Here is a 57250-nt window from a genome sequence, read left to right as displayed (position 1 = left end):
CAGGCTCGGGCCCGATCATGGTTCGATGCACGACGACCTGGTAAAGATCTTCGCCTGCTCGCATTGCAAGGCCGCCGGCCGCGATCGCCGCCCGGTGTTCTTCACCTTCATTCCTGACTATGAGGGCCAGTAGCGGGAGCGCAACCGCGACTGGAAGCCGACATTCGAGCGTGGCGCGTAGGGACTTCAGTCTTAGTTGAGCAATCTCTAATATGCCTATAGCTTAGGCAGTGCGGGCCAATAACCCCCGAACCACACCCACCCGCAAATAGACCCGACGTGCGCCCAGGTTCCGCCGACCTGTGCGGCGCACGTCGGGCTATTTCTATTGGAACGGTGACTTAGCGATGACCGACAAGCCGGCCACAACCTACATCATCAGCGTGTTCGAGAAGCCGCATTGGCGCACCGTGCTGACCACCAAGGATAAGGTAAGGCCTTCGCTGTGGCGAAAGAGATCGGCGACAAGGTGCGGGTCCAGGAGATCACGCCGAAGTCGGAGAAGCGCTAGCCGGCTGTGTGGCGCCTACGGGCGGCTTGACGGCCAAAGCAACCATCAGTTTTGGCGAAGCACTCAACCTTCGATCGCCCCACGCAGCGCCACGGTGACGGCGGCTAGGTGATCTTCCGGCTTGCCGTTGTCGTTGGCGAGCGCTACGGCGTCTTCATAGCGCGACTAGCCTTGCGTGACCGTCGGTCCATTGGTGTTAGGCGGCTCAGTTCCTGACGTTGCCGGGGTGTTCCGCGTCGGCCATGAAGGCTGCAGCGCCCTCTGCGGTGCCAACGGGGTTGCTTTTGCCATACCGTCTACGGTTAGAACAGCCAGGTATGGCAGACCCAGCATTGGTGGGCAGTATACGGCATAGGACGCTGACTTTCGTTTCATCGCCCATGCTACCGGGGATACGCGCGTAGCGACTATCGGCGCTTGAAGTCGGCAAGCCCAAGGCGCAGCCGCTGACATTCCGCATAGGCCAGTGCGAATGATTCAATCTCGAATGATCGGGTAAGTTCCTGATCGTCCTCGGTGACCCGGACAAGCCATTCTCCGCAGTCCTCGACCACTTCAACGCAAGGGTGAACCTTGCCGTTTACGGGCACGCTATCCATCACAGCCTCCCTAGAAAGCAATGGGCACGTTGATTGTTGTAAGGCCGCTGGGATCGGGCTTTCAATAAAAAATGATGTGATCGCGCAAGCCCGTTATTCAGCCTCGCCGCGCCTTTTCCAGTTGCGGCCCATGTATGCGCAAGGCGGAGCAGTGACTTGATCAGTCTCATGGTTTCTTCAGCCTCACGCCAGCGCCGCCGCCATTCTCAGGGATGAACTCGACGCCGGCCGATTCGAGCGCGCGCTTCACCTTGTCTCGGGTCGCCCGCTGGTGGTCACCTTCTTGGATCGCCCGGCGCGTGTCGGTCATCTCGACAAATGAGGTGGCGAGGGCCGGTCGGCCGTCGATGGCGATTGTCGTTCCTCGCACCTCCAGATCGATGATCGAGCCGTCTTTCCGCACGCCGCGACACGAATATTCCGAGTTAGTTGTCTCGCTGCGGAGGCGCTCGTTCATCCGGTTCCGAACCATCTCCTTGTCGGTATCGACGACGAGGTCGAAGGGGGAGAGCTGGATGAATTCTTCTTCTGAATAGCCGAACAGCTCCCAGCATTTCTGGTTGGCATAGACAAACCGGGCGTCGAGCACGATCGTCATGCCGACCAAAGCGTGGTCGGCCAAGTCTTCAAAGACACCGAAAGCTGATTGTGAGAAACGGCCCGAAGGTGATCCATCGTGGTATTCATGGCTGCTCCCAGACGGAATGGACAGTGAGCGCCATGGCTTAACGAAAGGTTCGACATTCCGCGCAAGTTGCATCAATGCCCGATGGAACCGATGGAACGCTTCGTGAAGGGCGGGGAAGGACGTCCGGGAGGTGATCATCATGGATCTCAAAGCTCCGCGGCCGGCCAACGCCGCCTTCGCTAAATAGGCTCTCTCTTCAGCGCCGGCTCCGCCGCGCAGCCCCACAGCCATTCAACCAATGCTGGTTGATCCCGGCACTCCGCGCTTGGCCGCTTTTCATTGAGGCACTCGATGACAGAGCGCGCGGGAGCGCCAATCCTCAACGTAGTTTTACCGGCTCCAATTCAGCCTCTCGAGGAGGTGCCGGAGAATGCGTTTGAGTCTTAAGCCTGATCAAGTCCCTGACGTGTTCGACGCGTTGTTGAGCGAGTGCGGCCCTGAAGAGCGGTTGATATCTCATCTTATCGCGTTGGTAGCTGCACTCTGCCTCCAGCCGGAACGCTGACAGACGGCCGCCTCGGCTTGGCAGTCAAAGAGTTTGCTGATTGTCGGCATGGGCGATCAAGCTTTGCCGGCCACGCGAGTCGTCGGCAAGGAATGCGGCGGCAATCAAGTCGTCCCCATCAATGCGACCCTTATTGCGCTCCATCAGGGCCGCGACCTTCTGAAAAATGCGTAGGTCGCCATGCGTGATTTTTGCCTCGCGCATCCTTGCCGCCAAGTCGGCTATTCGTCTTCTCAATGTTGGAGATGTCGCGCTATCGTGGTTTAACATTGGTAAGCAATCCGGTGGCGCGTCCCAGCCCGGCGGCCTAGAGGCGACGGGCTGGGAGATGAAGTGATCAATCGTAGACCTTGACGATTTTGCGGGTAGTTGGATCGACAAGGACGGTCCGGTTGTCGATCACGACGTAGCGGTATTTGACGTTCGGGACTTCGTGCAACTCGACCGTATCCGGCAGGGCCGCGCCGATGTTAAGTTCCACACCGGGAACTTTCAGCGACGCAAGCGGCTGCTTTTTGACATACTCGCGGATGACGGTGTCCTGCTCCGGCTGGATGATGACGTCATCGGCTGCGGCCGCGCCGATTCCTGCAAACAGAACAACAGCCGCCGCGACGGCGGAAAGGTTCATTCTCATAATAATTCTCCTCTCGTGTGGGGTCGGGGCAGGCCTGTAGGCTTGGCACCCGGAGGCTAACTTTGCGAAATTGCAAATGTTCCGGCATCAGACTTCGGTCGAGTGCATGCTGGGACCTAAGTCTGATAAAACGCAGCAATGGTCCGAGCATCGCCGATAGCGGGAACCATCGTCGCCTTGTGAGATTTGTCCCGCGGAAAAACTGGGAGAATTCATATGGATAGGAGCGTTAGCCAGGCCCGGTGGCTGCTTGCGCCGGTGTTTGTAGCCGCCGTTGCGTTTCTCATGGTGGGGCTGGTTCTGGGCTGACGCTCGAGCGGATCCGCGCAGTTATGTCCCTTCCTGCGCGGATAGGGTTCGCTCGCCGCTTATCGGCGGGCGAACCCTCAACTTTTTCGACCGACCCGAGGCTGCCTGATGTCCGGAGATAGAGAGGCTCGATTGCTGGAGGCAGGATTTCTAGCAGCAGTGCCGATTTGCGTAGCGATCTCAGCACTCATCGCCCTTTTCACTTTGGCCAGGATCTGAACCGCTACCTTTTTATGGCGGCCGATTTTCTGGCTCGCCCACCAGGCTTCTACGTCATGATGATTGCCAGCGCATCACTTACGCCTGGATGTACGGCTCACAGGCCCGCAAGGATGGTAAGGAACGAGTCGTGCTAGAGTACTGGCAGGATCGGCACTGGGAGGCCAAAAGTAATCAGCGACGAAATGGAAGCTGAAGTCGATAAAGCGGGGGTAAGCTACTCGCCTGCGTCAACTTCTTAGACCATGGCTGAGCGACAACCTAGCAGGCCATTGGCGGCCCTCGTCGGCAGATTTGGTCCCAAGCGCGAGGCAACGATTTCGCAGCCCGGTTTGGGCTGGGGTGTGCAACCAAACGTGCGTAAGGGGGATGCATGTCGAGACTGGCGGATTGGCTGCGGGCTCGCGGGCTGCTTGGGCCAAAAGTCGTGCTACCTCCCTTTGTTACGCTGGGGCCGCACTCGCATGGCGTACATAGCGGATCGTTTCTCTTCCTCTCGGAGCAATCGCCGGTCAGGATTGGCGCTTACTGCGCAATTGCCGCCGAAGTTCGCTTCATTTGTCAAGCCGACCACCCAACGGAAACCGCATCGAATTTTGGATTGCAGGACCAGATCCTGAAAACCAAGACGACAATGCAATACCTTCGGACGAAAGGCCCTATCGTCTTGGGGAACGACGTCTGGGTAGGAGCGCGGGCGACGATCCTGTCGGGTGTTAACATCGGCAATGGCGCTGTGATTGCGGCGTGCAGTGTCGTCACCAAGGATGTGGAGCCCTATGCGATCGTTGCCGGCAACCCGGCACGGTTCGTCAGGTACCGCTTCTCGGCGGATACCATCGCGGCCTTGCAGAAGATCCGCTGGTGGGACTGGCCCATCGAGAGGATCAAGCAGGAGAAGTCAGCCTTCGACCTGCCTGCGGAAGAATTCGTTCGCCGGTTCAGCTAGCGGTCAGAGCTTTCAACCTTCTAACGCAAATTCCTGGAGGCTATATGACATGTCCGAGAGGCCCCAAGGCCGTCCGAATAAACGTCGTATGAGCCTAGAATTTCATGGCGATGCCCACGCGGAAGTCGTGCGTCTGAACTGTGTGCTCAAGCGTGCATCCGCCCCCGCAATACTCCAGCGACTTCTTGCCGAAGAAGGAGAAGTCGTACTCGCCACGCAGGAAGACATTGTGCGTTAGTGCCACGTCGACGCCAGCGCCGACGATGCCACCGACCAGGGTTGCGTCTTGTTCCGAGAAGCCAATCGCGTTGGTCTTCAACTTGGCCGCTGTGACACCCGCGGTCACGAAGGGCATATATCGCCCCATGTCCATGCCGACCCGCCCTTTTAGCGAGCCGAAGAGGCCGGTCGAGGCATCTAGCCTGCCTGGACCAGGGATGTCGCTGAAGCTCGACTTCTTGAAGCGATAGCCAAGCTCACCTTCCAAGCCATAGACGACCTTGCCTGATTCGAAGTTGTAGCCGGCGAAACCTCCGACGGTTGCCGAACCCACACTGTGTGTGGCACTTGCTCCGATATTCGGCTCATGAATCTTGTAGTGCTCAAGCGTGCCGGCGCCGAAGACGCCCGCATAAGCACCTTGCCAAGTCCATTCTGGGGTTTCCACAGGCCCGACCATATCGGCAGCCATCACAGGCGCACAAAGTGCGAGGCCAAAAACAGGAGCGAGTAAGAAGCTCTTCATCACAATCCCCAGCCGCCAAATCTACTGAATCGACGATAGGCAGCACCGATGCTTTTGTCTGTAACCGGAAGGCCACAGGGCTAGCTAAAACAGGGCCTTCTAATGCCTTCGTAAGGCGACCTGGACAAGGTAACTGTCTGGTCCGCCAGGCGACCATGCGGAGGAGATTTTGTGGTGGCCAGGCGACCCATGGCAGGGAGGTAACTTATCTCCGGCAAGATCAGCGTCGTAGATGAAGCCGGCAGGGATCCGCACCAATGTCCCAATCAGCTTTGCGCGACACTAAGAACACAAACCTACTGTGACGAAAATAATACAGCAATTTCAATGGCCTATGTATAAAGCAATATTATTGGGGATGGAATCAATGATCAAGGCATTCTACGCGTCCGTGGCCCTTGTCGCTCTGGCCGCACCGGCAAGCGCCGAAAGCGTGAACTGGACGGGCTATTATGCTGGCGCCGAAATTGGCGCTGGATTTTCGCACCCAGGCTTTGACGGTGGCAATGTCGTCGGCGGTTCGGACTTCAACGATACCGCTTTTGTAGGTGGCGTTTTCGTCGGTCATGATTGGCAATCTGGCCAGTTTGTTTACGGCGGCGTGGCGAGTTTCGACGTTCTCGGTTTCCACGAAAAGACAGCAGAAGATCCGATATTCGGTGGCAAGACGAATTCGTACACTTACGACGCCGATTGGGTCGCCTCCGCCAGGGCGCGCGCAGGCTTCTTGGCTACGGACCAGTTGTTGCTGTACGGAACCGCCGGTGTTGCGGTGACCCGCGTCAAAACGTCAGCGGATTTGTTTTTTGGTGGTTCGGATACCGTGAACAAGACGCGTGTCGGTGGTGCATTTGGAGCCGGTTTTGAATACGCCTTCGCTCCAAAATGGTCGTTCAAAACGGAATACGTCGAATATCTATTTGATAAGGTCGAGGTAGCAAACTCGATTGATCTCAAGCCGCGATTTGGAACCCTGAATTTCGGAATTTCCTACCGGTTCTAGCTTTGCTTGCGGCCTCCTCGCCGGCGTCGGGTTGACGCGGATCATGCGAAGCTCCGATCGGTCCTGAGAAGGATCACGCGCGTGGATGATGGATGGATCACCGGCCATTCGGGAGCGTGCTCAGCGAAGCTGTAAGCCAATTCGCTTCGCTGATGCGCCTCGATCTTCGGCTGCTCGAAGCAGAAATGCGGGCCAAGACCACGACGATCGTCTCGTCGGGGGCATGCGGCGTGGCTGCCGCCATGTTCTTTGTCCTGGCGGCATTCGCCCTGGTCCAGTTCCTCATCCTTGCGATGATCCACTTCGAGGTCGGCGCGATGTTTGCCTGCCTGATCGCCGGCCCCGTTTTGATCGGCGCAGGTATGCTATCTCTTCATTTGGCCAGGCGCGCGCTGATCGGATGGACCATCACGCCCGTAGAAACCGTCAACCAGGTGCGGACAGACCTCGCAGCCTTGAAGCAGGGAATTCGCTATGGCTCAACCCAGCAATGATATCCGCGATATCCTGGTGCAAAGCCGCGCTGAACGGCAAGCGCTGGTTTGGGCCGGTCAGCGAGTTGAGCCGCAGGCTCCAACCCAGGCATGTGGTGCAAGCCTCCACGCACTACGCCAAACAGAAGGTGATCGGGGTCCTTGGTGGCGTCTCGGATGCCGTCAAGGAGAATGGTGGCACTGCGGCCGCCGTGGCCCTCGGTGCCGTTGCTGTCTTCTATGCCGGAAGGAGAAGCGCTGGCGGCTATGTCCCCGCCGGAAGTGCGGGCGCGGACATTGAAACACTTACCAGCGGCGGGCATGCCGATGCTGGACCAAGCCGGTACCACGCAGCTCAGCGAAGTGCCGTGTCAAACCTGGAGCGAGCAAAGGTCATAGCCGGCTCCGCAGGAGGGCTATCTCGGCCATCTCATCGGCCGCGCTTTTCAGCCAACAGCCAAAGAGCATGCGCTGTTCGGCAAGGCCGCCGACGAAGTCCGGAACGTGGCGGCGCAGTTTGTCAGCGAGCACAAGCGCGGTGCCAAAATCGCGGCTGCGGGGGCGTTTGGCTTTGCGCGATTTGGCGCTGCCTTCCTGGCTGTCCTGGCGTTGGCCAGCGACTATTTCATGCGCACTGAAGATAGCGAAAAGCCGCGTGGCAACACGTTGTGACATGCGGATGCGAACGTGCGCAAATCTCGCTTGGAACGTCTCTGCCCTACGCAAGTTGTAAGCGTTCGGATTCAACCGTGAAGGATATGTTATGGCCAAGCGTCGAGAGCAAGAGACAGACTTAACGCCCGCCGAGGCGACGAACCGGATCTGGGAACTCGCCGAGAAAATCGACGTCTGCATGTTCGTGACCTGGGACGGCGAATACAATCGCGCTCGGCCGTTGTCAGCGCGCGTCTCACGTGACGAAAACGCCATCTATTTCCTCGTCAATGACGACAGCGCCAAGAACAAGCAGCTCGAGACCTATCCGAAAGTGACATTGGCCTGGAGCGACAGTATCCACTACAAATATGTCACCATCTCCGGTCCCGCTGTGGTGACCAATGACAGGCAAAAGATTGCCGAGCTTTGGGAGAAAACTGACGCTGCCTGGTGGGACACTGCCGACGACCCCGAGATCCGTCTGATAACGGTCAAGCCGGACGAGGGCGAGTTGTGGGATAGCCCTGGGATTGTCGTTGCTACGGCGAAGATGGTGTTTGCCGCAGTCACCGGAGCCAAACCGAACGTGGGCGAAAACGCCAAGGTCGATCTCTGACGGTCAGCCCGTCCTCAGCCTGCCGGACCCATAATTCCTCCCACGGTCACCAAGTGAGGGGCAGAGAATTAGCGTCGTAATGTTCGTTTGAATGCAAACAATTCGACGCGGCCATCTCGCAATGTTTCAATCCGTCCGGAGGGTGCGTTTGCTACGGCGAAGCCGTCGGTCCCGTTTTAAGGCGATCGCCAATTCCATTTCAAAGCGGCCGACAATTATCTGCGAGAACGGGACGTTGGAACGAAAGCGAGTGCTTGGCGTTACATGCGTCGTTGCTGAATAACTATTCGCCAAGGGAGGGTTCGGCGTTGCAGTTAAGCGGGGGCAGCGAGAAGCTCGCAGAACGTTTGGACGAACTCAGTGCGCTTTACGTGCTGACAGACCGTCTCTACCGCGCAAAGGCAAGTCACGAAGCTTTTGAAGCCGGTCTGGATGCCATTCGCGACGGATTGGGTTGCCAACGCGCGTCCATGCTGCTTTTCGACGAGGCAGGCGTGATGCGGTTTGTCGCTTGGCGCGGGCTATCAGAACGTTACCGAAAGGCTCTAGAAGGTCACTCGCCCTGGGTTGTCGGCGAACGCAACCCCGAGGCCATCCTCGTCTCACACATCGCCGAAACGGACGAACCTGCCGGCGTCAAAGAGATGATCGCTAGCGAAGGCATCGTTGGCTTGGCGTTCATTCCGTTGACGGTCCAGGGCGCGGTGGTGGGAAAATTCATGACCTATTATGAAAACCGGCATTCGTTTGCCAGGCATGAGATCGATCTCGCCACCACCATTGCCAGACAGATTGGGTTTTATCTCGAGCGGACCCGTGCGGAGAAGGCCCGAAGAGATGCCGAGGAAGAGTTGCGCGGATCCGAGCAACAGTTTCGCCTGATGTCGGAACACGCTCCGGTGATGATCTGGACGTGCGATGCTTTTGGCAAATGCACGAATCTAAACATGATGCTTCGCGAGTTCTGGGGCGTCGAGACCGATGATGTCCCAACGTTCAATTGGCACCCAACCATCCATCCAGATGATGCTGACGAAATTGGTGCTCGGATGATGCAGGCCTTGTCTACGAAGTCAGCCGTCTCGGTCCAGGGCCGCTACAGAAATTGCAAGGGGGAGTACCGCGTTCTGCTCACAACCGCTCGTCCCCACTTCTCCGCCAGTGGCATATTCCGCGGGCTGATCGGGGTAAATGTCGACGTCACGGAACGTGACCAGGCAGAGATGGCGATGCGCCACAGCGAGGAACGGTTTCGATCTGCTGTGGAGGCGGCCCCGAGCGGAATGGTGATGACTGACGAGGAGGGGCGCATCGTTCTCGTAAATCTTCATGCCGAAACCTTGTTTGGCTATGGACGGGAGGAGATGGTCGGGCAAGGCATCGAAATGCTGGTCCCCGATCGCTCTCGAGGCTCGCATCCGGTTTTTCGCCAGGGGTACGGGAGTTGTCCTCAGGCGCGCCCGATGGGTGCGGGCAGGGATCTCTATGCGCGGCGCAAGGATGGAAAAGAGGTGCCGGTCGAGATTGGGCTCAGCCCGATTCAGACGAGTGAAGGAATGATGGCGCTCGCTTCCGTGGTGGACATCAGCGAACGACGGCGGTCGGAGGCGCAAAGGGAGTTGCTGATGGCCGAACTCAACCATCGTGTGAAGAACACTCTGGCGGTCGTCCAGGGGATTGCGCAGCAGACGTTCAGGGGAACGCAGGCCACCGATGCCCATGCCGCGTTCGAAGGCCGGCTCATGGCTCTTTCGGCTGCGCACGACATCCTGACGCAGACCAGTTGGGAACATGCCTCTTTGGACCAGCTCGTTCGTGACAGCCTGCAGATCAGAGGCGCGTTTTCCACCCGGGTTTCGACAACCGGCCCCGCAATTCTGTTGCGGCCGAACCAGGCTCTCTCCCTGGCGCTCGCTTTCCATGAGCTGCTAACCAACGCAGTGAAGTACGGCGCCCTTTCAAACGAGGCAGGCAAAATTTCGGTGGAGTGGTTTCTTAGCGACAAGCCGAAGCCGAGGCTCAAGCTGGTTTGGAGCGAACTCGGAGGCCCCGCGGTTTTATCTCCAGCCAGGCGAGGCTTTGGCTCCCGTCTCCTCGAGCGGGGATTAGCCGCGGATCTCGAGGCGGACGTCGCGATGGATTTCCAACCTCAGGGCCTCGTCTGCAGGATCGATGCCCCATTGGCAGAGGGGAGGGTGCCTCAATGACGACATTGTCAGGCCGACGGGTGCTCATCGTCGAAGACGAATCCCTGATTGCCATGATGGCTGAGGATTTTCTGATTGAGCTTGGGGTCACTGTCATTGGACCCGCCACCACGATTGACGGCGCGATTGCGATGATCGAAACCGAAGAGATCGACGCGGCTGTCCTGGACATCAATATACGTGGGGAGCGGAGCGAGCGCGTTGCCGACGCTCTGCGGCTTCGGAGCATCCCGATAGTGTGCGCCACCGGATACGGCGAGGGTGCGTCTGACTTCGCCAAGGGATCGATGATTATCGCCAAACCGTATTCCAAAGAGAAATTAGACCATTCGTTGCGGTTCGCCCTCTTCGGATAGACTGATCCGACGGTCTCGCGGTGGGCGCGATTTTGGTGGCCGCGGGAGGCTAAGCGGAATGTGTTTGCACGAGCTGCCCGTCGTCTGCAGCGGTCGGCGCAAGTCTCCAGTGGCGTCATCGGAAATATGGATAGAGAAAGGACGAAGAGTCATTTTCGTTTCCTTTGATATATCTCGCCATCCGCATTTCGCTCGACGGACGCCGTAAAGCAGCCCGTCATGCGTCGAACGCTAAAAGTTCAGGCAACGTCGATAGATCGGGCAACACAGCCGCCGGTGAACAATCTGGATGGAGGTTCTCGCCCAGCCTGTCGATCCATACGGCCTGTATTCCCATTTCGTGACAGACCTTTAGATCGGTCACCTGCCCCATGCCCACGTGGACTGTTTCCTCCGGCGTCACACCGATGACGGAATGCGCATAATGGAATAGTCGGTGGTTCGGCTTGTAAGCCTTCGCCTGCTGGGCGGTCACCACGAAATCGATGGGCACTCCCATCGCAGCGACGGTCCCGGTGATCAGGTCGTCGTCCGTGTTGCTAATGATCGCCAGCTGATAAAATGACCGTAAGCGGAACAGCGCCGCCGGCACTTCTGGATGAGGTGGAATGTCGCGTAGGAACGACAGAAGCGTTTCCCCATCGTGCGGGCCGGGCGACAACCCGCGCCCAGTCATGGTTTCAACCAAACTGGATATCAGAACAGTCTTGTAGTCGCGATATGGACGCTGCTGCTGCTCCATCGACAAGGTTCTGAGCGTGTCGACCGCACCATCCAGCTCGGTGTCGCTCACTGATGAAACAGAGCGTTCTGCCAAGACGGCGCCGACGGCATTACGCAAGGCCTGGTGCCATTGCACCAGCGTACCGTAGCAATCGAAGGTGATGCACTTTGGTTTAGGGACCAATCTCAGCATAACTTTGCAAATTCCCATGTTAAGGGGGATCGCCCGTCGTGCGGCGTCCGGCTCGGTAAGGCCTGTCGACGCCTAGCTGTCAAACCGCGGTTATCTGGCGGGCGCGCATCGGCGGCGTCCTCGGGCCCCGTGTTGAAGGCTATTGCTTTATTTGGCGCCGTCTTGTGGATCCAAGGCTGAGAACGAGTAGGGTGCACGCATCGTGAAGCGGATTGGCAACATGATTACCGAACCGATTTGAAAACCGCTTCGTCGGCGTTTTTAGGTTTTTAGGTTTACCTGCTTGACTCGACAACCTTAGAAAAACCCAGACGGCAGCGCAACATGCGAGAAGCATCATGGACCCCAGGTCAAACGTAATTCGAGCGTTGCCGGAAATGTTCGCCGCGTACCCACCGATCCAGGAGGCCAATACGACGATAGCACACAGCGTAGAAGTGACCCATGCCCGCCGATAGCCCGCATACCAGGCCCGGCCCTACAAACGCCGGTAGCACCAAGTCGGTATGCGCTGCGATCACGAGCATGGTCGCAAAAGCAACGCATCCTCCGATCAAAACGGCGCCGTGCCGTTCGCTTCGATCGGCAAGCAATCCTCCAAACGGAACCGAGACGACGACGAGCCAGAGTACGACGCTTGTTGCTGCGCTCGCAGTCGCCATCCTAGCTCGCTGAGCATCGATGATCCAAAGCAGAAACCATGGCACGGCGGCGGAATCTAACCGCGGCTATTCTGCGGCGTCTTTGGTCCGCTCGGCTAAGGCAAAAGCGTGTAGGGTCTTTGTCTTGCCGTGGTCGCCCTCGGCATTTTGGTCCTGGATCAATAATCTTGGCTGCACCCCCACATCGCATCCGGCACCACAACCAGCTTGCCAACGAAGTCCTTTCCCATGAAGTCTTTCTGGGCGCGGTGGAAATTAGACAGTTTGTAGACGCCGCCAACCAGCGGCCGGATCTTTTTCGCTTCGATATAGCCGACGATGCGGCGGAAATCGGCGCGCGTACCCTGGCTCGAGCCGTGTAGCTGCAGCTGCTTGAGATACATGGTCCTGAGATCGAGCTGGACGACCGGGCCGGCGATCGCACCGGCGGTGGTGTAGCGGCCTTCCGGCCTCAGGATACGCAGCAGGTCGTTGAAGATCGCGCCGCCGACGAGGTCGGCCACGACGTCGATCGGCTGACCGCCGGTCGCCTCAGTCACGGCTTGCGGCAGATCGGCGACGCCACGGCTGATGACGCGTCGGCGCCGATCTCGAGCACCGCCTGCTCCTTGCCCTTGCCGACCACAGCATATGGAATGGCACCGCGCGCCCGTGCCAGTTGCACGATGCCGGAACCGACGCCACCGGAGGCGCCGGTGACAAGCACGCGTTCGCCGGCCTTCAGACCTGCGCGCTCCAGCATCTGTTCGCCGGTCAGGTAAGCACAGCAGAAGGTGGCGAGTTCGACATCGCTCATCTCCGTGTCTACGACATGCGCATTCTGCGCCGGCACGGTCTGGTACTCGGCGTAACCGCCATCGCGGCCGTGACCCGTATAGTCGATGTCGGCCAGCGAATCGTCGGCGCGGTTGTAGATGGAGAAATCGACCATCACCCGTTCCCCGATTCGGTCCGGCGAGACGCCTTCGCCGACAGCAGCAATGATGCCGACCGTATCGGTGCCCTGGATGCGCGGGAATACAAGTGTGTTGCCTTGGCGTCGCCATGTGGACACGGCGGCAGCGTCCTCCTCCGTGCCATAGGCGCCTTGCCGCACCCAGACGTCGGTGTTGTTCATGCCGCAAGCGCTGACCTTGACCAGCACTTCACCCGGGGCGGGCGAGGGCACTTTCACATCGGTGCGGTAGACGAGCTTTTCCGGTCCGCCGTGCCCGGTGAGCAGCACGGCGGCCATGCTGGTGGGAAGGGTCTTGGTCCTCGCATTCATCGGTCGATCTCAGAGATTGGCAAACACGCTGTTCACGGCATCGGCCGTCTTCGAAACGACGATGTCGGCTTCTTCACGCGTCAGGCAGAGCGGCGGCGCAAAGCCGAGGATGTCGCCCTGCGGCATAGCGCGGCCGATAACGCCGCTGGCGGCAAGGGCTGTCGCCACTTGCGGTCCGATCTTCTGCGAAGCCTCGAAGAACACCCGGTCATCCCGATCGGCGACGAACTCGACCGCCGCCAGCATGCCGTCGCCGCGCACATCGCCCACGTTCTTGTGGCTGCCGACCGCCTTGGTCAGCTCAGCGCGGAAATAGGCACCGATCTCCTTGGCATTGGTCACAAGGTCCATCTCGTCGATCAGTTCGAGATTGGCGACACCAGCAGCAACGCAGATCGGATGCGCCGAATAGGTCCAGCCATGGCCGAGCGAGCCGAGCTTGTCGGAACCCTCAACCAGCACCTGCCACATCTTGTCGGCGACGATGACACCCGACAGCGGCGCGTAGGCCGAGGTCAGGCCCTTGGCGATGGTTATCAGGTCCGGCTTGATGCCGTAGTGATCGGAGCCGAACATGGTGCCCAGCCGGCCGAAGCCCGTTACCACCTCGTCGGCGACCAGCAGCACATCATACTTCTTCAGCACCGCCTGGATCTTTTCCCAATAGCCGGCCGGTGGCGGCACGATGCCACCGGTGCCGAGGATCGGTTCACCGATGAAGGCAGCCACCGTCTCCGGACCCTCTGCCAGGATCATCTCCTCAAGCTTGTCGGCGCAGTGTTGCGAGAACTGCTCTTCGCTCATCGAGCGGTCGGCGCGGCGGAAGTAGTAGGGCGCGTCGGTGTGCAGGACGGGCGGACGCGGCAGGTCGAAGGCGTTGTGGAACAGGTCGAGCCCGGTCAGTGACCCGGTCATCACGCCCGAGCCGTGGTAGCCGCGCCAGCGCGAGATGATCTTCTTCTTCTCCGGCCGACCCAACACATTGTTGTAGTACCAGATCAGCTTGATGTTGGTCTCGTTGGCGTCAGAGCCGGAGAGGCCGAAATAGACCCGCGACATGCCCATCGGCGCACGGTCGATGATCATCTTGGCCAAGGTGATCGAGGCCTCGGTGCCGTGGCCGACATAGGCATGGTAATAGGCCAGGTTGCTCGCTTGGGTCGCGATGGCATCAGCAATTTTCTGACGGCCATAGCCGACATTGACGCAATAGAGGCCGGCAAAGGCATCGATGCTCTTCTTGCCATTGTTGTCCCAGACAGTAACGCCTTCACCACCGGCCATGATGCGCGTCGGGCTCTCGCCCCGCGCGTGCGTGCCCATATGGGTCGAGGGATGGAAGAAGTGGTCGCGATCCCAGGCGGCGAGTTCGTTGGACTGGTCGAGCATTTTTTCTACTCCTTGAGATGTGCCCGGACGGACTTATGCGACGTCCAGGCAGAGATACTTGAGATCCGTGAAAGCTTCGAGCCCGTGGTGCGAGCCTTCTCGGCCGATGCCGGATTGCTTGACACCGCCGAAGGGTATCGGCGCGCCGGTGATCTTGACGCGATTGATGGCGACCATGCCGTAGTCGAGCGCGCGGCCCATGCGTTGCTGGCGCGCGCCGTTCTCGGTCACGACATAGGCGACGAGACCATATTCGGTGGCGTTGGCGCGGGCGATCACTTCATCCTCGCTGTCGAACGGCGTGACGGCGGCGACCGGCCCAAAAGTCTCCTCGCGCATGATCAGCGCCTCGTCAGCGACATCGACCAGCAGCGTCGGCTGATAGAACAATGGCCCGGCCTGATGCCGCTTGCCGCCGGCGAGGCAGCGGGCGCCTTGGGCGATGGCGTCGGCGACCTGCTCCTCGACCTTTGTGACGGCGCGCTCATGCATCAGCGGTCCGATGTCGACTTCCCCGGCAAGTCCATTGCCGATCCGCAGCGCTTCGATACGCTTGGCGAAGGCGGCGCAGAAGCGATCGTAGAGCGGGCGCTGGATATAGATGCGGTTGGCGGCAAGGCAGTCCTGGCCCGACGTAGCGAATTTGGCATCGATGGCGATGCTCACGGTCCTGTCCAGGTCTACGTCGCCGAACACAATTAGCGGCGCGTGGCCGCCAAGCTCCATCACCAGCCGCTTCATTGTCGGCGCACTCTGGGCGGCGATCAGCCTGCCGATCTCGGTCGAGCCGGTGAAGCTCATGGCACGGACCCGCGGATCCTCGCACATCCGGCCGACGATCGTCGCGGCCGTGCCGGTGACGACGTTGAAAACGCCGGCGGGCAGGCCGGCGCGTTCGCCAAGTTCGGCCAGCGCCAGCGCCGATAGCGGCGTTTCCGAGGAAGGATGCGCGACGACGGTGCAGCCGGCGGCGAGTGCCGCGGCCGCCTTGCGGGTCAGCATCGCCGAGGGAAAATTCCACGGTGTGACGACGCCGACGACACCGAGCGGCTCGCGCCGCACCATCATTTCGGCATCCGGCAGATGGCTGGTGACGCTCTCGGCGTTGAGGCGTTTTGCTTCCTCGGCATACCACTCGACGAACGAGGCGGCATAATCGATCTCGCCGAGCGATTCCTGCAGCGGCTTGCCCTGCTCCAGCGTCATCAGCAGAGCAAGGTCGTCTTTCGCGGCAATGATAAGGGCGAACCATTTTCGCAGGATTTCTGACCGCTTCTGCGGCAACAGCGACCGCCAGGCCGGGAATGCCCGCGCGGCGGCATCGATCGCCTTTGTCGTTTGCCGCGCATCCAGCGCGGCAACGAAGGCGACCGTGCTTCCCGTCGCGGGATCGGTGACCTCAAAACTCTCGGCGGCCTCACTCGCCGTCCAATGCCCATCGACATAGGCAAGTTCGCGCAGCAGGCGGCGGTCAGCGAGGCGATCGAGCGCCTCATGGCGATGCGAGCGGGCGAAATGCGCGGACATGGTCGAGGCCTCCCGGTGCGGTCTGATGCCAGGAGATTATCCACCATGAGCAGACAGAGAGGCTGTTTGGGAGCCCGCTGATAGAGAGTCTCTCTCTATTGCACTGGTCGCGCAGGCGATCTCTCCGGCGCTACGGCGACGCCGGCAACAGGTCGGCTATGGGCAACGCGATATCGTCCTTCACCGTCTTAATGACGATGTAGGTGAAGTAGCGGTCGATGCCGATCTCGCGCTCGAGCAGGCTATCGACCAGCCGCTGGTAGGCATCGATGTCACGCGCCATCACCTTCAGCACATAGTCCACGCCGCCACCCACCGACCAGCAGGCGACAATCTCGGGGATGTCGCGGATGACGCGCTCGAAGCGGTCGAAATCGGCCTGGCGATGGCTGGCCAGCGTCACCTCCATCAGCACGGTGGCGACCGGCGCCACGACGCGCATGGCGATCCTTGCGTGATAGCCCGAGACGATGCCGGCTTTCTCCAGCTTGCGCAGCCGCATCCAGCAAGGCGTCGGCGACAGCCCCACCTGCTCGGCCAGCGCCAGCTTGGTGATGCGTCCGTCACGCTGGATGGCATCGAGGATCTTGAGGTCGATCGGGTCGAGTTTCGCAGCAGTCATCGGCGCCCACTTTTTCGTCCACAGTACCATGATGGCGCATTATTTCGATTGTCAATTGCACTGATTTCGATCTCTAATAAGTCATGACATTGTGGCAACCCGATCCAGCGCTCATCCGGCGGCCAGCCTATCAATCGCTTGCCGACCAGTTCGCGCGCGCCATCCATGACGGGCGCCTCGCCAATGGCGCGCGGCTGCCGACACATCGCCGGCTGGCCGATGATCTCAAGCTGTCGGTGCAGACGGTCAGCCGCGCCTATGAGGAGTTGATCCGGCGCGGCCTGATTTCGGGCGAGATCGGCCGCGGCAGCTTCGTCCAGACGCAGCGTCGCGAACCGGAGCCGCCCTATCTGCCGGAGCGTCTCGGCGAGGTCATCGACCTCTCCATCCTGAAGCCTGTCTGCGAGCCGATGCATCTGGAACGGCTGAAACAGGCGTTGGGCTGGCTGGCCGAGAATCTTCCCTCGAGTTCGGCACTTTCTTTCCGGCCGAATATGGTGTTTCCCCGCCACCGCGCTGTGGCGGTCGAATGGCTGAAACTGTGCGGGCTCGACGTCTCCGCGCAGAACATCAGCCTGACCAACGGCGCCACTGCCGGCATGACCGTGGCGCTGATGAGCGTGGCGCCGCCGGGCTCGACCGTTGCCACCGAAGCCATCGGCCACCACACGCTGGTGCCGCTGGCGCGCTATCTCGGCTTTAACCTTGAAGGCCTGCCAATCGACGAGAATGGCCTGATCCCAGAGGCGCTGGACGAGGCCTGCCGGCTGTCGGATATCCGCGCTGTGTTCGTGCAGCCTTCGGTGATCAACCCCACGGCAACGCTTATGGATGCGCGGCGGCGCGAAGAAATCGCCGCGGTTGCGCGCAAGCACGACATCGCCATCATCGAGAACGATGTGCTGGGGCCACTGGTCGAGGATCGGCCGCCACCGGTCGCGGCTTTCGCCCCGGAACGCACGCTCTACGTCACCTCCTTCACCAAGATCACCGTACCTGGCCTGCGCATCGGCTATCTCGCAGCGCCCGACCGCTATGTCGCCGCAGTTGCCAACCGCCATCTGGTCTCGAACTGGATGGCAACGCCGCTGGTGGCCGAGATCGCCACCAAATGGGTGACCGACGGCACGGCGATGGAACTTGTCCGCTGGCAGCGCGCCGCACTGCGGCGGCGGCAGGACATCGCGGCGCAAGTGCTTGCCGGGATCGACTATCGCGCTCGGCGCGACGGGCTGCACGTCTGGCTGCAACTGCCCGACGACCGTGCCGAGGAGGGCTTTGTCGCCCAGGCCCGGCTGCAGGGCGTGGCGATCGCGCCGGGCACCTCCTTCCGCATTTCGCACGCGCCGTGGCATCCGGCGGTGCGCATCTCGCTGGGCTCGACTACCGAAGGGGAACTGCGCGCCGGACTCGGCGTTGTCACCAAGCTCTTGCTTGGCGATCCGGAGCACCTGCTGCTCGCCATTTAGGCCAGTTTGCTCCGAAATTGTGCGGAATGGGAAATATTGTCATGATATTATTTTCCCAATTGACATGATTTGGCGGGTTCCGCATCGTTAAGGGCACAGGCTTCTCCAGCACGGGGAAATTCATTTGTCCGCAACCGCGCCCATCATCAAGATCGACGGTATCTCGAAGAGCTTTGGCAGCTTCAAGGTGCTCGACGGCTTGTCGATGCAGGTCATGCCGCGCGAGAAGCTGGCGCTGATCGGCCCGTCCGGCTCGGGCAAGACGACGATCCTGCGCATCCTGATGACGCTGGAGCGCATCGATGGCGGCCACATCCAGATCGAAGGCGAGCAGCTCTACCATATCGAGCGCAATGGCCAGCTGCTTCCGGCGGACGAGCGCCATCTGGCCCGGATGCGGCAGAAGATCGGCATGGTCTTCCAGCTGTTCAACCTGTTTCCGCACAAGAGCGTCATCGACAATGTGACGCTGGCGCCGATGCTGACCAAGGGCATGCCGCGCGCTGCCGCTGAGAAGCGGGCGATGGAACTGCTCGACATGGTCGGCATGGCCGACAAGGCCAAGGCGATGCCGGCGCAACTGTCGGGCGGCCAGAAGCAGCGCGTGGCGATCGCCCGTGCGCTCGCCTTGCGGCCTAAAATCATGCTGTTCGACGAGGTGACATCGGCGCTCGATCCGGAACTGGTCGAGGAGGTGCTCAACGTTTTGTGGCGGCTCTGCGCCGAGACCGACATGACCATGCTGTTGGTCACTCACGAGATGGGTTTTGCCCACGACTTCGCTGACCGAGTGCTGTTCTTCGATCGCGGCAGGATCGTCGAGGAAGGCAAGCCCGACGAGATATTCCGCAATCCCAAGCAGGAGCGCACGCAAGGTTTCCTGAAGAAGATCATCGCGGCCGGACATCGCGTCTGACCGCAGTGGCAATGGGTGGAGAAAAGCCGCCTTTCAACAACACCAGAATCAACAAAACCAAGAGAAGAAACAAGGAGTTGGGAACAATGAAGAAACTTGGCATTCTGGCCGGCGTCGCCGGTCTTGCACTGACTGCGGTGCTCGCAACCTCAAGCATCGGTTCGGCTGCCGACAAAAAACTCGAACAGCTAAAGACCCAAGGTTTCGCCCGTGTCGCCATCGCCAACGAGCCGCCCTATACGGCCGTCGCCGCCGACGGCAAGGTTTCCGGCGCGGCGCCCGACGTAGCGCGCGAGATCTTCAAACGCCTCGGCGTTGGCGACATCGTCGCCTCGATCTCGGAATATGGCGCCATGATCCCCGGCCTGAAGGCCGGACGCTTTGATGTCGTCACCGCCGGCCTGTTCATGAAGCCGGAGCGCTGCGCCGCAGTCGCCTATTCCGAGCCGGTGCTGTGCGACGCCGAGGCGATGCTGGTGAAGAAAGGCAATCCGAAAGGCTTCAAGAGCTACGAAGACGTTGCCAAGGACACGACAGCCACGATCGGCGCGCCGGGCGGCGGCACCGAGGAGAAGCTGGCGCTCAATGCCGGCGTCCCGCGCGAGCGTGTCATCGTCGTGCCGGATGGCCAGAGCGGCCTGAAGATGGTGCAGGACGGCCGCATCGACGCCTATTCGCTACCCGTCCTGTCGATCAATGATCTGATGAAGAAGGCCAATGATCCGACCCTCGAGGTCATCGCGCCGGTGCAGGGCGCCCCGGTCTATTGCGACGGCGCCGCCTTCAAGAAGGGCGACGAGGCGCTGCGCGATGCCTTCGACGTCGAGCTGGCCAAGATGAAGAAATCCGGCGAGTTCGCCAAGATCATCGAGCCCTACGGCTTCTCGGCGGCTGCCGCCATGTCGACGACGCGCGACAAGCTCTGCTCGGCGAAGTAGCGGCCTCTTTTACCTTCTCCCCGTTCACGGGGAGAAGGTGTCACGAAGTGACGCGGATGAGGGGCGGCACCGTACTTTCGTAGGTTCGCGCTGCCCCTCGTCTGCCTGCCGGTATCTTCTCCCCGTAAACGGCGAGAAAGGACCAAGATCAAACATTGGAACCTCTAATCGAATGACCCAGTGGTCCGGCTATCTCGGCCTGATATTGCAGGGAGCGCTTGTCACCATCGAGCTGACGCTGATGGGGTCGGTGCTTGCCCTGGTCATGGCCTTTCTTGCCGGTATGGGGCGGCTGTCGCGCTTCTTCGCGGTGAGGGCGCTCGCCACCGCCTATATCGAATTCTTCCGCGGCACATCGATCTTCGTGCAGCTGTTCTTCGCCTATTTCGTGCTGCCGCTGATTGGCCTCGAACTGACCCCGCTGCAAGCAGGCGTGCTGGCGCTGGGCCTCAATGTCGGCGCCTATGCAGCCGAGGTGGTGCGCGGCGCCGTGCAATCGATTGGCCGTGAACAGCACGAAGCCTGCATCGCGCTCAATCTCGGCCGCTGGCAAGGCATGCGTCACGTTATCCTGCCGCAGGCCTTCCTGGTGATGCTGCCAACCTTCGGCAACAATGCCATCGAACTGCTCAAGGCCACATCGGTTGTCTCTTTGATTTCGCTCGCCGACCTGACCTTCCAGGCGCAGGTGGTGCGCGCCCAGACCGGGAACACCATGGTGCCCTTCACCACAATCCTGATCATCTATTTCATCCTGGCACTGCTGATCTCATGGGGCGTGCGCTCGCTGGAACGCCGCATGGCGCGCGGCCTTGATGGGGTGCGCATCTGATGGAGTGGGACTGGGATTTCGTATGGCAGATCATGCCGACGCTGATCCAGGGGGTGAAGATCACCATCCTGGCGACGCTGCTCGGCTCGGTGCTGGCCGCGATCGTCGGGCTCGGCATCGCGTTGGCGCGCCGCTCGCCCAACAAAGCCCTGTCACGCACAGTCGGCTGGGCAGCCGAATTCATTCGCGGCACACCGCTTCTGGTGCAGCTCTATTTCATCTTCTACGTGCTGCCGGACATCGGCATCCTGCTGCCACCGCTGGTCGCCGGTGTCATCGGGCTTGGGCTGCATTACGGCACCTACACGGCGGAGGTCTATCGCGCCGGCATCGACAATGTGCCGCGTGGTCAGTGGGAAGCCGCGAAGGCTTGCAATCTCAGCGCACGACAGACCTGGACGCACATCATCATCCCGCAGGCCATTCCCCCGATGATCCCGGCGCTGGCCAACTACTTCATCGCCATGTTCAAGGAGACGCCGTTGCTGTCGGCGATCACCGTGCTGGAGCTGATGAACCAGGCGAAAAGCGTCGCCAACACCTACTATCGCTACATCGAGCCGATCACGCTGGTCGGCGCTTTCTTCCTCGTCATCAGTCTCTGTTCGGTCGTGCTGCTGCGCTGGCTGGAACGCCGCTACGGCAAGATCGAGAGGTAGCCGATGAAACCCTTGCCCGAAATCAAGGTCCACCCGAAACGGCCATCGCTCGATGATCGCCCGCTGGAGCGGCGCGTTGGCCTGATCATCCTTGCCACCGACCACACCAGCGAGCCGGACTTTCGCCGCATGGTCGCGAGCGAGCGCATCGGCGTCTATGTCGCGCGCATTGCCTATGCCAACCCCACGACCCCGGAAAATCTGCGCAAGATGCAGCCGGCGCTGACGGCGGGCGCGGCGCTGATCCTGCCCGACGAGAAGCTCGATGCCATCTGCTATTCCTGCACCTCGGCCTCGGTGGTGATCGGCGATGCCGAGATCGAGGCGGCGATCCAGGCGGCCAAGCCCGGCATTCCCGTGCTGACGCCACCGATGGCCGGTGTGCGCGGGTTGAAGGCGTTGGGCGCGAAGAAGATCAGTATCCTCACTCCTTATACGGTCGAAACCTCCAGGCCGATGGCGGCTTATTTCGCCGCGCGTGGTTTCGAGATAGCCAGCTTCACCTGCCTCGGTTTCGAGGACGACCGCGAGATGGCGCGCATTGCGCCGGCCGCGCTTGTCGATCTCGCGCGTGAGGCGACCGGTGCGAGTGCTGACGCATTGTTTGTATCCTGTACGGCGTTGCGCAGTGCGCTCGCGGTCAGCGGCATGGAACAGGCGATCGGTCGCCCGGTCGTGACCAGCAATCAGGCGACCGCCTGGAATTGCTTGCGGCTTTGCGGCGATGAGACAGTTCATCCGGAATTCGGCCGGCTGATGACGCTGCCTCTGCCGCGGGGTTGACGATCATGGCAACCGTTACTCTTGGCGATATCCGAGCCGCGCGTGAGCGCATTGCCGGCAAGGTTGAGCGCACGCCAACTGTCTTGTCGAGTAGCTTGTCGGAACGCCTCGCCGTCCCCGTCCATCTCAAGCTCGAACACCGTCAGACCACGGGCAGCTTCAAGCTGCGCGGCGCTTCGAATGCTATTGCTTCGCTGGGCGTGGAAGAAAAGGCACGCGGCGTCGTCGCCGCCTCGACCGGCAATCATGGTCGGGCGCTGGCGCATGCCGCGAAGCTCGAAGGCATGCGCGCGGTGATCTGCATGTCGCGCCTCGTGCCAGGCAACAAGCTCGACGAAATCCGCCGGCTCGGAGCCGAAGTCCGCATCGTCGGCAATAGCCAGGACGACGCGCAGGCAGAGGTCGAACGGCTCACGGCACAAGAAGGGTTGGTGATGCTGCCGCCCTTCGACCATCCCGCGATCATCGCCGGGCAAGGCGCGCTCGGGTTGGAGATGATCGAGCAGGTTCCGGATGCTGCTCTGGTCCTGGTGCAGCTCTCCGGTGGCGGGCTGGCCTCCGGCGTGGCTGCGGCCATCAAGGGTGTGAGCCCCGGCACAAAAATCATCGGCGTCTCGATGGCGCGCGGTGCGGCGATGAAGGCGAGCCTCGATGCCGGCCGACCGGTTCTGGTGGAAGAATTGCCGACGCTGGCGGATTCGCTCGGTGGCGGCATCGGCCTCGAGAACAGGCTGACCTTTGCAATGTGCCGCGATCTGCTCGACGATGTCATTCTGCTGAGCGAGGACGAGATCGCCACAGGCATCCGCCATGCCTATGCCCAAGAGCGCGAAATCGTCGAAGGCGCCGGCGCCGTTGGCATCGCCGCGCTGCTTGCCGGCAAGGTCAAGCCGACTGGGCCGGTGGTTGTCCTTTTCTCCGGCCGCAACATCGACATGAACGCACACCGCAAGATCATCTGCGGTGAGGCCATAGCGGAGCGCGCCGCATGAGCCGGATGACGATCCTCACCGAAGCTGAGCTGCGCAAGATCGTGACGCTCGATCTCGATGCCGTGGCCTGCGTCGAAAATGCTTTTCGCGCGCTCGCCACTTTGCCGGTCGCGATGCCGCCGATCCTGCGGCTCGACATCCCCGAGCATCGCGGCGAGGTCGATGTGAAGACCGCCTATGTGCCAGGGATTGACGGCTTCGCTATCAAGATCAGCCCCGGCTTTTTTGACAATCCCAGGCTCGGCCTGCCCAGCGTCAACGGTATGATGGTGCTGCTGTCGGCGAAGACCGGGCTGGTCGAGGCGCTGCTGCTCGACAATGGCTATCTCACCGATGTCCGCACGGCCGCGGCCGGCGCGGTCGCGGCCAGACATCTGTCGCGGCCGGATTCCGCTGTTGCAGCGATCTTCGGTGCCGGCATGCAGGCCGGATTTCAGCTCGAAGCCCTCATGCTGGTGCGGCCGATCACCGAGGCGCGTATCTGGGCGCGCGATGCCGCAAAGGCAGAGCTGACGGCCGGCGCTTTGCGTGAGAAGCTTGGCATCGCCGTACGCGCTGAAACCGATGCGGCGGAGGCGGTCGCCGGTGCCGACATCATCGTCACCACCACGCCGTCAACCGAACCGCTGATCAAGGCGGGCTTCGTCACCGCCGGCCAGCACATTACCGCCATGGGCTCAGACGCCGAGCACAAGAACGAGATCGCGCCGGCCATCCTGCGCATGGCTGATCTCTATGTCGCCGACAGTGCCCGCCAGACACGACGGCTGGGCGAACTCCACCATGCGATTGCCGCAGGGGTGATGGCTGCGGATGAGCAGGTCTCCGAACTCGGCCAGATCATCGCCGGCGCAAAACACGGCCGGCGTTCGGCCAGCGACATTACCATCGCCGATCTGACCGGCACCGGCGTGCAGGACACGGCGATTGCGACGCTCGCCCGCGACCGGGCTCGTGCCGCCAACGCCGGAACCATTTTTGAAAGCTGATGCTGGCCGCGAGGCCCAACAAACGAGGACCAACAAAATGCAGCCAAACCTGAAATTCTCGCGGCGCGAATTTTCCGAGCGCCTGGCCAAAACACGCAAGGCCATGGAAGCCAAGGGTGTCGATGTCTTGATCGTCAGCGATCCTTCCAACATGGCTTGGCTGACCGGCTATGACGGCTGGTCGTTCTACGTCCACCAGGCGGTCATCGTGCCGCCAACGGGCGAACCGGTCTGGTATGGCCGCGGCCAGGACGCCAACGGCGCCAAGCGCACCGCCTATCTCGCGCACGACAACATCGTCGGCTATGCCGACCACTACGTGCAGTCGACCGAGCGCCATCCGATGGATTTCTTGTCCAGCGTGCTTGCCGATCGCGGCTGGGGCAAGCTCACCATCGGCGTCGAAATGGACAATTACTGGTTCTCGGCCGCAGCCTTCACCTCGCTGAAGAAACACCTGCCCAACGCCCGCTTTGTCGATGCAACCGCCCTGGTCAACTGGCAGCGTGCCGTGAAGAGCCCGACCGAAATCGACTATATGCGCAAGGCCGCTCGTATCGTCGAAGCCATGCATCAGCGCATCGTCGACAAGATCGAAGTCGGCATGCGCAAGTGCGATCTCGTCGCCGAGATCTATGACGCCGGCACGCGCGGCGTCGATGGCATCGGCGGCGATTATCCGGCAATCGTGCCGTTGCTGCCGTCGGGCGTCGACGCTTCAGCGCCACATCTGACGTGGGACGACCAGCCGATGAAGTCAGGCGAGGGCACCTTCTTCGAGATCGCCGGCTGCTACAACAGGTACCATTGCCCGCTCTCGCGCACCGTCTTCCTCGGCAAGCCGACGCAGGAATTCCTCGATGCCGAGAAGGCAACGCTGGAAGGCATGGAGGCGGGGCTTGCGGCGGCAAAGCCCGGCAATGCCTGCGAGGACATCGCCAATGCTTTCTTTGCTGTCTTGAAGAAATTCGGCATCGTCAAGGACAACCGCACCGGCTATTCGATCGGCCTGTCCTATCCGCCGGACTGGGGCGAGCGCACGATGAGCCTGCGTCCCGGCGACCGCACCGAACTCAAGCCCGGCATGACCTTCCATTTCATGACCGGCCTGTGGCTGGAGACGATGGGACTGGAGATCACGGAGTCCATCCTGATCACCGAAACCGGTGTAGAGTGCCTGGCCAATGTGCCGCGTAAACTGGTGGTGAAGAATTGAACCCGGTGTCCAGCCTCCGCCCGTCGCCGATCGCGCCGACCGTCGATTTCGATCGTGATGGCGTCCAGCACGGCTTCCTGCGCCTGCCCCACAGCCGCAACGACTCCGCCTGGGGCTCGGTGATGATCCCGATCTGTGTCATCCGCAACGGCAACGGACAGACGGCGCTGCTTTCCGGCGGCAACCATGGCGACGAGTATGAGGGCCCACTGGCGCTCTACGATCTTGCCCGCACGCTCGACCCAAAGGACGTCAGCGGCACTGTAATCATCGTGCCGGCGATGAACTATCCGGCGTTCCGCGCCGGCACGCGCACCTCGCCGATCGACAAGGGCAACATGAACCGCAGCTTTCCGGGCCGTCCCGACGGCACCGTGACCGAAAAGATCGCCGATTATTTCCAGCGTGAATTGCTGCCCCGCGCCGACATCGTCTTCGACTTTCACTCCGGCGGGAAGACGCTGGACTTCGTGCCGTTCTGCGCCGCCCACACTTTGCCCGACAAGGTACAGGAGCAGAAAGCCTTTGATGCGGTCGCGGCCTTCTCGGCACCGTTCTCGATGCGCATGATCGAGATTGACTCCGTCGGCATGTACGATACGGCGGCGGAGGAAATGGGCAAAGTCTTCGTCAGCACCGAGCTTGGCGGCGGCGGCACCTCGCGTGCACAAACGGTCCGGATCGCGCGGCGCGGCATCCTCAATGTGCTGCGTCATTCCGGTATAGTTGAGGGCGCTGTCGAGACGGGCACGACCCAATGGCTCGACATGCCGTCGGGCGATTGCTTCTCCTTCGCCGAGGATGACGGGATTATCGAAACCATGGTCGATCTCGGCGAGCCTGTCGAAGATGGGGCGGTGCTGGCGCGCATCCACTCTACCGGCCGCACCGGCATCGCTCCGCAGGAAATCAAGGCGAAAATGTCCGGCATGCTGGCGGCACGGCACTTTCCGGGGCTGATTAAGGCCGGTGACTGCGTCTCGGTTATTGCGCGTTGATCCCTTCAGATAATGCCCCAAATTTGGCATGAAAATTGACGAGTCCGCTTCGGTTCGCGGCGGCGTGTCGGGTTATCTGCGTCGGCGCTCTACAAGCGACCGTCTGCTTTGCGTGAAGATCCTATGGGGATGGAAGGCGACCAGCGCTCTGCCAGAGTGAAGTCGCCAGACATCAATTGAGGTCTGCATGCAAGCCCGTCGGCCAAGCTACCTGGCGCTTCTAGGTCTGATTTGCAACAGAACCGTCCACGCCGGCCAACGGCGCTTCCAGGCTCCATGTGACCCCATGCGGGCCATATTCAAGATGTCCCTGCCCACCAACGGCCGCGGGTGCAACCCGTTGCAGGACCACGGTCCCAAAGCCGCCCTCTCCGATAGTTTGGACCTGCGGCCCATCCGTTTCAGACCAGGTAAGGCGAAAGAGCCGCGATGCTCCGGAACCGGTGATGGTCCAAGTGACTGAAATCTGCCCGTCATCGCCTGAGAGGACGCCATATTTCGCCGAGTTGGTCGCGAGTTCGTGGAAGGCAATCCCAAGATACTGGACCGCATTGGGACTAAGCACCAAGGAGGGGCCCGACGTACCGATAACATCGCCCCGTGGGAACGGCTGAACCTGGGCCGCCAAAAGGTCGCTGATCGTGGCTCCCTTCCAGTCGGCCGACACAAGGAGGTCGTGGGATCGCGAAAGCGCCATGATGCGCTCGCGCACCTGCGTTTCAAACTGCTTCGGCGTCTCCGACCGCTTGTTGGTCTCCCGGATCATCGAAAGGATGACCGAGTATTGGTTCTTCACCCGATGATTGACCTCGCGCATGAGCATGCGGATGCATTGCTCGTTTTCCCTTGCCGATGTGATGTCTCGCGCAATCTTTGATGCGCCGACGATCTGCCCTGTTGCGTTACGCACAGGCGATATCGTCAACGAAACTGGAACCAGGCTGCTGTCCTTGCGCCGACGAACAGTTTCGAGCGTTTCGACTCGCTCACCGCGGCGAATGCGTTCAAGAATGCGGGGTTCTTCGTCCTGATGGTCATCAGGGATCAACATCGTCACCGACTTGCCGATCGCTTCTTCGGCGGTGTAGCCGAAGAGACGTTCCGCGGCGTGATTCCAGCTCTTGATGATGGCGTTGAGATCCTTGCTGACGATTGCGTCGAAAGAGGATTCTACAATCGCTGATAGATGCTGGCTGGCCTCCTCGGCACGCTGGCGATCCGTCAAGTCGAGCAGCATGTTCACGGCACCCATGAGATTGCCGTGCTCATCCAGCAGCGGCGTGGGGTGGGGGAGGAGCGGGAAGAAGGATCCGTCCGGACGTTGCGCAATAGCTTGCTTGTTGCGGACGGGCCGGTTTTCCTTGAGCGCAATGGCCATAGGGCACTCGTCATGCGGAAGTTCCTTGCGGTCGGCCGTGAACAGCTTGAACGTCACGCACCATTTGTCCTTTCCGACGATAGGTTCCCGCCCAGCCAGATCGGCGGCAGCGCGATTGTAATAGGTAATGGTGCCATCCTGGTCAGTCGTGTAGATGGCGACCGGAAGGCCATCGAGAATCTGATGATAGGTGCTGTCTTGCCGCCTAAGCTTCGTGCGCGTCCGCTCAAGATCGCTGACATCGACTGTGAAGCATCTCGTGTTGATCAGCTTCCCATCCTTGAAATGGCCGCTCGACGTGATTTCAACATGCTTGATCGATCCGTCCCCGGCCCTCAGTCGTGCCGGATATCGCGCGATCTTTTCGCCCCGGCTGAGCCGGCTTAAAATGTCATCGATCATGTCCCGGTCGGGATAGAAGTCGGCGATGTGGCGACCGACATAATCCTCCGCAGCATAGCCAAGCAGATCCAACTCGGCCTTGTTTGCATGCAGGATAACGCCATCGGCACTTACTAGATGGAGGGCGACGGACCCGTTCTCGAAAAAATCCTGATAATCGAAATCGAGGTTATCCTCTGCGGACATTCCCGGGTTATTGAAGGCGACAACGTTCGCCTGCGGTAATTCATTCATTCGGGGATCCCCGATAAAGTAAAACATACCATAACGCAGCCCTTAGCCGTTCGTTCCAGGATTATCGCGTTCACATAGATGGTGAGATTCCCCGTCCTTCCTAGGGCGGACGGCGACGAAGCAGCTGCCGGGCCTCGCGGAGGAGGGAATTGCGATCCGTGCCAATCAGCCGGATGAGTTCGCGAGCCTCCTCTTCCGAGATTCCGGTCTCTTTTGCAACCGATTGCGCCAGCACGTCGAGCGCCTGCGGGCCGGCATGGTCTTCGCTATCGTGAGCCATGGCGATGGTTCCTACCACACAGGCAAGAACCTTCGAGTCCGTGAGTTGTTCCTCGACAGCACCGCCAGGCGTCAGTCTCGACATTCGATGCCGGCGAAACGATGGAAGGGCGCAGCCTGCATCAGCTCCTGGCAAACGCACGATAATCTTCAGCATGACGGAGCTTTTGCCGGGGCTGCAAGTTACCTCGCTCGGAGCAGAGGGAGGCTGTGAGAATGCAAAAGAATGATCCGGTTGTTGGCCCGTCAAAGCCGAGGCTTCTTGGCCTCCTTGGACCTGGCCTGATTACGGGAGCGTCCGACGACGATCCCAGCGGCATTGCCACCTATTCCCAGGCCGGTGCACAGTTTGGCTTCGGCCTGACATGGACGCTGCTGTTTAGTTATCCGCTAATGTCAGTGGTGCAGGAGATCAGCGCCCGGATCGGTCGCACCACCGGCCACGGAATCGCGGGGAACATGCGCCGGTATTATCCGAACTGGCTGCTGCAGTCCGTCGTCGTGTTGCTCCTCATCGCCAACATCATCAACATCGGCGCCGACCTGGGCGCCATGGGCGACGCCCTGAAACTGATCATTGGCGGACCGCATCTCGCCTATGTCATCATGTTCGGCGTTGTGTCCGTCGTCCTGCAGGTCTTCCTCAAATACAGCCGTTATGTCTCGGTGCTGAAATGGCTGACGCTGTCGCTCCTTGCGTATTTTGGCACGGTGCTGGTGGTGCATGTGCCGTGGGGTGAAGTCGCTCGGGGTCTGTTCATCCCGCAATTGACTGCCGACGCAGGCTTTTGGACGTCCGTGGTTGCGATCCTGGGCACCACCATCAGCCCCTACCTGTTCTTCTGGCAGGCGTCGCAGGAGGTTGAAGACCAGAAGGCGAAGCCGGAGCGGAAGCCGCTCAAGAAAGCGCCGGAGCAGGCCAAGAGCGCGATCGAGCGCATCCGGCTCGATACATATATAGGCATGGCGTTCTCTAATCTCGTGGCCTTGGCGATCATGATAACCGCCGGTGCGACGCTGCATGCCAGCGGGGCCACTGACATCCAATCGACCAGCCAGGCTGCGGAGGCGCTCAAGCCCGTGGCAGGCGCGTTCGCGTTCGGGATCTTTGCGGTGGGCGTGATCGGGACCGGCCTGCTGGCAATCCCGGTCCTCGCAGGATCTGCGGGGTATGCCATGGGAGAAGCGCGCAAATGGCCAACCGGCCTCGACCGGAAACCACTTGAGGCCAAAGCGTTCTATGTGACTATCGCGATCGCAACGCTTCTCGGCGCATGTCTGAACTTCACGCCTGTCAATCCGATCAAGGCCCTCTACTGGAGCGCGGTGGTCAACGGTGTGGTGGCCGTCCCGGTCATGGCGGTAATGATGCTGATGACGGCGCGCCGGGACATCATGGGCAAGGCGAAGGTGCCCTTGGGGATGAGGATCATCGGCTGGGTTGCGACGGCCGTCATGGCATTCGCTGCTCTTGTGATGATCGTCCAGCTTTTCTGGAAATAGAACGCGATAGAATTCCAAGGCGAAGGGAACCTGCCGCCCGGCCGCGGATTAATCCGCCGCCCAGGCCTTGGTCAGCAGTTCGCCGCTCAGCAGACCGGGCCTCGACATGGAATGGCGGATGCGGATACACGACCAAGGCAGCATCAGTTTTGCGCAGCCTTAAAATTCGAGACAGCCAGCATGAGGGGAGGTTGGTTCCCAACTCGAAATGATGCGCTAGGTCGAGAAGCAAGAGCATAAGCCGAAGCAGTGGTTTTGAGATCCTCTTGGGTTCCGAAGTCAATATGTCATCGGTCTTGCGGCCTAATACCAACGGTCTTGGCTGCTGACTCTTTTGTGATTTTGGCCGATTTGCGCGCCGTGATTCCCTATTGCCGAAGGAGATTCGGCGATGGGATCAGCGGTGAAGTTGCGGACGAACTTTTCGGCGGGGGAGCTTCGCCGTCTTGCCCGGAACTCAAAGGATGTGCGCCAGAGCAGCCGGCTGTTGTCGATCGCAGCGGTTCTGGACGGCATGAGCCGGGCCGATGCGGCCCGGATCGGCGGGATGGATCGCCAGACGCTACGCGACTGGGTGCATCGGTTCAACACGGCCGGCCCCGATGGTCTTGTGGACCAATGGGCGCCGGGACCAGCGTCCCGGCTGTCGCATGAGCAGCAGGCCGAACTGGCCGCGCTTGTGGAGAAGGGCCCGGATCGTGCCGTCGATGGCGTCGTTCGCTGGCGGCGGATCGACCTGAAGAAAGCCATCAAGGACCGCTTCGGCATTGATTATGACGCGCGCTATGTCGGGAAGCTGCTGCACAAGCTCGGCTTCTCCCACATGAGTGTGCGACCGCGTCATCCGGCGCAGGATGCCCATATCATCGAGGAATTCAAAAAAACTGGCCTCGCACGCTGAAGGCGCATCTTTGCGACTTGCCGCCGCGCACGAAGGTGGAGATCTGGTTCCAGGACGAAGCAAGGATCGGCCAGAAGAACGGGATTGTACGGCAGTGGGCCAGACGCGGCACGCGGCCGCGACAGCCGGCCGACCAGCGCTACAAGAGCGCCTACCTGTTCGGCGCCATCTGCCCAGCACGTGGTACCGGGGCGGCTCTCGCACTGCCGTTTGCCGATACCGAGGCCATGCAACTCCATATCAACGAGATCAGCCGCCATGTCGAAAAGGGCGCCCATGCCGTACTCGTCATGGATCGCGCCGGATGGCACACCACCGCAAACCTCAGCATACCGGACAACATCACCCCGATCTTCCTGCCGTCGCGCGCGCCGGAGCTGAACCCGGTCGAGAACGTCTGGCAGTATATGCGCCAGAACTGGCTCTCCAACCGTGTCTTCGACAGCTATGACGATATCATCGATGCGGCCTGCGACGCCTGGCAGAAACTCCTCGCAGATTCCGAGACCATCACATCAATCGGGATGCGCCAATGGGCCCATGTCGGTCAAACCCCATGACTCTTGGTATAACCCAACGGTTCATCATGTTTATATCCGAGTGAAATCTGCGAGTGCTAAACCTCGCTTGTTCGGCCTCACCACGTATGCCTGACGTTTGCCCCCTGTCGTGCGCTGGGTTCTTGGCGACAATTTCCAGCGCCCGTAACGGGTTCTGGCTGCCGACAGAACCAATTGACGGTCGTTCGCCGGGGAACCAAGCCCAAAAGCGCAAGTTTGAAACCAAGCAAATCATTTGAACCAGGCAGGAAAAGGGTGGCCACCTGCCCCGGCAAACCCAGATTCGACGATACGCCACAGGAGATTGAACGATGTTTGGATTGTTCTCGTTCCATGAGATCGCTGCAAGACGCGGCGACGGTCTGCTTCCAGAGTTCTTCGGCCTGCTTCTTGAGCAGCCTCTTCGTGAAAGGCTCAGGGTCGTTCGCGGTGGGCTAGTGGGCCCTGAGCAGCCGTCACCTACTTGCGCAAGTGACGTGAGCTGCCATCGCCTGAGAGAGACGGGTACGGGCTCCCAAGGGCAAAAGGCTCCTCGGACTAATCAGCGTTGAACGGATCAATTCCGAATGCTCGGGACTAGCAAATGGAATTGGTCTGCCGGCGCGGCAAAAAATGGCCAGCGCTCCGGTCAGCTTGGCGTAACTCGTGTCAACTTGGCGTAAGAAACCCGGCATGGGCCGTAGCGTGAAAGCCCTTGGGATCATCCCCCGCGCTCCTACACTACCTTGGCGTTAGATTGCGCTCAACTAAGACTTGCGTCCTGTCTTGCTATCGTGCAGCTCGAACCCCTTCGAAGACTAACCGAGTAAACCTCATGCGGCGCTCGCGTGGCTAGCAGGCAATTGACCTGCGATTGAGCGACGGAAAACAAACTGTCGAGAGCCTCCAGGCGCTGCGAGTAGCCGTCTTCGGCAAACTCTTTGCGGAGCGCCGTGACCTGCGTCCTGGCGCGGGAAAGCGTTGTCGTCCATCGGTCACCGCCGGGCTGATGTACACCGTCAATGGTTTCAACGATCCATGCTGAGGCGAAAGTCGATGTGGCCCGAAATGCGTATCTCCCCGCGTCATCGACTATCCCATCGTCGTCGTTGGTTAGCTCGGTACCATCATGAATATCAAAGAAATAGCGCGCCATTGCGTCAGGGCGCCGGCTTCGGTTTTTGAAACTACGCTTTTGTCTTCCGTTCTAGCCAAAGGCCGAGACGCCCCCAAGCCTTCCCCTCACGCCCAGGCTAAGGGCGTTTCAGTGGACCCTCGGATTGCCTAAAAACCACATTCCGAGGAGCGCGCAAAATGCCAAGACGAGTACGGCAGCGGCGACGAGTATCCCCTTACCGTTCTGCCACCGTGGCGAGGGCTCGCGCAACAATTTGCTCGGGGCGGCTGTTCGTTTATGGCCCACCAATTTCCGGCCGCGATTTAAGTTCCGCTAATGCTTTATGCGAAGCGATTGAGACAGAGTTTTGGTAAGTTCGATGAAACGAAGTCTGGAACCTAGATCAACAGATTCCGTTGTGGTGCATCGAGTTGCCGTCCTGTCTGGAAGACGGGGCAGGGCGGCCGACTACAACACAAGGATAACCACGATGAGCTACAAAAGTTTGGCTGCCGCCACCGCGTTTGCAACCCTCATTGCCTCAGGAGCCTATGCGGCGAATGCCGTGACAACGGCGCCTGCGGTCAACAGTGCTGCGACAACTGCTGCGGTCGCGCCCAATGGCAGCCTTGTGTCCAAAATCATAGGCGCTTCAGTTTACAACGGAACGGACGCCAATGCCCAGACGGTCGGCAAGGTCAATGACGTCCTTCTTGCGAGGGACGGCAAGGCGCAGTCCCTCATTATCGGTGTGGGTGGCTTTCTCGGCATCGGTGAAAAGGACGTCGCCTTCGACTTCAACAAGGCCCAGTGGGCCGAAAAGGACGGCAAGCGCTGGCTTGTGATCAACACCACCAAGGAAGATCTCCAGGCTCAGCCGAACTTCGATACCAAGGCTTATGATCCAACCATGGCTTCCAACACAGCCCCGGCCTCCACGACTGTGGTACCCGACTCAACCACCACCGCGGCCGTTGAAAAAACTGCTATGACCGCAGTCCCTATCGACAAGATCCGGGCCGAGGATCTCGTCGGCACGACCGTCTATGGCGCCAACGATGCCAAGGTTGGAAAGATCGGCGACGTGGTGCTAAAGGGTGACAAAAAAGTCGACGCGGTCCTGATTGACGTCGGCGGCTTCCTCGGCATGGGCACAAAGGAGGTGGCCGTTGGTATGGACAACCTGAAGTTCATGACGGACAAGTCCGGAAATAGGTACCTCTATACGAATTTTACAAAACAGCAGTTTAATACGCAGCCGGCCTACGACAAAGGCAGCTACGCCCAGGCGCGTGAGAAACAACGCATGGTCGCGAACTAAATCGCTGAATAGGACGACCGCGCCTTCCTGCGATCCGGTCCCTATCGACCGGGTCGCAGTGATCCTTGGGACAAGCGTACTAATTACCTTTCATCCCTCAGGTTTTGATGTCAGCAATGAAGCGCGCAAGTCCGCTCTCTGCAAGCGCTGGAATCATCCTTTTAGGGCCGTCTAAATTTGTCGCTCGTGCGATTTGATGATGGTCCAGAGCCTGGGTGAGCTACCCTGAATTCGAATTGCAACCGCTCCAAACACAACAGGGTAGAATTTGCCAAGCTGTGTTGGCATGATTGAACATTTGTGACTCCGAGTGCGCAGCAATCAGGGCGATCCAAAAGGCGGCTGCCGCCGTTGCGCCCTGCGCAACTGCCCATTTCGACGCTCGCGAAAGTGACTATCGCTTTTGGTTTTCCGCGAACTGGCCGCAAGCCGAACGAGCTCACGCCGGACCAAGGAATGCCCGTCTCGGAGGTCGCAGTCCTAGGTGATTCAGTGCCACATTCTCTCTCTGAGCCATTTAAGAAGCCTGTTCCCACCGGTTATTCGCCGGGCTCGAGCGGCAGCCCATTGCCCTCTCATCGTACTCCCGACATGGCAACTGCAGACGACGTCGTGCAACTCCCAGTCAGTCAGTTCGAAGAAGCGCTTTGCTTCCCCATAGGTGTCATCTTTCAGACCCAACGCACGCAGTACTGGATCCTCGAAAGCCACGGTGATTGGCGAGCCCTCACAGCGCACTGCGTCGCGGTCTTCTCTCTTCAGATGCTCGGTGCCAGTCAGGGCTCTCAAGCGTCGCTCGGGATGTTCTGCTAGCAGATCCGCCCAGCGCTCGATTCGTTGTTGCCTGGTCATGATCGGGAACGTTGCCAAGGGTTCCACTTCTGCGATTGTCTGGAGCTGGTGTAGGGTTTGGTGTTTCATGGTAGGCTCCTGTGGATCGAAGGTCCCTTCCCAACAAAAATTATCGCGGCCTAATGCGCCGACAAGACCGGCAGGAGGGTTTCTCGACGGAAAATCGCCGGGATCAGCTCCTTACTGAACTCGGTCAAGGCTCTCACTTTCAGGCCAGGTCAATGCCTGCCGTTGCCCGGTGCCCCACTTCGAGGAGGCGCCAGGGATCGAATGTTGGTCTCCGCAGTCAGTGTCCGAGTGTCTGACTCACTTCGAGGTGGAGAAAGCTGCGGACGAATTGCTGAGCTGCGTCATCGAACGCGTCGATGGCGTTGCCGTGGGCAACATCGACCAGGAAGGCGACGGCACGCTCGACTTTGTCGACCGCTTCTTCAACCTTGTCGAGACGCATCAGTACTCGATCATGGAGCAACCGCGCTGCGTGGTAAAGCAAGTCCCAGCACGTGGCGTTGCGTGTCTTTGCTTGGGAGCTGTCGTGGACACATACCGCCGGTCGGAGAGGCGCTGATGTCGATGCCGGGCTTAGCCTAAAAAAGCTTTCGATGCTTGAACGAGAAGCGCCACAAGAAGTTGGATGGCCGCGACTCCAGATGCGGATGACGACTCGAGAAGTGAGGTCGCGCGGCAATGGAACAAAATTGAAAATGAGACGTTTTGGGGATTGCGGCGGGATGTAGCATTTGGCCACGGGGGCAATTTTATCCAACATCATATCAATTAGGGAGGGGCGCTGTGACCGTGCAGGCATCCAAAACAAAGTTGGACCGTCGAAGCATCCTGAATTCCCTGAAAGCCTTCCGGCGCGGTGATTTTTCTGTCCGCATCGACAACGTTTACGAAGGTCTCGATTCCGAGATCGCAGAAACCTTCAATGAAATTGTCGACCTCAACGATCAGGTGACGCGAGAGTTTGAGCGGCTGAGCAGGGTCGTTGGCAAGGATGGGCGCATAGGCGAACGCGGCCGCGTTCGAAACGCCACTGGCAGTTGGGAGTCCAGCGTCCGGTCCGTCAACGATTTGATCGAAGACATGGTTCAGCCGACCGCTGAGGTAGCTCGCGTCATCGGCGCTGTCGCCAAGGGCGACTTGTCTCAAACCATGATGGTCGAAATCGACGGCCGACCGCTGCGCGGCGAGTTCCTGCGCATCGGCAAGATCGTCAACACTATGGTCGGCCAGTTGGCGTCCTTCGCCTCTGAAGTCACGCGCGTGGCGCGCGAAGTCGGCACCGAAGGCAAGCTCGGCGGCCAGGCGCGCGTGAAAGGCGTGGCCGGCACGTGGAAAGATTTGACCGACAACGTCAACGCCATGGCGACGAACCTGACCGGGCAGGTGCGCAACATAGCAGAGGTAACGACGGCCGTTGCCTCGGGCGATCTGTCGAAAAAGATTACGGTGGATGTGAAGGGCGAAATTCTCGAACTGAAAAACACCATCAACACGATGGTCGACCAGCTTAACTCTTTCGCTTCGGAAGTGACGCGCGTGGCGCGCGAAGTCGGCACCGAGGGCAAGCTCGGCGGCCAGGCGCGGGTCGAGGGTGTCGGTGGCACGTGGAAGGATCTGACCGACAATGTGAATTTGATGGCCGAGAACCTGACCGGCCAGGTGCGCAACATCGCCGAGGTGACCACAGCGGTGGCACTGGGCGACCTGTCGAAGAAGATTACGGTGGACGTGAAGGGCGAAATCCTCGAGCTAAAGTCCACAATCAACACGATGGTCGACCAGCTCAATTCATTCGCCGGCGAGGTGACGCGCGTGGCGCGCGAGGTTGGTACCGAAGGCAAGCTCGGCGGCCAGGCGCAGGTGCGCGGCGTTGCCGGAACCTGGAAGGATTTGACCGACAACGTCAACTCGATGGCGGAGAACCTTACGGGCCAGGTGCGCAACATTGCCGAGGTCACGACGGCGGTCGCTTCGGGCGACCTGTCGAAAAAGATCACGGTCGCGGTGCAAGGTGAAATCCTAGAGCTGAAGGACACCATCAACACGATGGTCGATCAGCTCAACTCTTTCGCTTCGGAAGTGACGCGCGTGGCGCGCGAGGTCGGCACCGAAGGCAAGCTCGGCGGCCAGGCCGAGGTCAAGGGCGTCGGCGGTACGTGGAAGGATTTGACCGACAACGTCAATCTGATGGCTGCCAATCTGACCGGCCAGGTGCGCAACATCGCCGAAGTGACGACGGCCGTGGCCCGTGGCGATCTGTCAAAGAAAATCACCGTCGACGTCAAAGGCGAAATCCTTGAGCTCAAGGACACGGTCAACACGATGGTCGACCAGTTGAATTCGTTCGCCTCGGAAGTCACGCGTGTCGCCCGCGAAGTAGGCTCAGAAGGCAAGCTCGGCGGACAGGCTCATGTCGAAGGCGTTGGCGGCACCTGGAAGGATTTGACCGACAACGTCAACGCCATGGCCGGCAATCTGACCGTGCAGTTGCGTGACGTGTCCAAGGTGGCGACCGCGATTGCGACCGGCGACTTGACGCAGAAGATCACGGTCGATGCTCTGGGCGAGATCTTGCAGATCAAGGACGTCATCAACACGATGGTGGACCAGCTCAATTCGTTCGCCTCGGAGGTGACGCGCGTGGCGCGTGAGGTCGGCTCCGACGGCAAGTTGGGCGGCCAGGCACAAGTTCGTGGCGTCGCCGGCACCTGGAAGGATTTGACCGACAACGTCAATGCCATGGCCGCCAACCTGACGGGGCAGGTGCGCAACATCGCGGAGGTGACCACGGCGGTGGCGCTCGGCGACCTATCGAAAAAGATCACCGTCGATGTCCGCGGCGAGATTCTGGAGTTGAAGGACACGATCAACACGATGGTGGACCAGCTCAATTCCTTCGCCTCTGAAGTGACACGCGTGGCGCGCGAGGTTGGCACCGAAGGCAAGCTTGGCGGCCAGGCGCAGGTGCGCGGCGTTGCCGGTACGTGGAAGGACCTGACCGACAATGTGAACTCCATGGCCGAGAACTTGACCGGTCAGGTGCGCAACATTGCCGAAGTGACGACCGCCGTGGCGCGCGGCGACCTGTCAAAGAAGATCACCGTCGACGTGAAGGGCGAAATTCTTGAGCTCAAGTCCACCATCAACACCATGGTGGACCAGCTCAACTCGTTCGCTGGCGAGGTGACGCGGGTGGCGCGCGAGGTTGGCACCGAGGGCAAGCTTGGCGGCCAGGCGCGTGTCGAAGGAGTCGCCGGCACCTGGAAGGACCTGACCGACAACGTCAACCTGATGGCGACGAACCTGACCAATCAGGTGCGTGGCATCGCCGACGTGGTGACAGCCGTCGCGCAAGGCAATCTCAAGCGCAAACTGACGGTCGACGCCAAGGGCGAAATCGCCTCACTGGCCGACACCATCAACGGCATGATCGAGACGCTCGCCACCTTTGCCGACCAGGTGACCAATGTTGCGCGTGAAGTCGGCATCGAAGGCAAGCTCGGCGGCCAGGCGCGTGTGCCCGGCGCCGCCGGCCTCTGGCGGGACCTCACCGACAACGTCAATCAGCTGGCCGCCAATCTAACCACCCAGGTGCGCGCCATTGCCGAGGTTTCGACAGCGGTGACGAAGGGCGATCTGACCCGCTCGATCAGCGTCGAGGCCTCCGGTGAAGTCGCGGCGCTCAAAGACAACATCAACGAAATGATCCGCAACCTGAAGGATCAGACGCTGAAGAATGCCGAGCAGGATTGGTTGAAGACCAATCTCGCACGGTTTTCGCGAATGCTGCAGGGCGAGCGTGACCTTGCCACGGTTTCGCGGCTGATCATGTCCGAGCTCGCTCCTTTGGTGAATGCTCAGTATGGGGTGTTCTACGTCACCAACCGGGACGAGGAGGAATCCTATCTCGAACTGGCGGCGTCCTACGGCGCCGAGAGCAAGGCCGCAATCAAGCAGCGCCTGGACCTGCGCGAGGGCCTGGTTGGGCAAAGTGCCGCCGACAAACGCGCCATCATGCTCGACAATGTGCCGCCGGAATTCCTGCGCGTCACGTCAGGTCTCGGCAGTGCCTCGCCGGCCAACGTCATCATCCTTCCCGCCTTGTTCGAGGATGAGGTCAAGGCGGTCATCGAACTGGCCTCGTTCGGCGAATTCCGTGACACGCACCAGTCGTTTCTCAACCAGCTGATGGAGTCCGTCGGCATCGTTCTAAACACCATCGCGGCAACGATGCGCACAGAGGGCCTTCTCAAGCAGTCGCAGTTGCTGACCTCGGAATTGCAAGCGCGTCAGACCGAACTGACCAAGAAGCAGGAAGAGCTGCATGCGACGAACGAGGAGTTGCAGGAGAAGGCGCAGCTGCTCGAAAACGAAAAGAAACAGGTGGAAAACAAGAACCTCGAAATCGAGATGGCACGGCGTGCCCTGGAGGAGAAAGCCGAGCAGCTGGCGCTTACGTCGAAGTACAAGTCCGAGTTCCTGGCCAATATGAGCCACGAATTGCGCACACCGCTCAACTCGCTGCTCATTCTCTCAAACCTGCTTGCCACCAACCAGCAGGGAAATCTCAATGAAAAGCAGGTCGAGTTCGCGCGCACCATCAACTCTGCCGGAACCGACCTTCTCAGCCTCATCAACGATATTCTCGACCTGTCGAAGATCGAGTCCGGCACCGTCTCCATTGATATCAACGATATGCCGGTGACGCATCTGCGGCAGCATATGGAGCGCACATTCCGCCAACTGGCCGCCGACAAGGGACTCGGCTTCACCATCAAGGTCGATCCCGCCCTTCCCGAGACGGTCCGGACGGACGAGAAGCGATTGCAGCAGATTGTCCTCAATCTGCTTTCGAATGCGTTCAAGTTTACCTCGGAGGGCGAGGTCAGCTTGAATTTCCGGGTCGAAAAGGCCAGCCGCCGCAACGGCTCAGGGCACGCCGTGAAGGCGTTGGCGATCGCGGTAACCGACACGGGCATCGGCATTCCAGAAGACAAGCAGAAACTGATCTTCGAGGCGTTCCAGCAGGCCGATGGCACCACCAGTCGAAAATACGGCGGCACCGGGCTTGGGCTCTCGATCAGCCGGGAGATAGCGCGCTTGCTTGGCGGCGAGCTGCGGGTCGAAAGTACGCCGGGCAAGGGCTCGACATTTACGCTGGTCATCCCGTTCGCCGGCCCCCGCGTGGCGGCCGCACAGTCGGCCCTGCCTACGCCGGCGGAGGCTGCGCCAGCATCGCTCGGCAATCCGCCTTCGGCAGAGCTGATCGACGACCGCGATACCATCGCGCCGACCGACCGGGTCGTGCTGATCGTCGAGGACGACCCGACTTTTGGCGGGCTGCTGCTTGGTCTCGCGCGCTCGGCGGGTCTCAAAGGCGTCTTGTCGAATGCGGGATCCGGCACCTTGGCCCTGGCTCGCAAACTCGTTCCCGACGCCATTACGCTTGATCTCGGGCTTTCGGATATTGATGGATGGGTACTTTTCGATCTGTTGCGCCATGATCAGAAGACCAAGGGAATTCCCGTCCACGTCATCTCGGGTGCCGAAGATATCGACAGTCTCGCCCGCAAGGGGGCGTCCAGCATCTCCACCAAGCCTGTTTCCTCTGATGAACTGATGAAGGTGTTTCAGGATATCCATTCAAAGAAGCTGCGCATTCAGCGGCGCGTTCTGGTCGCGGACCCGGACCCGGAGCGCCGGCTATCGCTCGTCGAAGCGATCCGCGACGGTGTGACCTCGGTCACTGCGGTCGGCCGTTTCGCGGCAAACGCCGACGACATCGGCATGGCTTCCTATGATGCCGTCGTGCTCGGCTTCGGGCGCTCTGCCAAGGACAACGCACAAGCACTAGACGAGGTCAATGCACAGTTCGGCGAAGCCTTGCCGCAGCTGTTGTTCTTTGCCCCACATCCAGATGCGCTTGATCAGGTATTGGCGTTGAACCCGGCGCTTGCGAATGCACCGCGGGCCGAAAATTTTGCACAGCTGGCGCTTCATATCTCGGCAGCGCTGCCGGGAGAAGGACGCGAGGAGGTCGCAACAGGAACCGAACAGACCGGCAAGTCCGATCTGGCGGGGGCGAAGGTTCTCATCGTCGATGACGACATCCGCAACATCTACTCGCTCACCAGTGTGCTGGAGACATACGATATCCAGGTTCTGCATGCCGAGCGCGGTCGCGACGGCATCGCCCTGCTGGAACAGACGCCCGATGTCGATGCGGCCTTGATCGATATCATGATGCCGGAGATGGACGGCTACGAGACGATGCGGCGCATTCGCGGCACGCCGGCGATCGCTCACATTCCGCTGATTTCGGTCACGGCTAAAGCGATGAAGGGCGACCGGCAGAAATGTCTGGACGCCGGTGCTTCCGATTACATCGCCAAGCCGGTCGATCTTGATCTGCTGCTGGCATTGCTTCGTGTCTGGATAGGTCGTTCCCGGTCACGCGTGGAGACCCCGGAAAGAATACTCATGGCAGTGAACTGACGGCCGCTCCATGCAAAAGCTTGTGCGAAACAAAGTAAGAAAACTTGAGGTCGTTCAATTGGTCGAAAGACCGGCGAGAGCACGGATACTCGCCGTCGACGACGACGAGCGAAATTTGCTGGCAATCAGCGAAGTACTCGCCTCGACCGGTGACGTCATCTGCGCTCAATCGGGAGAAGAGGCCCTGCGCTTCCTGCTGAAGGAGGACTTCGCCGTTATCCTGTTGGACGTCCTCATGCCCGGAATAGACGGCTATGAGACGGCGGCACTTATCCGCCAGCGCGAGCAATCCAAGCGCACGCCGATCATCTTCCTCACCGCCATCAACAAGGAGGAGGCCCACATGCTGCGCGGCTATGATGCCGGCGCGGTCGACTATGTGTTCAAGCCGTTCGATCCAATCATGCTGCGTTCGAAAGTCGCGGTCTTCGTCGAGCTCCACGAAAAGACGCTGGAAATCCAGCGGAAGGCGGCGACCGAACGGGGCCTGCTGGCGCAGGCACTCCAGGCGCAGAGGGATAAACTTCAGGCGGAACGGGCTCTGCGCCGCGCGGAGGAACGGCAGGATGCCATCCTGAGTTCGCTGCCAGTCTGTTTCCATGCGCGGGCAGCCGCGCCGCCCTTCGCGGCGCGATTTGTGACCAAGGGTGTCGAGCGCCTGACCGGTTTTTCCCCTGAAGACCTGACCTCGGATCCGGCTCTCGGCCTGAGCCGGGTTCACCCTGAAGATCTCCCACGGTTGGAGCAGGCACTGCTGGAGGCAAAAACCAAGGGCTCCTATACCTGCGAATTCCGCTGGCTGTGCGCCAATGGCGAGTACCGCATCTTTCTTGACCAAGGCGTGATGTCGAACGGTTCTGACGACAGCGAGCCGGAAATATTGGGCACGTTGCTTGACGTGACCGAGCGGCGCGGCCTTGAGGACCAGCTGCTGCAATCACAGCGCCTTGACGCAATCGGCAAGCTGACCGGTGGCCTGGCTCATGATTTCAACAATCTGCTCGCCGCTATTCTCAGCGGATTGGGATTGCTCGAACGCCGCGGGATACTGGATGATCAGGGACGACAGGTTGTCGACCTGCTGCGGCGTTCTGCCAAACAGGGTACCGATCTCGTCACGCGAATGCTCGCCTTTTCGCGCCGACAAACGCTGAAACCGGAAGCTGTGCGGCTTGCAGCCCTTGGCGACACGATGAACGGCTTGGTCGCCCCCGTTTTGGGGGGGCTGATCCGCTTCGATTGGCAAATTGACGACACGGTATGGCCGGTGCATGTCGACGCTGGACAGCTTGAACTTGCCTTGATGAATCTGGTCTTTAATGCGCGCGACGCCATGCCTTCTGGAGGCACAATAACGGTTCATGCGCAAAACCGTTCAGTTGCAAACAGATCCGAAGACGTTCCCGCGGGTGACTATGTCGTGGTGACAGTCAGGGACACGGGCTCCGGCATCGCACCTGATATTCTGGCGAAGGTCATCGAACCTTTTTTCACCACAAAGCCCATCGGCAAGGGAACGGGTCTTGGTCTCAGCACCGTCTATGGCTTTATGAAGCAGTCCGGCGGAACGCTGCGCATTGACAGCGTCGTTAATCGTGGAACAGCCATGCAACTGTGGCTGCCACGCTCGGTTGAAGAACCCGCCACTCCCTCTGTGGAAGCCGACGTCGGGCACATCCTTCTAGACGCCCGCACGGAGCGACCGTCGATCCTTTTGATCGATGACAGCAACGTCTTGCGGCAACTTACGGCCGAGTCGCTACGCCAACGCGGTTTCGAGGTAACTTGCGCGGCAGGAGGGGCAGAAGCGCTGGCCATGATCGAACGCGCTCCCGACAATTTCGACGTCATCGTGACCGACTTCGCCATGCCACTTGTATCGGGAGTGGATGTCATCCGCTTCGCACGCAATCTGCGATCCGACTGGCCGGCGGTTATCATCACGGGCTATGCCGATGCCGAAGAGATCGCCAATCGGCCGGCGGACGTGCCGCTGCTCGGCAAGCCTTTCCGCGACAAGGACCTGTTCGAAAGCATTTTCCTCGCAATCGCCAATGCAGTGCCCCGAGAGATCAAGACAGGCTAGCGGCATGAGGATGCCGGTTGGCAATGCGCGGTACGAATTTCCTACTTGGTGAAATTCAGATTTCCGACGGCCAAGCTCCGCGCCGCTTCTTTCCTCCGGGCCACATTCCCGCTGCCAGATCGCGTACGCGCGCTGTTAGATTTTCGCGCTTCGGTCGTTGCGCATGGTGGATCCCCTGACCGGAGACATGCAACGTAACGAAGCGATAGATGATCCAACGCCGGGGCTGCCAGGCCGTCTGGCCTGTAGCTAAGCCGCCAAAAGAGTCGAGCATGTCAGATCGGAGGAAAGGTCATGATTGGTGTGAAAGGTCTGGCCCGCTCTGATGCCATTCGCGCCGCGAATGGTCGACGGTCCATTCGCTCATCTCGGATCAAATCGAGAGATTGCAGTTCGACAAACGGATGGGCGAGCGACCAGCCGGACTGACTTCGGCGCCGGAAGGAGGTCCAGCAGGGAACAAGCAGGAATATTCTGCAGAGGCAGGAACCGCCGGCTAGTGTCGAAGTTCACTCCCAATCAACAGGAGTGAAACATCATGAACACGCCAGACACAAACAACTTCCCCGGGTCCGGGAATGAATGGCAAGCTGACGACAAAGGTGCCGGTAACAGCAAGGAAGCGCTCAGCAAGTTGAAGACGAGCGCTTCCGAGACCGCGAACCACCTGAAGAGTGCTGCGGCCTCTGTATCGAACGACGCCAGGGAGTATGCCGGCTCTGTGGCTTCCGACGCGGCCGGCGCGTTCAAGGAGGCTGTCGAGTCGAACAAGACCGCCGGCGCCGATGCCATTGCCAACATCGCGCACTCCGTAAAGGAAGCCGCTGACGGCATTGAAAAGCAATCGCCCCAAGTCGCGGGCATGGTCCGCAGCGCGGCCGAAGGTGTGGAACGGATTTCGACCGACATCAGAGATCGCAACGTCGGTGAGCTATTCGACTCCGTTACGAAATTCGCGCAGCGCCAACCGGCGGCGTTCTTTGGAGTGGGGATCCTCGCCGGAGTGATGCTGACCCGCTTCATGCGCAGTTCGGATCGGTCCTGAGAGAGGCTGCTCAGATGGATGAGGGTATCGATCGCCGACCCTTCGGCAGCATCGTCGACGAAGCGATCGCGAAATTCGCATCGTTGATGCGTCTGGATTTGCGCCTGCTTGAGGCGGAAATGCGGAGCAAGATGTCGACCATCGTGTCGTCAGGCGTATGCGGGCTGGCAGCGGCCATCCTCTTCGTCTTGGGAGCTTTCGCCCTGGTCCAGTTCCTGATCCTGGCGATGATCTCTCTGGGTATCGGCGCTATGTTTGCCTGTCTCACAGTCGGGATGATCTTGATAGGCGCAGGTGTGCTTTCGCTCTACTTGGCCAAAAGAGCACTCGTTGGATGGACCATCACACCTATCGAGACTGTAAACCAGGTCCGCAGCGATCTGGCTGCATTGAAGCAGGGGATACGCTATGGCACCACGCAACGATGAGCTGGGCGAGATCATGGCGAGAAGCCGGGCCGAACGGCAGGCCCTGTTTGCGCCCGTCGCCGAAATAAGCCGTCGCCTGCAACCCGGCCACTTGGTTGACGTGACGACGCGGTACGCAAAGGACAAGGTGGCCGGGGTCTTTGGTGGCGTCTCAAACGCCATAAAGGAAAACGGCGGCGCAGCCGCGGCGGTCGCCTTGGGAGCTGTGGCGTTTTTTGATGCAGGCAGAAGAAGTGGCGAAGGCGGCAATGGTGTCGGCAGTATTCCTGCGCCGGACGCCAAAACACTGAACGGGGGGACGCACGCGGTTCGCTCGCTTCCTGATATGGAGACCCCGCGAAAGGCCATCACCAATATGGCCCGAGCAAAGGTGCTCGCCGGTTCCGCAGGAGGACTGTTCATCGGCCATGTTATCGGCCGGTCGTTCAAGCCGACCGACAAGGAGCGCGAGTTATTCGGGAAAGCGGGAGAAGAAGTCCAGAATGCCGCTGCCGAATTTGTTAGCCAGCATTCGCGCGGCGCAAAACTGGCGGCGGCGCAGGCGTTCGGCTTCGCCAGATACACTGCCGCGTTGTTGGCTCTTATGGCTGCGTTCAGCGATTATTTCGATGGCGCGAAGGACGGCGGCGATCAGCAATGAGAGAGCAGGACCGACGGGTCCCATGCCGTTGATAAATCAACGGGCAGTGCGGCCGGAACATTGGCAGTTCTGGCGCATTGCTAACGGACGCCGTCAAAGCCTTCGGACTCACAATGCGATCCGCGATCACAAAGATTTGGGACCTGGTCAAAGAGAGCACAGTAGGGTTCGTCAACGACAATGCTCTTAGCCATGGCGCGGCCATGGCTTTTTACGCCACCACCTCCTTGGCTCCAATCTTGCTGATCGTGGTCGCTATTGCAGGCCTCGTCTTCGGTCGGGAGGCTGCACAATTGGCTTTGTCTGCTCAGATCTCCGGACTGATGGGGCCGGAAAGTGCCGATCTCCTCCAGACCGCCCTGCAGAGTGCCTCGAATAAATTATCCGGAACCTGGGCCGCGGTTATCGGAGCAATCACATTGTTGGTGGCTGCATCGGGCGTTTTTGGCGAAATGCAGCAATCGCTGAACACCATATGGAAAGTTGACCCTCAGGGAAGTTCGTTCTCGCGTTTGGTCCGGGCGCGTGCGGCAAGTCTGGGTTTGGTCGCCGCGCTCGGTTTCATGTTGCTCGTGTCTCTCGTTGCCAGCGCAGCGATCTCGGCCTTGGGAAATATCATCAACGCTCTGCTGCCGTTTGGTACAATTGTCCTCGGCGTGATCAACGCTGTCGTTTCGTTTGTCCTGATCTCGGTGATGTTCGCAGCAATCTACAAAGTTTTACCCGATCGAACACTCGAATGGCGCGATGTGGGGATCGGCGCTGTTCTAACCGCCGCCCTGTTTACGCTCGGGAAGTCGCTTATCGGATGGTATATCGGTACCAGCGCGATTGCCTCCTCATACGGGGCTGCCGGTGGGCTGCTCGTCATCCTCCTGTGGGTTTACTACTCATCGGAAATTTTTCTCCTCGGCGCCGAGTTCACGCGGGCCTATTCCATTCGGCACGGCAGCAGGGCGGACCTGGAGGCATTGGTTGATAGTCCGTTGTCAGCAGAACATATCCCAATTCGCTCAGAGCAAACTTCTCCCTCCGCCGGCGTTATCACGTTCTTGGCGGTGGCGTGCGCGAGCGCAACGATGACCGCTCTTATGCTCAGCCTTCGGCGTTTCCAAGCCGACAGGGACAGATGACGTTGATCGGTCTGGGGCGACAACGGGGCCCTTCGAAACCGTATCGTGCCAGTCGGAAAATTTCACGCGGCGTCGCGCCGGGTCTAATACAGCGCCCAACTGTGCTGGTTGGCGGAATTATTCTCCGCTTCACAAGCCGGCTACCTTCGCGGTGACAAGCTTTTTGCCTCAGCGCGTGGCAGACGATAATTCAGACGCCAAACGCGCGCTTGCACTTGAGAAAACGACGAACGCAAACATCAACACGGCTGCAGCCACGATTAGCGAACCGACAGCGACGATCGGCTCAAGAGCGGTATTGCCTTGGAGCATCAGATATAGTGCCGGTAGCATCACAACCAAGCCGACATTATAGAGGCCGTATTGGATCATCGCGATTTTCCGCGCCGCCTTTGCCGGGTTAAGGGCGTAATACCCGCCGAAGATTGCGCTTGTGACCCATCCGAGAAGATTGATGTGGGCATGTGCCGGAAAGGCGCCGTGGTCGCCTGAGATCGCCATTTGGAGGCCGGCCCCGATCCCCACAATGAGCCACACAATAGCTGTCTTAAAGAAAAGATCCGAAACCTTAGGCATGACACTTCCTCCCTAAAAATGCCGATTCCAGCCGTCTATCTTGATCTCAATCCGGTCCTTTTGCCAAGGGCAGCCTCTCTGTTTACTCGGCCATTGCTGCCGCCAGCGACGCAGGCGAGCGTGACCCGCTTCCGACGGTCGCGCTGCCGACTATTTGGTTGTGGTGTTGAATTCCCGGTTTGCTGCATAGTCGATCGTGAAGGTGTTCGCAGGAACGGGAACGCCCTGCTTGACGTTGGTTATAGTGACCGTCGTGGTAAGGCCCTTTTCGTCGGTGAGGCTCCATCTGCGCAGATCGAGCGACTTCCTGTCAAACACCATGCTGATGTTCGAATTGCCGAACACCGACTTGTCAGCCAGCTTAACAACAATTTGAGCACCCTCGTCTCTGATGCTTTTGAGGCGACGGCCGGAGAAGTCGACCTTGTTGTCGAGGAGCAACTTGAGCGGCGTCTTCGAAAGAGCATAAAGCCGCGATGTCTTCAGCTTCTTGTTATAGACCACCAGGGATTTGCCATCTGCGATGACGCTTACCCCTGATTGGCCTGCATAGTTGAACCTGATCCTCCCCGGCCGCTGCAGAAAGAATCTGCCGCTGGTCATTTCCGCTCTTGGGCCCGACTGGACAAAGTCCCCGGACATGGACTTTACCGATGAGAAGTGATCGGCGATCGTCTTTGCATCTACAGACGCGGCCAAGACCGCGGTCGTAAGTTCGACGTTTATCGCGGCAGCGCTGACAATGGCAAACCAGAAACCCAGCAGTATCTTGATCTTTTGTGCCATTCACTTGTCCTACCCCGACACGGCGCCGCGATCGGATAGGACCACGCGCCTTGAGATCAGTATCCGTCCGGTTGAGATCAGTATCCGTCTGGGCACCGTGCAACGTAAACGCGGCCATGCCGATCGCGATATCTGCACTGGCCTGCTTCGCTGGCGTGCCCGATGACCGCCCCGGCTAGGGCTCCAACCGCGCCGCCAACGACCGCCCCCTGCACCGGGTCGCCCGCCACTGCTGCGCCTATAGCTGCGCCACCCAAGCCACCGACGGCAGCGCCTTGTTCTGTGCGGGAGCATGCAGCGAGCGGAATGAGTAGACTCAAAATGAGCAGCGTCTTCTTCATTGGTTCTCTCCTGAGGCCACTATTAGCCGAAGCTTAAATGCGCCACAGAGGCTTTTGATCCATCGACCCACGCCAACCCTCACACATTTGCACCGTGTGGCGCTGCGCTCGGCGTGTGTTGCTTTCCAGGGAGAAGGGAAAAAATAGAGCATTCAGAACGGGCGCAGTGCGGGGGCGTAACACAAATCTTTTGGAACCGGCGAAGGATCGGATCGATCGAATAGGTGGTCGCAGGAGGCCCGCAAGAATGCTCCGAGGGACCTGCGCACCGTCGTCGTGCCGGTAAGTGTCTGCTTTCAGGAAGTGGTCGAAAGCCGCTTGCTGGTCGTCTCAGGGGGCGGCGTTCTGGCTGAACGGCGACGTGAATTCAGGTAAGGGGCACTTCCCCTAAAACAGAATTGATCTGCGCTAATCAAGCAGGCGCCATCCGTCTGGGCCATGCCGAAAGGAATATCTCGCCGAGGTTTCGAACCCGCCCTGCGGAGACCGCCAGCCTCGACATTCCACGGATATTTCCGGACGATCGATGCAAATAATGTTGAACGAATTTGCGCCCTGGCGAAGTCGCGATGACACCGCCGTTCCCGCTTGAATAAGCAATGCCGCATAGCCGTCGATAAGATAGCGCCGGGCGCTCGAACCGGCGCGATGAACATGCTGATGGCCAGACAATATGATGTCGACGTCGCTACGCGAGAAGGCGTTCATTGCAAGACTTGCTCGACCGACGATGCCATCGTCGGCTTCGACATCCAGTCCCTCGAACGGATGATGGGTGACGACTATCCGGGTAATGTCATCGGACAAATGTGCGAATTTTTCAGCCGCCGCCCCAAGCTGACGGACATTGATCCTGCCGTCCTTGATTGTCAGGGACCGGGCCGTGTTGATCCCGACGACAGCGACTTCGCTGTCGGCGTAAAACGGATCAATGTCCGCCTCGATGTAGCGCTTGTACCGAGACAGAGGCGCGAGGGCACGGGCAAAGACATTCCAGAGCGGGACATCGTGGTTGCCAGGAACCACAAGGCGAGGGCCAGGAAGGGAGTCGAGAAACGCTCGCGCCTGCAGGAATTCATGTCTGCGGGCGCGTTGCGTCAGATCCCCTGAAACGACAAGCAAATCTGGAGCGATTGCGCGCACCTCCGCAGCGATGGCCTTCACAAGTTGGTTGTCTGCTTTTCCGAAATGCAGATCCGAGAGATGGACGAGATTTCTCACCAATTCGCTCCGGCAGGGCTGGTCACTGATCGCCCGCTTGGGCCAGGCGAAAGAACCCTCAGCGCAGCTGGGCGGATCCTGAATTTCAGGGGCATCTTCATATGGACGGCTTCTCCGTCCAGCGAGACCAGCATGGTGGTTCGATGCGAGGTGATCTCCAGTGTTTTTGTGCGAAACAATTCCACGTCGCGAGCTGAATCGATCAGACCGAATGCGATCTTCAATGGGATCAGCACCAGCCCAAACCAAGATTGCTGTTTGACGACATAAACGCACAGCTCTTTTGAGGACAGGTTTTTGCGGCGGCCGAGGTCAGCGAGGTCGTAGAAATTGTTGCCGACGAATACGCAGGGCGTCCGCAGTCTCTTGCGCTCACCTTGCGCGGCAATGTGGACCGCCTGCCATGATGCGAACCTGAATGTTCTTGCAAGAGCAGGACCCATAGCTGAGAGCTTGCCCAACCCGCTACGCCGTTGCTCGGCAGAACGTTTCGCAACAAAGAAAGGATAGATGCCAATCGATGAGTTGTTGAGAAAAACGCGTCCGTTCACCTCGGCGACATCGACGGTCACAGGATTATTCGCGGCAATCGCGTCCATTGCCGCATCGAGTTCGATAGGCAGACCAAGATCCTTGGCGAAGTGGTTCAGCGTGCCTAGCGGCAGGACGCCCAGTGCTACTTTTGTCCCGGCAAGCGCCGACGCCGCGCTCCCAAGCGTGCCATCGCCACCACCGACAACCAACACTCGTCGATCGCCCGATCTCGGGCGTTCAGCCACGAACCTCTGCGCGATCTCGCCGATCTGACGCCCCGAAACTAACTTCACATCGGCGTCGATGCCACGTTTCGCGAACCCGTCACGGACGAGCTTGTCGATATCGTCGCTGCGCGCGGCGGCGCCCGCCCCTTGGTTGATGAGCGCCAAAGTCCTCAAGGCTCGATGTCCTGATTGACGCGGGTCGGCTGAAACCATGACGCGGCCGTCCAACACAGGATTGCCCAGCCGGAACCGACGCACCATCCCGCGAGCACATCCGTGGGATAGTGGACCGCGAGATAGACGCGACTCACGCCAACAGCCAGGGTGAGAAAGACAGCGAGACCCATGAAATAGACCTTGACGCGCGGGTCGGCGTTGGCACGAGCAAGCAGGGCGCCAACGGTGAGGAAGGTGATCGCTGAAAGCATGGCATGTCCGCTCGGGAAGCTCGCCGTGAACACTTGCGTGACGTGCGGTATGTCCGGCCTGGGCCGGTCAAAGCTCTTCTTGAGGATCGTGCTGAGCAATTCACCGCCGACCACCGACACAGCCATCAAGATCGCGAGAGCCCGCTTATGGATCAGAAGCAGATAGCCGACCCCTGCCAGCAGCACGAATCCAAGAAATACCACGCTGCCGATGGACGTCACATCTCGGGCTGCCTCGTGAAGCCACGGTGGTCCAATTGGATTGGCGGGATCGGCTGCGCTGCGCAAGGCTGACAGAACGGCAAGATCGAACGCCGTGGTATCGCCGTCCAGGACTTCTTCCGCAAGCGCGCCGAAGGCAAGAATGAGGACGGCAACAAACAGCCCCGCCGCAACTGACCATGGCACACTAAACCAGGCCGTCGCTGACAGCGAGATCGGGCCGCGTCGCCCGGAGGAGTTGCGCTCGTTGGTTGGGGTGAATTCACGCATGCGCAAGACCTCATTTCCGAGGCCACAACGGGATTGTCAGGGTGAAGTTCCCGTGTCACCCGTGCGCTATAGGCGACGCGCTCGGCGCGAGATGCGCGCTCATGTTTCGCGGCCACTTGGGGTGCAACTATTGCGCTTCTCAAGCGTCATGGGTGCAGGTCATCTTCGTTGCTGAACTTTCCAAACGCCGTGCAACACCGCGATACGAACAAAAGGACAGGCCGCATGAAACAGCGCCGGCCAAAAACTCAAGGGAAGCGTAAGTCACCCGCGGGGAAAGCACTGGCGCGCGCCGGCGCCATCTTGATCAACATCGTTCAGAAACACATGCTAAGCCGGGCGACGACCAACCAAGGAACGAGCAGCGCGCCTGAGTTGATTGCGGAGTGGCCGCTACCGCCTTCAGCGACGCTCGGATCCGCAGTTCGCGTCAAAGGCATTGAACGCGAACTGCGCGCGCGCCTGCCATGGGCCTTGCGAAAGCACCCCAAGGTGGAGATCGGTCGCATCGCAATTCAAATGCCCGAAGGCGAGGTCGATGCGTTCGAAGCCGCTTCGGCCATCATCTCCGAGACGCTGAAAGACATTGAAGACCTACCCGTCCTGCCGCGCGAGGCAGAGGATATCCTGACGATCCTTGCCCGCGAACGTCACAAATGGCTTAAAGACGGTCGGCTGCGAAGCGTCGGCACCCGTACAGTCAAGATGCGCGGCCGGTCGAAGGCCGTCACCTTCCATGTTTTCCATCCACGGCACATCGAGGACGTGCTCGATCGCGACCTACCGACCCTCTGGAGAGAACAGGATGCGCAAGAAGTTGCCGAGAACAGGCGGCGCGGCGCCGGGAAGGCCGCGCTGACGCGCGCTGGCAAGGGCAAGGGTGCGAAAAGAACTGGCAAAGAAGAAGGACCGGCATCAAAGTTAGAGGGATGGGATGTGTTCGAGGAAGAGGGCTTGCTGCGCTAGGCCTGGCCGCAACCAGGTTCTAGACGAAATCTTTGCCGCCATCGGCTCCAAAACCATCGGTGTCGGGTTCGCAGGATGTGCAAGCAGGTCGACAAGCGGTGCAACCTCTACCGGCCGGCGCGACCGGTCACGTGCTTCCCCGGCAATGATGCAGGGCGGCCTGGCTTTGCCTCGAGCTCTCAGAGATCGACCTTCGCGTTATCGCCCACATTTGGCTTGGTGCCGTTCGCAGCCGCGAACACCATTTTGGCTGTAGCGACGACCAGTCCCGGGCTGTCCCACAATTCGCCTTCGTCCGATTTCACACATGCGCACATACTGCGCGGCGCGGGTTCTTCGAGAATCCGCGGTGGCTGGATTGGCCGTGCAAGCCTCTTGCATAGTTTGCCGCCAAACAGGGCAGGGTGCTCAGCCCTAGGCTGTCCATGCTAGCGAGCCGATGCTGCCATTGGGTTACACACTCGTCGACACTTTGTATCGAATGGAGCCTTCTTCGAGCGGCAGTCAAATCTCGGGAAATCGACGTTTGCCAGGAAGCGCGCCCCCATCAACGCCCGAGAAACTATGTCTCATATCGTGAGCGGCGGTGCCCCCGTTCCGCCGCAATGCGACCGCACGGGACGATCGATAGGGATTTCAGACCTTTAAGGGAGACCTCCATGACCTTTCACAAAGCCATCGCCGCCGTGCTGATGACCGCGGCACTTGCTGGCTGCCAGTCTCAGACCGAAGGACAGCAGCGGGCAACGACGGGCGCCCTGCTCGGCGGCGCCGGCGGCGCTCTCGTCGGCCAGGCCATCGGCGGCAACACTAAGAGCACGGTCATCGGCGCGGCCGGTGGCGCGCTGCTCGGCGCCGTCGTCGGCTCGGCCACCACCCCGCAGCAGCCCCGTGGCGAACAGATGTGCCGCTACCAGGACCGCTACGGCCGCATCTACACCGCGCCCTGCGACGATCGCTATTACAACGGCAATTATTGATCGCATCGATGACGCGAGGCGCGCAGCGTATTGAAACTTCACGCCTCGCTCGCGAACTTCGCTGACTGAGCCGCGGCGACCTCTGCCCGCATCTCAGCATGCTGCCCGACATGGTTCACCGTCAGCTTCGAGCCCGATATGCGACAGCTCGGTCGCAGCCGCTTTAGCGGCATGCGTGGCGGGTTCCACCACGCGCTCGAACATCCTTGTCATGTCGCCATTCGGCGGTGAAGGGGTGATCCCAGCCATGCTCGATCCCGCCGAGCTCCGCCCGCCATCTGGTCGAGGAGAGCGACTTCAGCGGCCGCGACACCGCGTGCGAGTTCTTCACGCGCCGCGCCTTCAGTTCAAGCGAAGTTCCATGGCCCACCTCCTGTACCAATCCACCAAGAAGTGCGCAAAACAAGAACATTGGAGTCAATGGGGCCTTGACGGAATGGGAATATATTCCTTATACTGGGATGATGTAGGGCACCAACAGACCTAGCTTGACGTCGATCGCGCTGTGCCGTGAGCCGGTTGCCAACCGACCCAGGTTGGTGTGATGCCAATGTGTTCGGGCGTCGCGCTATCCCAGGGAAGGGTTCATTGGGCGCAGGCATTTCGTCCAGTTGATCGAACGAGCGCTTTGCGAGAGCATCCATAGGCCGGTCTGGGTGGAATGGGCGAGTTGCTACCAATTTCGGGGCTGACGCGATGCAAGACCTCATCGATTTCTTCCAAACAAACTCTGTGCTGGTCCTGGCCAACCCCATCGCGTTTGCTTCGTTCGCCATGCTTTTTGGCAGCAGCGGGTTTATGATAGGCCGCTATTTTTTAGCCGAGCGTATCGCCAACCTGGAGAGCCGCATCGCGCGGCGCGACGACGAAATCAAGGAACTCAAATCCCGGCATTTAGCGACCGCGGAGCCGCCGCTGATCCCCATCATTGGGACCTCCGCGATCGGCGAAAATGACTGGCCGCCCACCCAGAATGGAGAGCCGGCGTCTTATGCGATAGAACGTCGGGGAGCTTTTGAGATCACGCTCGGCGTGAGTCAAAAACAGGACCACAAAGAGAATCAGCAAGGCAGAGACGATTCCGGTGACAATCGGCATTGGACACTCTTTGAAAATCGAACTTCGTTTTGAAGGTCATCCTGAATAGAACGGCGCCGCGTGACGTCAGCCTGGCCGCATGACGCCCGGCTCTTCGGTGGGCGGATCGCTGATCGCCAGCTGGTGGGAATGGTCGAGCATCACGTCTGAGAAATTGACAGCGGCGACCAAGTAACCCGCTTCATCATAGACCTTTGTGATGGACCCAGGCGCGGGTTGGGCAAGCTTGCAGCCATCGGTCCGGCTCCAAGTCGCCAAACCCAAGATATCGCGCGGCCTCTTTCAGAATGAGGCGTACGATGATCCGTTCGACAGCAAGGGAGGAACAAATGCCAATCGGAGAAGCGGTGGAGTACCTGCATAAGTTGCGCCGGGAGGCGATCCATGCGGAAGCGGGCAACGTGAAAGGGATTACGCGTCATTTGCAGCTGAACATCGGGAAGTCGCGCGATCTTCTGGAAACGAGCCAGGCAACGGATGCGGCTCTGGCTCACCTGCTGGAGACAGGCAACGCGCTCATCTGGGAACTCGCGCCCATTTCAAAACAAACAGCCGCGCTGAGGAAAGACAAGATTTCCGGCTTGAGGCACGCCTTTGAAACGGCATTGAACATGGCCATCGAGGAAGTCAGGAAGGCGAAGCCAAAAGCCTAGACTGGACACGGCCTCTGACCGCCTTCAAGGGGCGGGACGCCTACCGGTTCTTCATCCTCGGGCTTGACCCGGGGATCCATGCCGTGACGGTTGCCGACGAACGCGGCGTATCAGAATTCTGGACTGTCGGTGGCGCTCGAAGCTCACGGCATGGATCCCTTGGGCTGCGGAGCAGCTCCAGGGGTCTGCGCCGCGTCGCTTCGCTCCTTGCTCCGCCCTGGGATTGTTTGACGAAAAGGTGTGGCGCTCTCCGTGCGCCTGTAGTTCGCAACATCGGCCAGCCGCTCCCTTCTCGTACCGCTTCTGCCTCCAACGACCAGGCGGGGAGGGCCTTTGCTCACGCCCCGAAATCTTGCGCAACCCGCTCCAGAACCTTGCGCGGTTTGTTGGTAATGACATCGCCGTGGCTGACAATAATGCGCACAAGGTCCGGGTCCTCAGACCATTTGCGAAACGCCGCGCCCAACGCCTTTCCGTCCTTCACAAAGAACCATCTTGCAGCGCGCGGCGTGCTCGGCCGGTTGACGCCGAAGCCCAGCAGGCGCGCCATGATATGCGCGCCAATCCCATAGGGGTGGCGCACATTGGCGAGGATGTCGTTGACGACAAGGGTTGTACCGCCGTCGCGGCGCACGAACAGCGCCGCCTCTTTTTCCGCAACTCCCGGCACCGTTTCCATCCGAACGGAAGGATCGTCAAAGATATCCGCAGTCGAATCGACGTAGACCACCTTCTCTACGGCCTCCCGCGCGCCCGGCGGGCAGACAATTTTCGCTTGGGGATAGCGGAGCTTCCAAGGCTTGATGTCCAGCCGATGGCCGGCACCCGGCACGATGAGAAAGGCCGGCTCACCAAGCGCTTCGATCTCATGCATTTCCGGCTCTGCAAGGGGAATGCAGCTCCAGATCGCGGTGCGGTTTCCTCTTAGGCCGACCACCGTCATTCGCCGCGGAAAATGACCAAGCGGCATCTGGATCTCGCCGCTGACCGTCAAGAGACCGTCAGCGACCGCCTTCAACCGGCCGTGCGGCTCGACTTGCCATGTCTCATGGACCTTCGGCATGCAAACACCCACGCTTGGTTTGCATCGATAATTGTTACCTCTGGTTTTCGTTCCCTGCGGCAGTAGGCGTTGGAGCGGGCCCCGCTGGGCATCCCCCCTGCCGGGGCAGGGCCGTCGGCGAAGCTGAAGCCCCGTCTGCGACGGGCCTTCCCCCATGCGGGCTTCCAGCCCTGACGCGAGCCCTGTCATGCCGGCGTCTTTTCCTGCCGCCGATGGGTATCGAGACGGATCCGATGAGAGGCAGAGTGCGGACCGGGTTGCCGTGACGGGTTGAAGGCGGGAGAGAGGCTCCTGGCGCCCGTCGCGGAGAACCGCGATGTACAGAAACACCGCTCGCGCCCGTTCCGGCAATGACCGCACGGGCCTCTATCAGGAAATCACCGACAAGATCATCACCGAACTGGAAGCCGGACGTGTCCCCTGGGTGCAGCCTTGGGGAACCGCCGCGGCAAAGGCGCCGCTCGCCATGCCGTGGAATGCGTCAGCGCATCGCCGTTACTCCGGCATCAACGTCCTGATCTTGTGGGGCGCGGTCATCGAGCATGGCTTCTCGGGGCAGAGCTGGCTTACTTTCAGCCAGGCGCTCGCACTCGGCGGTAACGTCAGGAAGGGCGAGCACGGTACGACCGTCGTATTCGCCGACCGCTTCATTCCCAGCAACGAGAAGAAGCGAGCCCGCGAGAGCGGTGATGAAGCGCAGGCTATTCCATTCCTAAAACGCTTCACAATCTTCAACGCAGATCAATGTGAGAACCTGCCGCAGGACATCGCCGCCCTCGCACCACCACCTCCGCCGGGGATCGTCGAACCGCAAGCAGAGACACTGATCCGGGCCACCGGCGCGGACTTTCGGATCGGCGGCAGCCGCGCCTTC

General features: G+C 60.1%; 53 protein-coding genes and 3 pseudogenes (2 of these 56 running past the window's edge). 33 read left to right on the top strand and 23 right to left on the bottom strand.

The window, feature by feature from the left end; all coding sequences use genetic code 11:
* Positions 1 to 133 carry the 3' portion of a hypothetical protein gene (locus tag HGP13_RS31720; RefSeq protein ID WP_172233416.1) on the top strand. Its footprint begins 113 nt before the window's first position, so 133 of the gene's 246 nt are visible here — the last part of the coding sequence; its start codon lies off the left edge, out of view; it ends in the stop codon at positions 131 to 133.
* Between the two features lie 785 nt (positions 134 to 918).
* On the opposite strand, the gene HGP13_RS31715 is transcribed toward HGP13_RS31720, so the two are convergent.
* The 5 genes and pseudogenes from HGP13_RS31715 to HGP13_RS31700 form a co-directional block, all read right to left on the bottom strand.
* Complete coding sequence (locus HGP13_RS31715) at positions 919 to 1110, bottom strand: hypothetical protein (protein WP_172233413.1); 192 nt, start codon at positions 1108 to 1110, stop codon at positions 919 to 921.
* A gap of 166 nt (positions 1111 to 1276) precedes the next feature.
* Positions 1277 to 1369 (bottom strand): annotated as a pseudogene (locus tag HGP13_RS38830) (transcriptional regulator); the annotation flags it as partial.
* A gap of 45 nt (positions 1370 to 1414) precedes the next feature.
* Positions 1415 to 1870: pseudogene (locus HGP13_RS31710) on the bottom strand (PAS domain S-box protein); the annotation flags it as partial.
* A 457-nt stretch (positions 1871 to 2327) separates the two neighbouring features.
* Positions 2328 to 2507: a hypothetical protein gene (locus HGP13_RS31705; RefSeq protein ID WP_348647111.1), complete on the bottom strand. Its 180-nt coding sequence runs from the start codon at positions 2505 to 2507 to the stop codon at positions 2328 to 2330.
* Between the two features lie 133 nt (positions 2508 to 2640).
* A complete protein-coding gene (locus HGP13_RS31700; RefSeq protein WP_172233405.1) occupies positions 2641 to 2940 on the bottom strand; it encodes a DUF1236 domain-containing protein in 300 nt (99 codons plus the stop codon).
* A 901-nt stretch (positions 2941 to 3841) separates the two neighbouring features.
* Here HGP13_RS31700 and HGP13_RS38665 point away from each other — a divergent pair.
* Positions 3842 to 4417 carry a CatB-related O-acetyltransferase gene (locus HGP13_RS38665; protein ID WP_172233402.1) on the top strand — a complete coding sequence of 192 codons (576 nt, stop codon included), beginning with the start codon at positions 3842 to 3844 and terminating at the stop codon, positions 4415 to 4417.
* Positions 4418 to 4511: 94 nt separating this feature from the next.
* Here HGP13_RS38665 and HGP13_RS31690 read toward each other — a convergent pair whose 3' ends face one another.
* Positions 4512 to 5162 (bottom strand): outer membrane protein, encoded by a 651-nt coding sequence (locus HGP13_RS31690; RefSeq protein WP_172233399.1) that lies wholly within the window; start codon positions 5160 to 5162, stop codon positions 4512 to 4514.
* Positions 5163 to 5529: 367 nt separating this feature from the next.
* On the opposite strand from HGP13_RS31690, the gene HGP13_RS31685 reads away from it, so the two are divergent.
* The 6 genes from HGP13_RS31685 to HGP13_RS31660 all read left to right on the top strand — a co-directional run bounded on the left by HGP13_RS31685 (position 5530) and on the right by HGP13_RS31660 (position 10474).
* Positions 5530 to 6165: an outer membrane beta-barrel protein gene (locus HGP13_RS31685; protein WP_172233396.1), complete on the top strand. Its 636-nt coding sequence runs from the start codon at positions 5530 to 5532 to the stop codon at positions 6163 to 6165.
* 92 nt (positions 6166 to 6257) lie between these two features.
* Positions 6258 to 6659 (top strand): phage holin family protein, encoded by a 402-nt coding sequence (locus HGP13_RS31680; protein WP_172233394.1) that lies wholly within the window; start codon positions 6258 to 6260, stop codon positions 6657 to 6659.
* A gap of 483 nt (positions 6660 to 7142) precedes the next feature.
* The gene (locus HGP13_RS31675; protein ID WP_172233392.1) at positions 7143 to 7310 is read left to right on the top strand and encodes a hypothetical protein; all 168 of its coding nucleotides are present in this window, start codon (positions 7143 to 7145) and stop codon (positions 7308 to 7310) included.
* A 91-nt stretch (positions 7311 to 7401) separates the two neighbouring features.
* Positions 7402 to 7911: a pyridoxamine 5'-phosphate oxidase family protein gene (locus HGP13_RS31670; protein ID WP_172233390.1), complete on the top strand. Its 510-nt coding sequence runs from the start codon at positions 7402 to 7404 to the stop codon at positions 7909 to 7911.
* A 272-nt stretch (positions 7912 to 8183) separates the two neighbouring features.
* A complete protein-coding gene (locus HGP13_RS31665) occupies positions 8184 to 10118 on the top strand; it encodes a PAS domain S-box protein (protein ID WP_172233388.1) in 1935 nt (644 codons plus the stop codon).
* Complete coding sequence (locus HGP13_RS31660) at positions 10115 to 10474, top strand: response regulator (RefSeq protein ID WP_246707185.1); 360 nt, start codon at positions 10115 to 10117, stop codon at positions 10472 to 10474. Before HGP13_RS31665 ends, HGP13_RS31660 begins: the two co-directional genes overlap by 4 nt.
* 217 nt (positions 10475 to 10691) lie before the next feature.
* Here HGP13_RS31660 and HGP13_RS31655 read toward each other — a convergent pair whose 3' ends face one another.
* The 5 genes and pseudogenes from HGP13_RS31655 to HGP13_RS31635 form a co-directional block, all read right to left on the bottom strand.
* On the bottom strand, positions 10692 to 11390 hold the full coding sequence (locus HGP13_RS31655; protein WP_172233386.1) for an HAD-IA family hydrolase: 699 nt from the start codon (positions 11388 to 11390) through the stop codon (positions 10692 to 10694).
* A gap of 820 nt (positions 11391 to 12210) precedes the next feature.
* Positions 12211 to 13319 (bottom strand): annotated as a pseudogene (locus HGP13_RS31650) (alcohol dehydrogenase family protein).
* Between the two features lie 9 nt (positions 13320 to 13328).
* Complete coding sequence (locus tag HGP13_RS31645; RefSeq protein ID WP_172233384.1) at positions 13329 to 14708, bottom strand: aspartate aminotransferase family protein; 1380 nt, start codon at positions 14706 to 14708, stop codon at positions 13329 to 13331.
* 33 nt (positions 14709 to 14741) lie between these two features.
* Entirely contained in the window at positions 14742 to 16235 is a 1494-nt protein-coding gene (locus HGP13_RS31640; protein WP_172233382.1) for an NAD-dependent succinate-semialdehyde dehydrogenase, read from the bottom strand.
* Positions 16236 to 16365: 130 nt separating this feature from the next.
* Positions 16366 to 16857, bottom strand: coding sequence for an Lrp/AsnC family transcriptional regulator (locus HGP13_RS31635; protein WP_172233380.1), 492 nt, complete (start codon positions 16855 to 16857; stop codon positions 16366 to 16368).
* An 83-nt stretch (positions 16858 to 16940) separates the two neighbouring features.
* Between HGP13_RS31635 and HGP13_RS31630 the strand changes: the two genes are divergently transcribed.
* The 10 genes from HGP13_RS31630 (at position 16941) to doeB (ending at position 26649) form a co-directional block, all read left to right on the top strand.
* Entirely contained in the window at positions 16941 to 18326 is a 1386-nt protein-coding gene (locus HGP13_RS31630; protein WP_172233378.1) for a PLP-dependent aminotransferase family protein, read from the top strand.
* 124 nt (positions 18327 to 18450) lie between these two features.
* The gene (gene ehuA / locus HGP13_RS31625) at positions 18451 to 19242 is read left to right on the top strand and encodes an ectoine/hydroxyectoine ABC transporter ATP-binding protein EhuA (protein WP_281410984.1); all 792 of its coding nucleotides are present in this window, start codon (positions 18451 to 18453) and stop codon (positions 19240 to 19242) included.
* 86 nt (positions 19243 to 19328) lie between these two features.
* Positions 19329 to 20180 carry an ectoine/hydroxyectoine ABC transporter substrate-binding protein EhuB gene (gene ehuB / locus HGP13_RS31620; protein ID WP_172233375.1) on the top strand — a complete coding sequence of 284 codons (852 nt, stop codon included), beginning with the start codon at positions 19329 to 19331 and terminating at the stop codon, positions 20178 to 20180.
* Positions 20181 to 20352: 172 nt separating this feature from the next.
* Positions 20353 to 21012 (top strand): ectoine/hydroxyectoine ABC transporter permease subunit EhuC, encoded by a 660-nt coding sequence (gene ehuC, locus HGP13_RS31615; RefSeq protein ID WP_172233372.1) that lies wholly within the window; start codon positions 20353 to 20355, stop codon positions 21010 to 21012.
* A complete protein-coding gene (ehuD, locus tag HGP13_RS31610; protein ID WP_027033945.1) occupies positions 21012 to 21671 on the top strand; it encodes an ectoine/hydroxyectoine ABC transporter permease subunit EhuD in 660 nt (219 codons plus the stop codon). The genes ehuC and ehuD overlap by 1 nt, the downstream gene beginning before the upstream one ends.
* Before the next feature lie 3 nt (positions 21672 to 21674).
* Positions 21675 to 22454, top strand: a complete 780-nt coding sequence (gene eutA / locus HGP13_RS31605) for an ectoine utilization protein EutA (protein WP_172233369.1) — start codon at positions 21675 to 21677, stop codon at positions 22452 to 22454.
* A gap of 5 nt (positions 22455 to 22459) precedes the next feature.
* On the top strand, positions 22460 to 23446 hold the full coding sequence (gene eutB / locus HGP13_RS31600) for a hydroxyectoine utilization dehydratase EutB (protein WP_172233366.1): 987 nt from the start codon (positions 22460 to 22462) through the stop codon (positions 23444 to 23446).
* Positions 23443 to 24435, top strand: coding sequence for an ectoine utilization protein EutC (gene eutC, locus HGP13_RS31595; protein WP_172233362.1), 993 nt, complete (start codon positions 23443 to 23445; stop codon positions 24433 to 24435). Before eutB ends, eutC begins: the two co-directional genes overlap by 4 nt.
* Before the next feature lie 37 nt (positions 24436 to 24472).
* Entirely contained in the window at positions 24473 to 25651 is a 1179-nt protein-coding gene (gene doeA / locus HGP13_RS31590; protein WP_172233359.1) for an ectoine hydrolase DoeA, read from the top strand.
* 5 nt (positions 25652 to 25656) lie between these two features.
* On the top strand, positions 25657 to 26649 hold the full coding sequence (gene doeB, locus HGP13_RS31585) for a N(2)-acetyl-L-2,4-diaminobutanoate deacetylase DoeB (RefSeq protein WP_172233356.1): 993 nt from the start codon (positions 25657 to 25659) through the stop codon (positions 26647 to 26649).
* Between the two features lie 220 nt (positions 26650 to 26869).
* Here doeB and HGP13_RS31580 read toward each other — a convergent pair whose 3' ends face one another.
* Both HGP13_RS31580 and HGP13_RS38160 read right to left on the bottom strand, forming a co-directional pair.
* Positions 26870 to 28663: a PAS domain S-box protein gene (locus tag HGP13_RS31580; RefSeq protein WP_172233353.1), complete on the bottom strand. Its 1794-nt coding sequence runs from the start codon at positions 28661 to 28663 to the stop codon at positions 26870 to 26872.
* 100 nt (positions 28664 to 28763) lie between these two features.
* Positions 28764 to 29099 (bottom strand): hypothetical protein, encoded by a 336-nt coding sequence (locus HGP13_RS38160; protein ID WP_246707184.1) that lies wholly within the window; start codon positions 29097 to 29099, stop codon positions 28764 to 28766.
* A 59-nt stretch (positions 29100 to 29158) separates the two neighbouring features.
* Here HGP13_RS38160 and HGP13_RS31570 point away from each other — a divergent pair, with 59 nt between their 5' ends.
* The 4 genes from HGP13_RS31570 to HGP13_RS31555 all read left to right on the top strand — a co-directional run bounded on the left by HGP13_RS31570 (position 29159) and on the right by HGP13_RS31555 (position 34323).
* Positions 29159 to 30445 (top strand): Nramp family divalent metal transporter, encoded by a 1287-nt coding sequence (locus HGP13_RS31570; RefSeq protein WP_172233350.1) that lies wholly within the window; start codon positions 29159 to 29161, stop codon positions 30443 to 30445.
* Positions 30446 to 30836: 391 nt separating this feature from the next.
* A protein-coding gene (locus HGP13_RS31565; RefSeq protein WP_172224417.1) for an IS630 family transposase occupies positions 30837 to 31906 on the top strand; the annotation gives its coding sequence in 2 pieces (ribosomal slippage) (positions 30837 to 31323 and positions 31323 to 31906; 1071 coding nt in all).
* An 853-nt stretch (positions 31907 to 32759) separates the two neighbouring features.
* Entirely contained in the window at positions 32760 to 32930 is a 171-nt protein-coding gene (locus HGP13_RS31560; RefSeq protein WP_172233347.1) for a hypothetical protein, read from the top strand.
* A 562-nt stretch (positions 32931 to 33492) separates the two neighbouring features.
* Positions 33493 to 34323: a PRC-barrel domain-containing protein gene (locus HGP13_RS31555; protein WP_348647110.1), complete on the top strand. Its 831-nt coding sequence runs from the start codon at positions 33493 to 33495 to the stop codon at positions 34321 to 34323.
* 489 nt (positions 34324 to 34812) lie between these two features.
* Here the strand turns inward: HGP13_RS31555 and HGP13_RS31550 are convergent, their stop codons facing one another.
* Both HGP13_RS31550 and HGP13_RS31545 read right to left on the bottom strand, forming a co-directional pair.
* Positions 34813 to 35244 (bottom strand): hypothetical protein, encoded by a 432-nt coding sequence (locus HGP13_RS31550; RefSeq protein ID WP_172233344.1) that lies wholly within the window; start codon positions 35242 to 35244, stop codon positions 34813 to 34815.
* A 217-nt stretch (positions 35245 to 35461) separates the two neighbouring features.
* The gene (locus HGP13_RS31545; RefSeq protein WP_246707183.1) at positions 35462 to 35626 is read right to left on the bottom strand and encodes a hypothetical protein; all 165 of its coding nucleotides are present in this window, start codon (positions 35624 to 35626) and stop codon (positions 35462 to 35464) included.
* A 347-nt stretch (positions 35627 to 35973) separates the two neighbouring features.
* Between HGP13_RS31545 and HGP13_RS31540 the strand changes: the two genes are divergently transcribed.
* The 6 genes from HGP13_RS31540 (at position 35974) to HGP13_RS31515 (ending at position 47011) form a co-directional block, all read left to right on the top strand.
* Positions 35974 to 41679 carry a HAMP domain-containing protein gene (locus HGP13_RS31540; RefSeq protein ID WP_172234934.1) on the top strand — a complete coding sequence of 1902 codons (5706 nt, stop codon included), beginning with the start codon at positions 35974 to 35976 and terminating at the stop codon, positions 41677 to 41679.
* Positions 41680 to 41689: 10 nt separating this feature from the next.
* Positions 41690 to 43765 (top strand): response regulator, encoded by a 2076-nt coding sequence (locus tag HGP13_RS31535; protein WP_172233338.1) that lies wholly within the window; start codon positions 41690 to 41692, stop codon positions 43763 to 43765.
* A gap of 538 nt (positions 43766 to 44303) precedes the next feature.
* Positions 44304 to 44810 (top strand): hypothetical protein, encoded by a 507-nt coding sequence (locus HGP13_RS31530; RefSeq protein WP_172233335.1) that lies wholly within the window; start codon positions 44304 to 44306, stop codon positions 44808 to 44810.
* 14 nt (positions 44811 to 44824) lie between these two features.
* Complete coding sequence (locus tag HGP13_RS31525; protein WP_172233332.1) at positions 44825 to 45238, top strand: phage holin family protein; 414 nt, start codon at positions 44825 to 44827, stop codon at positions 45236 to 45238.
* The gene (locus tag HGP13_RS31520; protein WP_172233329.1) at positions 45219 to 45878 is read left to right on the top strand and encodes a hypothetical protein; all 660 of its coding nucleotides are present in this window, start codon (positions 45219 to 45221) and stop codon (positions 45876 to 45878) included. Before HGP13_RS31525 ends, HGP13_RS31520 begins: the two co-directional genes overlap by 20 nt.
* A gap of 113 nt (positions 45879 to 45991) precedes the next feature.
* Positions 45992 to 47011 carry a YihY/virulence factor BrkB family protein gene (locus HGP13_RS31515; protein WP_172233326.1) on the top strand — a complete coding sequence of 340 codons (1020 nt, stop codon included), beginning with the start codon at positions 45992 to 45994 and terminating at the stop codon, positions 47009 to 47011.
* 168 nt (positions 47012 to 47179) lie between these two features.
* Here HGP13_RS31515 and HGP13_RS31510 read toward each other — a convergent pair whose 3' ends face one another.
* From HGP13_RS31510 to HGP13_RS31485, 6 genes are all read right to left on the bottom strand, one after another.
* Positions 47180 to 47587 (bottom strand): hypothetical protein, encoded by a 408-nt coding sequence (locus tag HGP13_RS31510; protein WP_172233323.1) that lies wholly within the window; start codon positions 47585 to 47587, stop codon positions 47180 to 47182.
* Positions 47588 to 47737: 150 nt separating this feature from the next.
* Complete coding sequence (locus HGP13_RS31505; RefSeq protein ID WP_172233320.1) at positions 47738 to 48373, bottom strand: outer membrane lipoprotein carrier protein LolA; 636 nt, start codon at positions 48371 to 48373, stop codon at positions 47738 to 47740.
* A gap of 77 nt (positions 48374 to 48450) precedes the next feature.
* Entirely contained in the window at positions 48451 to 48714 is a 264-nt protein-coding gene (locus HGP13_RS31500; protein WP_057144520.1) for a YMGG-like glycine zipper-containing protein, read from the bottom strand.
* 408 nt (positions 48715 to 49122) lie between these two features.
* The gene (locus tag HGP13_RS31495; protein WP_172233317.1) at positions 49123 to 49935 is read right to left on the bottom strand and encodes a metallophosphoesterase; all 813 of its coding nucleotides are present in this window, start codon (positions 49933 to 49935) and stop codon (positions 49123 to 49125) included.
* A complete protein-coding gene (locus HGP13_RS31490; protein WP_246707182.1) occupies positions 49932 to 50909 on the bottom strand; it encodes a diacylglycerol kinase family protein in 978 nt (325 codons plus the stop codon). The genes HGP13_RS31495 and HGP13_RS31490 overlap by 4 nt, the downstream gene beginning before the upstream one ends.
* Complete coding sequence (locus HGP13_RS31485; RefSeq protein WP_172233314.1) at positions 50867 to 51616, bottom strand: phosphatase PAP2 family protein; 750 nt, start codon at positions 51614 to 51616, stop codon at positions 50867 to 50869. The genes HGP13_RS31490 and HGP13_RS31485 overlap by 43 nt, the downstream gene beginning before the upstream one ends.
* Positions 51617 to 51943: 327 nt before the next feature.
* Between HGP13_RS31485 and HGP13_RS31480 the strand changes: the two genes are divergently transcribed.
* Together HGP13_RS31480 and HGP13_RS31475 are read left to right on the top strand one after the other, a co-directional pair.
* Positions 51944 to 52582: a hypothetical protein gene (locus tag HGP13_RS31480; protein WP_172234932.1), complete on the top strand. Its 639-nt coding sequence runs from the start codon at positions 51944 to 51946 to the stop codon at positions 52580 to 52582.
* Positions 52583 to 53241: 659 nt separating this feature from the next.
* Complete coding sequence (locus tag HGP13_RS31475) at positions 53242 to 53562, top strand: YMGG-like glycine zipper-containing protein (RefSeq protein WP_027046237.1); 321 nt, start codon at positions 53242 to 53244, stop codon at positions 53560 to 53562.
* Between the two features lie 163 nt (positions 53563 to 53725).
* Here the strand turns inward: HGP13_RS31475 and HGP13_RS31470 are convergent, their stop codons facing one another.
* The gene (locus tag HGP13_RS31470) at positions 53726 to 53893 is read right to left on the bottom strand and encodes a hypothetical protein (protein ID WP_172233311.1); all 168 of its coding nucleotides are present in this window, start codon (positions 53891 to 53893) and stop codon (positions 53726 to 53728) included.
* A gap of 365 nt (positions 53894 to 54258) precedes the next feature.
* Between HGP13_RS31470 and HGP13_RS38155 the strand changes: the two genes are divergently transcribed.
* Positions 54259 to 54693: a hypothetical protein gene (locus HGP13_RS38155; protein ID WP_246707181.1), complete on the top strand. Its 435-nt coding sequence runs from the start codon at positions 54259 to 54261 to the stop codon at positions 54691 to 54693.
* Between the two features lie 266 nt (positions 54694 to 54959).
* Positions 54960 to 55313, top strand: a complete 354-nt coding sequence (locus tag HGP13_RS31460; RefSeq protein WP_172233309.1) for a hypothetical protein — start codon at positions 54960 to 54962, stop codon at positions 55311 to 55313.
* Between the two features lie 337 nt (positions 55314 to 55650).
* Here the strand turns inward: HGP13_RS31460 and HGP13_RS31455 are convergent, their stop codons facing one another.
* On the bottom strand, positions 55651 to 56307 hold the full coding sequence (locus HGP13_RS31455; protein ID WP_172233306.1) for a hypothetical protein: 657 nt from the start codon (positions 56305 to 56307) through the stop codon (positions 55651 to 55653).
* A 385-nt stretch (positions 56308 to 56692) separates the two neighbouring features.
* On the opposite strand from HGP13_RS31455, the gene HGP13_RS31450 reads away from it, so the two are divergent.
* A protein-coding gene (locus HGP13_RS31450; RefSeq protein WP_172233303.1) for a zincin-like metallopeptidase domain-containing protein crosses the window boundary here: on the top strand, positions 56693 to 57250 show its 5' portion. It continues 405 nt past the right edge of the window; only the first 558 of its 963 coding nucleotides appear in the window; its start codon is at positions 56693 to 56695; its stop codon lies beyond the right edge, outside the window.

This window comes from Mesorhizobium sp. NZP2077, from assembly GCF_013170805.1.
Classification (GTDB): domain Bacteria; phylum Pseudomonadota; class Alphaproteobacteria; order Rhizobiales; family Rhizobiaceae; genus Mesorhizobium.
Note: the sequence above shows the minus strand (reverse complement) of the source record. Positions and strands in the feature narration are given on the sequence as shown.

Excerpts from the sequence above, each read along its gene's own strand:
- HGP13_RS31535 (WP_172233338.1), top strand. The coding sequence starts at position 41,690 with ATGCAAAAGCTTGTGCGAAACAAAGTAAGAAAACTTGAGGTCGTTCAA.
- HGP13_RS31500 (WP_057144520.1), bottom strand. The coding sequence starts at position 48,714 with ATGAAGAAGACGCTGCTCATTTTGAGTCTACTCATTCCGCTCGCTGCA.
- HGP13_RS31715 (WP_172233413.1), bottom strand. The coding sequence starts at position 1,110 with ATGGATAGCGTGCCCGTAAACGGCAAGGTTCACCCTTGCGTTGAAGTG.
- HGP13_RS31635 (WP_172233380.1), bottom strand. The coding sequence starts at position 16,857 with ATGACTGCTGCGAAACTCGACCCGATCGACCTCAAGATCCTCGATGCC.
- eutA (WP_172233369.1), top strand. The coding sequence starts at position 21,675 with ATGAAACCCTTGCCCGAAATCAAGGTCCACCCGAAACGGCCATCGCTC.
- ehuB (WP_172233375.1), top strand. The coding sequence starts at position 19,329 with ATGAAGAAACTTGGCATTCTGGCCGGCGTCGCCGGTCTTGCACTGACT.
- HGP13_RS31655 (WP_172233386.1), bottom strand. The coding sequence starts at position 11,390 with ATGCTGAGATTGGTCCCTAAACCAAAGTGCATCACCTTCGATTGCTAC.
- eutC (WP_172233362.1), top strand. The coding sequence starts at position 23,443 with ATGAGCCGGATGACGATCCTCACCGAAGCTGAGCTGCGCAAGATCGTG.
- HGP13_RS31480 (WP_172234932.1), top strand. The coding sequence starts at position 51,944 with ATGCTAAGCCGGGCGACGACCAACCAAGGAACGAGCAGCGCGCCTGAG.
- ehuC (WP_172233372.1), top strand. The coding sequence starts at position 20,353 with ATGACCCAGTGGTCCGGCTATCTCGGCCTGATATTGCAGGGAGCGCTT.
- ehuD (WP_027033945.1), top strand. The coding sequence starts at position 21,012 with ATGGAGTGGGACTGGGATTTCGTATGGCAGATCATGCCGACGCTGATC.
- HGP13_RS31475 (WP_027046237.1), top strand. The coding sequence starts at position 53,242 with ATGACCTTTCACAAAGCCATCGCCGCCGTGCTGATGACCGCGGCACTT.
- HGP13_RS38665 (WP_172233402.1), top strand. The coding sequence starts at position 3,842 with ATGTCGAGACTGGCGGATTGGCTGCGGGCTCGCGGGCTGCTTGGGCCA.
- HGP13_RS38160 (WP_246707184.1), bottom strand. The coding sequence starts at position 29,099 with ATGCTGAAGATTATCGTGCGTTTGCCAGGAGCTGATGCAGGCTGCGCC.
- HGP13_RS31525 (WP_172233332.1), top strand. The coding sequence starts at position 44,825 with ATGGATGAGGGTATCGATCGCCGACCCTTCGGCAGCATCGTCGACGAA.
- HGP13_RS31505 (WP_172233320.1), bottom strand. The coding sequence starts at position 48,373 with ATGGCACAAAAGATCAAGATACTGCTGGGTTTCTGGTTTGCCATTGTC.
- doeA (WP_172233359.1), top strand. The coding sequence starts at position 24,473 with ATGCAGCCAAACCTGAAATTCTCGCGGCGCGAATTTTCCGAGCGCCTG.
- HGP13_RS31550 (WP_172233344.1), bottom strand. The coding sequence starts at position 35,244 with ATGAAACACCAAACCCTACACCAGCTCCAGACAATCGCAGAAGTGGAA.
- HGP13_RS31530 (WP_172233335.1), top strand. The coding sequence starts at position 44,304 with ATGAACACGCCAGACACAAACAACTTCCCCGGGTCCGGGAATGAATGG.
- HGP13_RS31690 (WP_172233399.1), bottom strand. The coding sequence starts at position 5,162 with ATGAAGAGCTTCTTACTCGCTCCTGTTTTTGGCCTCGCACTTTGTGCG.
- HGP13_RS31660 (WP_246707185.1), top strand. The coding sequence starts at position 10,115 with ATGACGACATTGTCAGGCCGACGGGTGCTCATCGTCGAAGACGAATCC.
- HGP13_RS31580 (WP_172233353.1), bottom strand. The coding sequence starts at position 28,663 with ATGAATGAATTACCGCAGGCGAACGTTGTCGCCTTCAATAACCCGGGA.
- HGP13_RS31515 (WP_172233326.1), top strand. The coding sequence starts at position 45,992 with ATGCGATCCGCGATCACAAAGATTTGGGACCTGGTCAAAGAGAGCACA.
- HGP13_RS31640 (WP_172233382.1), bottom strand. The coding sequence starts at position 16,235 with ATGTCCGCGCATTTCGCCCGCTCGCATCGCCATGAGGCGCTCGATCGC.
- HGP13_RS31645 (WP_172233384.1), bottom strand. The coding sequence starts at position 14,708 with ATGCTCGACCAGTCCAACGAACTCGCCGCCTGGGATCGCGACCACTTC.
- HGP13_RS31460 (WP_172233309.1), top strand. The coding sequence starts at position 54,960 with ATGATCCGTTCGACAGCAAGGGAGGAACAAATGCCAATCGGAGAAGCG.
- HGP13_RS38155 (WP_246707181.1), top strand. The coding sequence starts at position 54,259 with ATGCAAGACCTCATCGATTTCTTCCAAACAAACTCTGTGCTGGTCCTG.
- HGP13_RS31555 (WP_348647110.1), top strand. The coding sequence starts at position 33,493 with ATGAGCTACAAAAGTTTGGCTGCCGCCACCGCGTTTGCAACCCTCATT.
- HGP13_RS31545 (WP_246707183.1), bottom strand. The coding sequence starts at position 35,626 with ATGCGTCTCGACAAGGTTGAAGAAGCGGTCGACAAAGTCGAGCGTGCC.
- HGP13_RS31705 (WP_348647111.1), bottom strand. The coding sequence starts at position 2,507 with ATGCGCGAGGCAAAAATCACGCATGGCGACCTACGCATTTTTCAGAAG.
- HGP13_RS31680 (WP_172233394.1), top strand. The coding sequence starts at position 6,258 with ATGGATCACCGGCCATTCGGGAGCGTGCTCAGCGAAGCTGTAAGCCAA.
- HGP13_RS31670 (WP_172233390.1), top strand. The coding sequence starts at position 7,402 with ATGGCCAAGCGTCGAGAGCAAGAGACAGACTTAACGCCCGCCGAGGCG.
- HGP13_RS31490 (WP_246707182.1), bottom strand. The coding sequence starts at position 50,909 with ATGGTTTCAGCCGACCCGCGTCAATCAGGACATCGAGCCTTGAGGACT.
- eutB (WP_172233366.1), top strand. The coding sequence starts at position 22,460 with ATGGCAACCGTTACTCTTGGCGATATCCGAGCCGCGCGTGAGCGCATT.
- HGP13_RS31685 (WP_172233396.1), top strand. The coding sequence starts at position 5,530 with ATGATCAAGGCATTCTACGCGTCCGTGGCCCTTGTCGCTCTGGCCGCA.
- HGP13_RS31520 (WP_172233329.1), top strand. The coding sequence starts at position 45,219 with ATGGCACCACGCAACGATGAGCTGGGCGAGATCATGGCGAGAAGCCGG.
- HGP13_RS31630 (WP_172233378.1), top strand. The coding sequence starts at position 16,941 with ATGACATTGTGGCAACCCGATCCAGCGCTCATCCGGCGGCCAGCCTAT.
- HGP13_RS31570 (WP_172233350.1), top strand. The coding sequence starts at position 29,159 with ATGCAAAAGAATGATCCGGTTGTTGGCCCGTCAAAGCCGAGGCTTCTT.
- HGP13_RS31510 (WP_172233323.1), bottom strand. The coding sequence starts at position 47,587 with ATGCCTAAGGTTTCGGATCTTTTCTTTAAGACAGCTATTGTGTGGCTC.
- HGP13_RS31700 (WP_172233405.1), bottom strand. The coding sequence starts at position 2,940 with ATGAGAATGAACCTTTCCGCCGTCGCGGCGGCTGTTGTTCTGTTTGCA.
- HGP13_RS31485 (WP_172233314.1), bottom strand. The coding sequence starts at position 51,616 with ATGCGTGAATTCACCCCAACCAACGAGCGCAACTCCTCCGGGCGACGC.